We start from the raw sequence: 44686 nt of genomic DNA, 5'->3' as shown, positions 1-44686 counted from the left end.
GCCGCGTCTGCCGAAACTCCATCCCTGCGGGTCAGGCGGCACGTGAGTACTCGTGGATGACTCCTCCGACCGTAGGGGCGAGCGCGGGCTCGGTGCCGGATACCGTACGAGCGGGCACGCCTTCGTCAGTCGAGGTCGAGGTCGCGGAGTTCGGCGCGCGTGGAGATCCCGAGTTTGGGGAACGCCCGGTACAGGTGCGAGCCCACCGTCCGCGGGCTGAGGTGCATCCGGTCACCGATCTCGCGGTTGCTCAGCCCTCTCGCGGCGAGCCTGGAAGAGCCGGGCCAGTTCGATCAGGGCGAGCGGGTTGCCGGCGGTGGCCGTGAAAAGGGCGTCGCGTTGGCGGACAGGCAGCGTCCAGCCGTGCTCCTCGAGCAGCAGCGCGGCCTCTTCCTGGGGCAGCCCGTGCAGCACGAGTTCGGTCAGTCCTGCCGTGTTGACCGGCAGCGGTTCGGGTTCGCGTACGGCGAGCAGCATCGCGAGAGGCTCGTCGGCCAGCCGGCGAGCGGCGAACAGCAGGGCGGCCGCGGAGGCGTGGTCCAGCCACTGCACGTCGTCGACGACGACCAACAGAGGGCGGTCCGCCGCCACCGCCGCGAGCAGCGTGAGCACCGCCGCCGAGACCAGGAAGTCCGAGACCGAGAAGTCCGGGGCCGCGGAGTCGGTGAGGCCGAGCGCGCCGCGCAGCGCCCCGGCCTGGACGCCGGGCAGCGCGTCAAGATGATGGAGTACCGGCCGCAACAGTCCGAGCAGCCCGCTGAACGCGTGTTCGACCTCGGATTCGACGCCGGCACACGCGAGCACACGCATGGGCTCGGAGGTCGCCGCGCTCTCTGCGGCATGGCGCAGCAGCGCGCTCTTGCCGATACCCGCTTCGCCGCGCAGGACCAGCGCCCCGCTGCGGCCGCCTCGCGCGTCGGCGAGCAGCCGGGTGATGGCCTCTCGTTCCCGGCGTCGGCCGTGGATCACGGGCGGGTTCCCGGGTGTCGTGAGTGACTGCAGTCGGTTCGACTCTGGCTCCGGATTCGAGTCCCCCGCGAGGCTGGTCGCGACGGGCGGGCGGTGCGAGCCTGCCGCGACTTCGGTGAGGAGAGCTGTTGTGGCCACGACGTTCATGGGGGCGGGCTCGGCGCCCGGCGAGGACGGGACGGGGACGCCGTCTCCGCGCCCGGCGCCGCGGTCACGGCGTCGACGCCAGCTCGGCTGGATCATTCCGCTGTTCGTCGTGATGCTCGGGTTCGCGGTGTACTCGGTGCCGCCGTATCTCACTTTCGACCCGGCGCAATCACGGGTTGAGCTGTCCGATTCGCCGCCATTTTTCTACTCCCTACTGGTGGCGCACATCATCTTCGGCACGGTGGCCCTGCTGACGGGGTGCTTCCAGGTGTGGCCGTGGTTCCGCCGCAACCACCCCAGGACGCACCGCTGGACGGGGCGGGCGTACTTCTTTCTCGGCGTGTTCCCCGCCGGCATCGCCGTTCTCGGAGTCGCCCCGTTCGGTCACACGGGTTTCGGAGGGAACACCGGGAACACCCTGCTGGGCGTGGTGTGGCTGATCACCGGGTTCGCAGGGTGGCGGATGGCTCGGCAGCGCCGGTTCCCCGAGCACCGCAGGTGGATGATCCGCAGCTTCGCGCTGACCACGTCCATCGTGGCCAGCCGCCTGTGGGCCGGGGTGCTGCTCGCCGTCCAGCTTCCGCTGCTCGACAGCGCCTACGGTGGCGACCAGCAGGCGATGATCGAGGCGATCGGTTCCGCAGGCGTATGGCTCAGCTGGGTCGTCAACCTGCTGATCGCGGAATGGTGGCTGGAACGCACGGACCACACCGGCAAGCCCAAGTCCCGCAAGCGTCCGCGCTGACGTGCCGCGCGGCGGTGATCCGGTGGAGTGTCAGGCCGCGGCGAGACACCGGCTCCCGTCCCCCGCATCCGGGCGACGACCGTCGGGAGATCGTGCATGACACACCCTTCTGACTCACAATGCCGTACGAGATACAGTGTATGTAGTACAGAGAGGAAGGCGATGACAAGCCTGGCAAGCCTTAGGCCGGCTGCCGGGCAGGAACGCCTCTATCGCCACCCTGCTGCGCGACCCGCGTGCGCCCCTCGATCCCGCCATGTGACCTTTCCATCTCCCGCGTCCGCGACCGGTGCGGCACCCCGCACCCGGCCTTGATCGGTGCCGCCAGGACGACTAGCCTGATCGCCGTTCTGCCGGAAGGCGGGGCCGAGGCGATCGCGTCACGCGGGAAGAGCCCCGACCACGACGAGCTGCTCGACCACGCCGCCATGGAGTTTGGGACCGACTGACGATGAGCGCGGAAGAGGATTTCAAGCAGGTCGGCGCCGAGCTGGCCGACCTGGGTGTACGGATCTCCAGAATGATGGGGAGTCCCGCGCTCAAAGATCAGGTGGGGAAGGTGTTCGCGAGCCTGCAGCGCGACGGTGCGATGGTGTTCCGGCTGGTCAGGGATACTCCCGAGCACACAGCCGCGCTCAAACTGCCTGGGGCGTCCCTGTTCGACCCCTCGGGGCAGGGCAGGGCGATAAAGGACTGGGTGGTCGTGCCCCACTCCTCGGTCGAGAAGTGGACGGATCTGGCCGAGGCCGCCCTCAGCCGCCCGCGCTGATCGGTAGGCGGCTCGGAAAGAATGTCCGGTATCGGCGCAGCCTTCTGGGCGGCGAGCTTTTCAGCAGTGTCATGGCTGATGGAGATCGCTGAGGAAGGTGCGGATCTCGTCGGCCTCGGGGACGTCGAGGGCGGTGTACAGGTCAAGGGCCTGTAGGGCGTGGTCGCGAGCGAGGTCGATATGGTTCGCTAAGCCGCCGTGTCCGCGAACGCCGCCACCCAGGCCAGCGCCGAGTTCCAGTTGATCGCGACCTCGTTGGTGGCATAGGAGCCGATGTCATCGATGTAGCACGTGGCGGGCGCGCAACCCGCGAGGATCTGCTCGGCCGGTGCCTTCGCCACCTCGGACACGTCCGAGTTCGGCCCGCCTGCCATCGACCCGGGAGCCGGATGCGGACGAGCCGCGTTGGCCTGGTGTGCCCAGAACCGGTGGTGCTGGTTCCAGCTGGCGCGCTCGCCGTACCCGGTCACGTAGGACTGGTTGAGCGCGTTCCTGCCGAGCAGGTAGTCGAGCGACTCCAGAACGCCGTCCCGGTATTTCGCCTCTCCGGTGATGCCGTGGGCGAAGCCGAGCACCATCGCCTTCTGGGCGGTGGCGCTGGTCGAGCCCCAGGAGTACCGGCGCTTGCCGGGCAGGTCGGGGTTGGGGTAGCCCTGGCTGCGCAGGTCGTCCAGGTGCTTGTCGGCGGCCGTGACGATCCGCGCGCGAGCAGCCGAGTAGCGGGCGTTCTCTCCGCCCGGAACGAGCTTGACGCGTGCCAGGGCCAGGTCGGCGAGGCCGCCGGTCTGCGCCCACGAGAAGTTACCCGGACCCATGGTGTGCTGGATCGAATCCAGGTAGGCGCTGGAGCCGGTGGCCGTGTAGAGCTCGGCCGCCGCCCAGGAGAACTCGTCGGAGACGACGTCGTCGCCGTAGGCCCCGCCACCAGCCGGAGAGGTCGACGGGGCCAGGACCGCAGGGTTCTTCATCGCGGCTGTCCAGGCCAGCCGTGCCGCGTCGAGGCACCTGTCGGCGTAGGCGGCGTCGAAGGGCCGGTAGACCCTGGCACATCTGGCGGCCACGGCGGCCAGGTTGAGCGTAGCGGCCGTCGAGGGCGGGAAGAGCCTGCGCTCGCGTGGGTCCTCGTGCGGGGCCACCATCCCGGTCCACCCGTCGACGTCATGGATCTTGTGATGGGCCATGCCGTCGTCCTGTTGCATGCGCAGCAGGAAGTCCAGTTCCCACTTGGCCTCGTCCAGGATGTCCGGCAGCTCGCCACCCGACTCCGGGATGCTCAGCGACACGCTGCGCGACTGCTCGTAGGAATCGATCAGTTCCCAGGCGGCCAAGGCGCCGTTGACCACGTACTTGCCGTGGTCTCCCGCGTCGTACCAGCCGCCGCGCTGCTCGCCGTCCCCCTGGTTGGGCGCCACGCCGAGGTGCCCGGCGGGCCGCGCGTAGGCGGCTCCGACATGGGCTGCCTCGATCGGGATGCCGGACCGGTTGTGGTAGAAGTACGCCAGCGAGTCCTTGCGCAGCTTGCCGTACAGGCCAGGCGCGATGTCGAACGGCACGCTGCGCTTCCCGTCAACCTCCAGCCGGTAGCTGCCGGGTTCGCGCACCTGGCTGAAGTCGGCGAGGTGGACATGATCGCCGGACATGAGGTCGTCGCCGTACACCTTGGTCGTTCCGGCCGCGGCCTCCGCACCGGCGGAGTCGAGCAACCGCCACGGCAACGCCTCGGTGACCTCACTGACGATCGTGGCCCGCTTCGGCGCGTCGGGCAGGTAACCCACCTGGTTGACCCGCACCGGTGAGCCGAGGTAGCGACCGCCCGGCGGGGTCGCGCCACCGATGAGGGAAACGTTGTCGAGGCACAGCTCGTACGGCTCCTTCGCCCCACCCACCTGGAAGAGCACCTGCCCCTTGGGCTCGTCGACGGCCGGAGTCCCGGTGATCTCGAACCGCTGTGTGGCAGTCGTCACCGGACTCTGTCCCGCCAGCAACGCCGTGTACGGCGCCACGGCCAGTTGTCCGACCACCCTGATCGACACGTTCCTGCTCGCCCTGGCGGTGAAGGCCAGCTTGTACGGCTGGCCGGCCTCGAAGGGCACATCGCTCTGCCCGATCATCACATCCCAGGCGTTGACCGTGCCGGCGGGGACGGTGGCGCAGAGCTCCCCGTTCACCCTGTGCCCAACCAGGTTCTTGGTGCTCCACCAGGAGGCGAGATCGACGTCGAAAGAGCCGTTGCGCAGGCGTTCATAGGTGGCGGCCTGTGCGGGCACCGTGGTGAGGGCCGTGGCCATCACCGTCAACACACAGGTCAGCTGGAGTCGAAATGACACGCCAGCCCTTTCCTCGGATTCGTCGGCCGGACAAGGCAAGCATTCTTGACGATCTTGAAGTGCGCCGCAACACCGCCCACGGAATGACAGACCCTGGCTTGCGGCACTCCCCCGGAACGCAGACAACGGCGGCGCACAGGTGATCAGCGGCAACATAGGCTCACCACTGACAATCGGTCCGACTTGTGTGAAGGATGTGAACGCCGTGACGACGTTGCCCCCTTCGTTCGCCATCGCCACCGCCACCGGGTCGGGTCAGCCGGCCGACACACCCGCGGATAGCCGTGGCATCACGGATAGGCTGACCGGCCGGTCGACAGGGGCTGCGCTCGACGCGCGGCCTGCCCTCGCCGCCGTCGTGAGTTCGTTCCAGGCATGGTGATCCGCAAGCGGGCCGCGCGGTCCGCGCAGCGAATCGACGTGACCCGCCTTCCCGAGGACGTCGTGGCACTCATCGACGCCCTCGAGCCTGGTGAGAACCTGGTCGTCACGCGTGACGGCGAGTCGATCGCGACGATCTCCAGCACCATCGACGTGGTCCAAGGCGCCATCGTCGATGCGCCGGACGAGGCGGACGAGGCGGACGATCAAGCACCGATCGACTACGACAGCGTGACGGTCGTGGCCACCGCGATGGAGCTGTCGGCCGCGGCTCGGGTGGCGCTGTCGACCCAACTCGGCGCGGACTACGTCGTGCTCGACATGCACGCGGCTCCCAAGACAGCCGACGTGCTGCTGGTACCGCCGGGCAGCCCGCAGTTGATCTCAGCGCTCCGATCGATGTACCCGAAAGCTCGCGTCGTCGTCACCGAAATCGAGGACCACGAGCTCGGAGTCAATTACCACGGCCCGGTCCGACGGCTGCTCAACGCCGGCGCTGATGCGTATCTACCTCCGGCGACCCTCCCACACCTGGCCAGGCAGCTTGACTACACGCTCAATCACGCGCACCAGATCACCGGCGGGGCCACCACGCCACTGCAGATCGCACCGGTCACGGAACCAGCAGGCCCCGATGACGAATAACCCACCGCTTCTCCCGGAGAACGACGTGATCAGCTCGTAAGTCATCCGAGCGTCCTCACTCCAGTCGGTCTGCGCCCGCTCCAGCACCTCCTCCAACGGAGTCGGCCTCGGCCAGGACGTCGATGGCGGTCTCGCGGGGCGGCCCACCCGGTGCCGGCACCACCACCGCTGGGGCCGGCGCGGCAGCAGATCGCCGTCGTCACCCCCACCCAGCATGCCGAGCATGGCCCGAACCGGCGCGAAGATATGCCGGCGCGTGGGGAGCGGTTGATCAGCGATGGGCGGTTGCGATGAGGCGTCGCAGTGCGGCGTGGGCGGCGTCCGGGTTGGGGATCAGCCCCATCTCGGTGGCCGAGGCGAGCCCCTTGACGAACCCTCGGAGTAGTCGGCCAGCGGTCCTCCGCGGTCCCGGCCGGCGGGTGCCTGTTCGGGGGCGGGTTGGTGAAGTGCGGTCAGGAAGGCGGCCAGGGCGTCGGCCGCAGCCATGCGGGGCGACAGTAGTCCGTCCCTGGTGCCCGCCTTCAGCGCCAGGCTCGCATCTCCTCGGCCGGCCCCTGGAGGGACTCGACCGGGTGCTCGACCTCCGTCCACGGCGGCGTGAGGTCGGCGGGCTTGAAGCGGGGCACCACGTGGAGGTGGAAGCGGAAGACGCTCTGCCAGGCGTCTCGCCGCCGGCGGACGACCAGCTGCCTGCATAGGCGTTTCAGAGGGTGATGGCCACTCGGGCCAGGTTCTCATGGAGATGCACGGGTTGTGGCCACGCGACCGATTCCGCCTTGGGCAGCTGCGCTCCGCCATGGAGTCGGTTGATAGGTTCCCCACGATCGTGGGATGGCCCCGTTGTGGTCTCCTGAGATCGTTGACCTGCGGAGGAATGATGAGCGTACGGTTCGCGCTGCTCGGCCCCGTGACGGTGTCCGCCGTCGGGCGCCGGGTGCCGGCTGCCTCGCCACGGCATCGAGCGGTCCTGGCCTACCTGCTGCTGCACGCCAGGACGGTGATCAGCGCCGACCGGCTTGTCGGCGCCATCTGGGGGATGACTCCACCCGACACGGCACGGGCCCAGCTCCAGTCCGCGATCGCGGCGATCCGCCAGGTGTTGCGTACGGCCGGCGCGGGAGAGATCCTGCAGACCAGAACAGCCGGATACATCCTGCTCACCGAGCCCGGCCAGGTGGACCTGGAGGTGTTCACTCGCCAGGTCGCCGACGCGCAGGCCGACGCTGAGCGACTGCGGGAGGCGCTGGCCCTGTGGCAGGGTGAACCGCTGGGCGGGCTGAACGCCGACTTCGTCGACCAGGCCAGGACGCGGCTGCAGGAGCGTCGGCTGAGCGTCGTCGAACGGCTGGCCGAGCGGGAGCTGGCCCTGGGCCTGCACGCGGAGATCGTCGACGGATTGACCGCCGAACTGGCCGAGCACCCCTTGCGGGAGCGGCTCTGCGGGCTGCTCATGCTGGCGCTGCACCGTAGCGGCCGGCAGGTTGACGCGCTGAACGTCGCCAGAAGCTTCCGAGAACGGCTGGTCGATCAGCAGGGGCTCGACCCCGGCCGGGCGTTTCTCGATCTTGAGCAGTCGATTCTGCGGGCCGATCCCAGCCTGAGTCCGCCGACGGGGCAAGAGCCGGAGCCGGCCGCGGCGCCCGAGCGGGCCACTCGGCAGCCGACCTCGTTCTTGCCGATGGACGTACCGGACTTCGCCGGACGGCCCGGTGAGCTGGACTGGATCACGCAGCCACATTCCGAGCTTGGCGGGATCGTGACGATCGACGGCATGGCAGGCGTCGGCAAGACGGCCCTTGCCGTCCGCGCCGCGCACCACCTGGCCGAGCGTTTCCCCGACGGGCAGCTCTTCGTCGACCTGCACGCCCACACCACCGGTCAGGCGCGAGTGGAGCCGGGAGCCGCTCTGGAGACCCTGCTGCGCCAGCTCGGCATCCCGGCCGAGCGCCTTCCTACGGACACGGTGGCGCTGTCCGCGCTCTGGCGGGGTGAGCTGGCGAGTCGCCGCCTGCTCGTGTTGCTCGACAACGCGGGCGACACCGATCATGTACGTCCGCTGCTTGCCGGCGCCTCCCGCAGCCTGGTCCTGGTGACCAGCCGACGGCGACTGGTCAACCTGGACGGTGCTCACGCGCTGTCGCTGGACGTGCTGTCCGCCGACGACGCCGGCGCGTTGTTCACCTCGATCGTGGGCGAGCGGGCGCTGGCCGAACCGGTCAGCGCGCTGGACGTGCTGCAACTGTGCGGCTTCCTGCCGCTGGCCGTGCGGATCGCCGCCGCCCGCCTGCGCCACCGCCCGCGGTGGACGGTGGCCTATCTCGCCGAGCGGCTGCGCGACCAGCGCCGCCGCCTTGCCGAACTGTCCACTGCGGAGCGAGGGGTCGCTGCCGCGTTCGCCCTGTCCTACCAGCAGCTGAACCCGGCGCAGCAGCGGATGTTCCGGTTGCTGGGACTGCACCCGGGCATCGATGCCGACATGCGTGCCGCGGCCGTGCTCGCCGATCTTCCGCCTGAGGAGGGCGAGGAGATCCTGGAGGACCTCCTCGACGCCAACATGCTGATGCAGCAGGAGATCGGCCGCTACACCTTCCACAACCTCCTCCGGGAGCAAGCCTTCAGAACCGCCGGCGACGAGGAGAGCGCCGAGACCAGGAACGCCGCCCTGACCAGGTTGCTCGACCACTACCTGCATACCGCGGCAGCTGCCATGGACCTGCTCTACCCCGACGGGAGCCGCCATCGGCCGCGTTTCGCCGAGCCGGTGGACCTGCCCTTCGAGGACGTCGTGGGCGCGACGGCCTGGATGGACGCGGAGCGGGCGAACCTGATCCGTGCCGGTGTCCACGCCGCTGACGCCGCCTGGCCCGCGCACGCGCTGGCCATCGCTCAGACCTTCCACCGCTTCCTTGCCGAACGCACGCATTACGGTGACGCCCTGACGATCAACGCGGCGGCGGTGCGGGCCAGCCGCAGCCTCGGCGACGTGTTCGCGGAAGGCCTCGCCTACAGCTCTCTCGGAGACGTCCACTGGCCGCAGGGCAACCATGTCGAGGCCGACGAGTGTTTCACCCGGGCCGTGGAGCTCTTCCGGCAGGCCGGAGAGCACAGCGGGGAAGCCAGCGCGCTGAACAACCTCGCCGGCATCCACGTGTCGTGGGGCGACTATGAGCGCGCTCGCTCCTACTACCTTCAGTGCCTGGAGATCTACCGCCGGCACGGCGAGCGGGACGGCGAGGCGGTCGCGTTGAGCAACCTGGGGCTCCTCGAGGTGGAGCTCGTCGACTACCACCGGGGCTTCGAGCGCCTTCGTGAGGCCATGGCCATCGCCCGCAGCGTGGGATACCTGGCGCTGGAGGCCCACTGCGTCGCCTGCCTGGGAAGCGCGTACCAGGGGCTTGGGGACCTCCGGCAGGCCCTCGACCACTACGGTCAGGCTCTGCGGATCTATCGCGACCTCGGCAACCGCTACCGTGAGTCCGAGGTGCTCACCCAGCTCGGTGACGCCACCCGCGCCGCGGGCGAGCCGGCCCTGGCCATGGCCGACCTGCAAGCCGCCCTGGCCGTCGCGGACGAGATCGGCAACCGCCCCTGCCAGGCCGCGGCCCACTGGAGCCTGGCAGCCGCGCACCGCGACCTGGGTCAGAACGACCTCGCGCGGGTCCATGCCGGGCGGGCCATGGAGCTGTTCACCGAGCTCGGCGTGCCGGAAACCGAGGATTCCCGTCCCAGGCGCCGCGCCTTCTCGGTGTGCGGCACGTCTATGGGCCTGCCGGCCGAACGCTGACCACGAACCGGCCGGCGCGAGCCGTACAGAACGCCCAGAACGATCACGGCGCATCCGGCGAGCTGGAGTCCTGACGGGCGCTCGCCGAGGAACGCCGCGGAGATGGTCACGGTCGACATCGGCTGGATGAGCAGCAGAAGCGCGGTGAGAGCCGTGGGTTGCCTGGGCAAGGAGTAGGTGATCAGCGTCCAGCCGAGCACCTGCGGGCCGAGCGCGAGCAGGAGCAGCCAGCCGTGCGCCGGCCAGTCCGGCGTCAGGTCGACGCCGCCGGACAGCGGGCTGAGCAGCGCTATGCAGGCCACGGCGGCGACCGTGCTGTGCGCGAGCGGGCCGGCCGTACGGCGGGGTTCGCCGGAGACGGCCCGCATGACCAGCAGGTAGGCGGCGTAGGCGATGGAGGTCGCCAGCCCGAACACCACGCCGAGCAGCGGGCTGGCCCCGTAGGCCGCGCTGTCGAAGACACCCGAGATGAGCATGACGCCTCCGAAGACCACCGGCGTGGCGATCATCAGCGGACGCGGGGGCCGCTCGCCGAAGACGACCCACGCGCCGAACGCCACCAGGAACACCTGGAGGTTTCCCAGCACCGTGGCCAGCCCGGCGCCCACATGGGCGATGGCGTGATGCCAGAAGAGCAGATCGAGCGCGAACAGCAGGCCCGCGAGCCAGGCGAGGTAGCGCGCCCTGGACGGCATCGGTCCCAGCGTGCGCCGCTCCAGCCAGGCCAGCACCAGCAGCGGCGGCACCGCGTACAGGCAGCGGAACAGCGCGGAGGTGGCGGGCGACACCTCCGAGAGGCGGACGAGAGGCGCCGAGGTCGAGATGATCAGAGCCCCTACCACCGCGATCAGCACGAAACGGCGCTGCGTGGTCGAGGCGGTCGCCATCCTGCCGACGCCGAAGATTGCGGACTGCATGTGCCCTCCGTTCTCGCGTCACGGCTCGCGCCAGGCGGCGCGAGCCGTAACAGCTCTTCTGTCAGTCGGTGTGGCGGACGAGCGGCCAGTCGATGGCCACGCGGCCGGCCTGGCCCTTGCGGGCGGCTGTGGCCTCGTCCGCGCCGAGCCCGGCCACCTTGGTGCCGATGGTGGCTCTCGACGACGCGCGTCGCTTCGCCGAATCCGCCTCCTCCGCCGGGTCTGCCTCGACCTCGACGAAGGCATGCGCCTTCCACGTCTCCCGCTTCGCGAAGAAGATCTGCCGGCTGGATGTCAACGGTGGCGTGCCGTGCCGGGGACACGGGTCTTCTTCTCGAGCAGTGTGAAGGCGATCAGGCTCAGCAGAAGGCCAAGCCCGAAGTAGGCGTGGTAGGTGTCGGTGAGGGCGTGGATCGCCGCCGCGACGCCGAGCCCGGTGGCGGCTGCGAACTGATGGGCCACCCAGGCGGGGGCCAGCGTCCGGCCCAGGCGGGCCGGGTCGAGGCCGCGCGAGAGCACGGCCATGGTCAGCGGGATGACGGGGAACGAGGAGAGACCGAAGATCACCGCTCCGGCGACGAGCGTGATCGGGTCGCCCGCCACGAAGATGAGCAGCATGGACAGGGCACGCAGCGCGTGCAGGATCTTCAACGGCAGGTCGGGCGCTCGGCCGCGCAGGACGCGGACCAGCACCGCCGAGGTGAGTCCGGCGGCCACGGCGGCGACCGCGACCAGGCGGCCGGCGTCGGTGACCGACCAGTCCAGCTCGGTGGCGTGCTTGGGCAGGATCAGCACGGTCACGTACATGGTGGCCGCGTGCAGGCCGAAGGAGGCCACGATCCGGCCCCGGCCGCGCAGGCTCTCCTTGCCGTCGGCGCGCGAGGCGGGCTTGTCGGCAGGCAGAACGACGGCGATCACCAGGGTGGCGGCCAGGCCGGCCACGCCCAGGATCGCGTAGGTGGCCCGGAGGCCGACCGGCTCGAACAGCGCGGTCGCGGCCCACGGGGTGAGCAGCTGGCCCAGGTTGATGCCGACCGCCGCCTTGGTGAGCGCGGGTCCGGCCTGCTTGCCGTACACCCGTCCGATCAACGTGCTGATCGTCAGGCTGGACGAGCCGGCGAACCCCAGCCCGCCCAGCAGCGTGTACGCGGCCACGAACTGCCAGCCGCTCTGGACCACCGCGAGCGCCAGATAGCCGGCCGAGATCAGCAGCAGGCCGAGCAGCAACACCCAGCGGGCGCCGATCCGGTCCAGCAGCGTCCCGACGTACGGCTGAGCCAGCCCGGTCAGCGCGGTGCTGAGCGCTGCGGCCACCGCCAGCACGGTGACGCTCACCCCGTAGGCGCCGGCGGCCGGGGCGAAGAACACGCCCGCCGAGAAGTTCAGGCCGAACGACACGGTCGTCGCCGCCAGAGCGGCCCAGGCGACCTTCACGCCTTCCCCGCCTCCGCTGCGCGCAGGTCGCGCAGCAGGGCGATGGCGGTCTCGTCGATCAGATCTCCATCTCCATCCCGCCCAGCTGGAACTTCCCCGCCGCGCGCAGGAGGGCGGTGTTGTGCGAGTCGGCGACGCAGGCCGCCGGAAAAGCCGATGATCTTGGTCAAGGGGAGTCCAATCAAGGGAGGATGCGGTAGGGCGAACGTCTCCATCGGACCCCGGGGCGGCGGATCCGCGCGGGCAGGAGGCCGCAGCCGCCGGCACGGGGACCTGTTCACCCCAGGCGCCGGCACCGAGCATGCGCGCCGCCCTTGATGGAAGCTCTACGGATTCGCCATGGACTTCCTGCAAGGCCGGTCAGCCCAGGGTCGCGAGAAACGGATCGAGACCCCCCGTACGGTTCCGCTCCTGATTCGCGTCGGACCCGGCGGTGCCAGGGCTGTCAGGTTGGAAAGAGCTCAGTGTGCATTTCGCCGCAGACTTGCGAGGCGGACGGCCAGAAGGTGGACGGTGAAACGGCGGATGCCCAAACGGCGGACAACGGGCCGGGCTACGCACGTCAGACAAGCAGGCCCGCCGTCAAGTCATGAACGACACGGTTACCTCGACGATCAGGAAGACGGCCGCCTTCGGAACGGGCGCGGCCCTGGCCGCCGGTCTCATGAGCGGTACGGCCCAAGCAGCCCCGAGCGCGACGACGGCCGCCGGCCTGACGCCCAGCGCGAGCCGACCGGTCTCCGTCGCCATCATGCGACCCATCCGAGTCAACTGCGGGATCGTGACCTGCTCGGCCTACCTGAGCAGGGCGCGCACCACCGCGGCCCATCAGGCGTTCCTGAGCCACGCCGACGCCAAGGTCAAGGATCTGAACGCGCTCTGCGATTCCGCGAAGACCGCCGCGTTCGATGGTTCGAGCCTCTGCAAACGGGCCCTGGACCGTTTCGGCGGTGCCGTGGGCAGGAATCTCGCAGCAGCAACCAAGCGCGGCGGATGCTTCGTCGTTCGATGGAGCCCGGGGAAGGCGGTCTTCGGGGCGGTCGATCTGTACTCGTTCGGCAACGTTCCACTGAGTAACCCGTTCTGCGATGCCATCTGAGCAGGTGCGCCGGAAGACGCGGGAAGCTCACGGTGAGATGTCACGGTGAGTTGGGGCCACCTGCCGTGGCCTGACGCTGCTTTCGTCGCCCGCTCCGGTGGTCGCCGGCGTCCGGGCCGGCTCGCTCACCTCGTTCTCCCATCCGGTGGGTGGCTCAATGTCGGCCTGGTCGCCGTCGACGTCGCCTGGCCGTCACGACGAGAACGGCCGGCCGCGTCAGGAAATCTCTCGCCCGCCGGTGTTTGGGCCGGCGCGGAAGGGTAGCTCTGGGGGTTTGCGAGACCGGCGGCGCCGCCGAAGGGCGTTGACCGTTCCGGCGCGGTCGTCGAGCGGTCCCAGGGCGCCGGCCGCCGCCTTGCTGAAGGCGCCCGCAGTGCGCGGGGCGATCGCCGCCAGGTCGATTCAGGGCGAAATCCCCCATGACACTCCGTCGAATCCACGAAAGGACTCTTTCCATGCGCCGCACCATCGGTGTGACTGCAGCCGTGACGATCGCCGCAGGCATCCTCATGACGGCACCTGCCGCCGTCTCCGCCCCGAGCGAGGCCGTAAGCGATCAGCCCACGAACGCGTCCCTGCTGGACGTTCACAAGAAGTCCCGAAAGTGCGACAAGCCAAAGAACAAGGGGTTCAACATCTCCTGGAAGGACGGAGTCTCGTCCACCACGTTCTACTTCAACAACCACTGCAAGGAGACCAACCGCGTCAGGGTGTGGTACGCCTCGGCCGGAATGAAATGTAAGGCCATCACCGTGAAGCCCGGAACCAAAGGGAGCAAGAAGCTGCACAGAATTTATTACCACAATCTCATGGAGGTGGACTTCGGCAAGTGCCCCTACTGGCCGTAAGCCTCCTCAACGCCCATGAGCGTCTCGTCAACGGCTTCAACCGTGAAAGGAATATCACCATGCGCCGCACCGTCGGTGTGACAGCAGCCACGACGATCGCCGCAGGACTCATCGCGACGACCCCCGCCGCGGCCTCCTCGGTCCCGAGCGAGACGACCACCACCGCGACCACTCCAACCACGAACGCATCCGCGCTGGACACTCACAAGAAGTCCCGAAAGTGCGACAAGCCGAAGAGAAAGAAGTTCAACATCTCCTGGTCCCCAGGAATGTCGTCCACCACGTTCTACTTCAACAACCACTGCAAGGAAACGAATCACATCAAGGTATGGGCCACGGACTCTGTCACGCATGTCACCGTGTGCGAGAACGTCAGGGTCAGACCCGGGGTCAGAGGAAGCAAGAAGATCTGGGGCCCCGCAAAGGGCAACATCGACATGGTCACCTTCGGCAGATGCCCCTGGTAGCCGTGCGCTCCCAACCCCATGTCAGGCGCGCGCGCTTCACCACCTCACCTGGAGTTCGTTCGCCGGTGTCTCCCACAGAACCGCCAGAACCGCTCGAATGCGCGCGACGCGCGGACGGCACGTCGCGAATGCCACGGTGAACCGGCATCGCGGGCCTCGGCGACAACCACCGCTCCGTGATCCCGTCCGGAGGCCCACGACGAGACGGCTCGGGCGATGTGGATCCTACGAGCGGCGGGGAAGGACAACCGAACGAACAGTGCGGACCTCGAAGACGCCGTTGCACAAGGCATGCCGGCCTGCGACTTCGACCGGATCCGCCGCTCGACCTTGCCGTGTCCCAGCCATAGAACACGACCGCGCCGATCCTGGCCCCTGGCCCCAGTGCTTGTTGGCATGTTCAAGGTCCATTGGGTGGTTCTGACCCTTGGGTTCGTGGGAATCGGCGGGATAGACCGACCAAGGAGACCTCAAGATGCAGGCGACTGACAAGCCACGCCACCGCAGCCTCGACGTGGACGGACTCGAGGTCTTCTACCGGGAGGCCGGCGCGGCGGACAAGCCTTGCGTACTGCTGCTGCACGGCTTCCCGAGCTCCTCGCACACCTTCCGGCACGTGCTCTCGCCACTGGCCGAGGTGAGCCGGGTCATCGCCCCGGACCTGCCGGGCTTCGGGTTCTCCGCGGCGCCCGGTGTCGACGAGTACGAGTACACGTTCGCCAACCTGGCCGACACCGTCGAGGCGTTCCTCGAGCGGATCGGCGTCGACGAGTTCTTCGTCTACCTGCACGACTTCGGCGCCCCGGTCGGCTACCACCTCGCCACCCGGCGTCCCGAGCGCATCCTCGGGCTCATCGTGCAGAACGGCAACGCCCACGAGGAGGGCCTGGGCAGCCAGTGGGACAGCGCACGGGCCTTTTGGGCCGATCCTTCGGAGGCCAACCGTGCCCGGCTGCCCGAGTGGCTGAACTTCGAGGGCACTCGCGAGCAGTACCTGGGCGGGCTGCCGGAGCGGGTGCGCGTTCTCCAGCCGCCCGAGGCGTGGCACCTGGACTGGGAGCGGATGTCGCGGCCGGGCAACGTCGAAGCCCAGTTCCGGTTGTTCTGCGACTACGCCGGCCACGTCGCCCGCTTCGGCGAGCTGGCCGACTTCCACCGGACCCGCCAGCCTCCGTGTCTGCTGCTCTGGGGGCGCCACGACCCGTTCTTCGACCTGTCCGAGATCATGGGCTACGCGCGAGCGCTCGACCGGCTCGAGATGCACGTCTACGACGCCGGCCACCTCCTGCTCGAGACCCACGCGCCCGAGTGTGCCGCGGCGATCGGGGCCTTCATCACCGATGTCACCGCCGAGCGCGCCATGGCCGACGTCATCCCCAGTCGTCGACGCTGACGTACGGCCAGGGCGGAGGGACGGGAGCGTCCGTGCCCCTGGCGCCTTGCGCGCGTCGACGCACGTCCGCTCGCGCATGCCTGGACGGCCACGCTCGCCTCGCCGAGACCACCGGCATGGCCACACGGTGCTATTTCCGGTCGCCACCGAGCGCCGTGAGGCGGCCTTCGGTCACAAGCCGTTCTCCCGGATTCGTTCTGGAAGCCAGCTGGTGGAGGGTGTAGCCCGCGGCCTTCTTGAAGAGGTACTCGGCGCGTTCGTACGAAAGCCGCCCCCGTCCCGTGTCCGGGCACAGGTCGGCGGGCTCGGGCATGCGGGCCGGGGCGGGTCGCCGGTCGGCCAGGAACAGGGGGCCGCGGGTCCGGCCCGCCATCAGCTCGGGCAGCAGGGCGGCCGTGCCGTACCCCCAGAAGATCCAGACCGGCCCTGTCCTGGTGGCGACCCGGCCGCGGCGGCCGGCAAGGTCGAGGTCCTCGATGTCGAGCGACAGGGCCGCCTTCGCGGACGCTCCCGACTCGTGCAGGAGCCGCCACAGGGTCCGCTCGCGCAGGGACGGATGCCGCCACAGGGCCTCCAGGTCCGGCCCGTGGACGGCTGGGCGTCGTTCGCGGCTTTCCGGCTTCCTGCCCAGCTCGGTCGACAGGTCCTCGATGGCGGCCCAAGACGAGAATGAGCGTACGGCGGCGCGGTGCCGGTTCCAGGTCTTGGGCGCCGCCGTCCCCCAGGCGACGGCGAAGACCTTGGCCACCTTCCCGGCGGTCACGTCGGCCAGCGGGGTGCCGGGGCCGAGGTCCAGGCGCAGGCGGCGCAGGGTCTGGGCGTAGGAGCGGATCGTCTCGGCGTTCAGGTCGCCGCGGGCCAGGAAGCGCTCCGCGGCCTCGCCCAGCGTGATGCCCGTCTGCTGAGGAGGCGCCTGGGCCTTGCCGGTGGCGGCGCGTTTGAGGAGGAACGCGCGTTCCGCGGCGTTGCCGGTGAGTGCGGCGGCGCGTTCGAAGTCCTTGCCGGCTTCGCGGTGCCGGCCGAGCCTGGCCAGCAGGTCGCCGCGCACCACCGACAGCAGGTGGTAGTCCTTGAGAGCCGGATCGGCGGCCACCGTCTCGACGAGGTCCAGACCTGCCTGGGGGCCGTGGGCCATGCCGAGGGCCACGGCCCGGTTGAGCTGGATCACCGGGGACGGCCTCAGCCGTACCAGCGCCTCGTAGAGTGTCGCGATCTGCGCCCAGTTCGTATCGTCCGCGGTCCTCGCCTGCGCGTGGGAGACGGCGATCGCGGCCTGCAGTACGTAGGGGCCGAGCGGGCCGCCGGCCTCCCTCGCCCGCAACATCGCCGCGAAGCCGCGGGTGATCAGGAGCCGGTCCCAGAGCCCGCGGTCCTGCTCGTGCAGCTGGATGGGCTCGCCCGAAGGTCCGGTGCGTGCGACCGCGCGTGACGCCTGGATCTCCATCAGAGCGACCAGGCCGTGCACCTCGGCTTCGCGGGGCGCCAGCTCGGCCAGCAGCCTGCCCAGGCGCAGCGCCTCCAGGGCGAGCGACGGACGCATCAGGTCGTCACCGGAGGTCGCCGAGTAGCCCTCGTTGAAGATCAGGTAGATGACGTCGAGTACGGACGTCAGCCGGTCGGCGAGCTCCGGCCCCGACGGCAGTTCGAACGGGACCTGCTTTTCGGTGAGGGTGCGCTTGGCCTTGGCGATGCGCTGGGAGACGGTCTGCTCCGGTACCAGGAACGCCCGCGCGATCTCCAGGGCGCCCAGGCCGCCGAGCAGCCGGAGGGTCAGCGCGACCCGCTGCTCGGGGGGTAGCACGGGGTGGCAGGAGACGAACATCAGGCGCAGCACGTCGTCGTCGAGGTCGAGATCCTGGCGCTCCTGCGTGCGGGCGATCTCCTCGTGCTTGCGCCCCATCCGCTCGTTGCGGCGGATGTGGTCGATCGCGCGACGTTTGGCCGTGGTCATGAGCCACGCGCCGGGGTTGTCAGGGACGCCGTGCTCGGGCCACTGCTCCAGCGCGGCCACCAGCGCGTCCTGGGCGAGTTCCTCGGCCAGGCCGACGTCGCGGACCATCCTGGTCAGGCCCGCGATGATCCGCGCGGACTCGAGCTTCCAGACCGTGTTGACCGCTCCGTGAGCGTCCCGGGCCGCGCTCATCAGTAGATCTGCTGCATCCGGCCCTCACCATCGCCGATGATCTTGAAGAAGCGGCGGGACAGCTCCAGCGCCTCCTGCCTGGACCCCACGTCGATCAGCGCGAACCCGCCCGCCATCTCCTTCGCCTCGGCGAAGGGGCCGTCGGTCACCGTGAGTTCGCCGCCGACGGACTTGAGCACGCTGCCTACCAGCTCCATCCCGCCGGTGGCCAGCAGTACCCCTGCCTGGGTCAGCTCCTGGATGAACTTGCCCATCTCGATCTGGAGGGTTTCGTCCGCCCTCTGCTCGCTCACGCTCGTCAACAGAAATCGCATGCCCTACTCCCATTCTTTCTCGAGCAACCCTAGCCTCCTTGCGTTCCCTGTCACATCGCGTGGACGACGCGTAGGCAAACCACGAAGGGAACAGGGAACATGACCACCACCACCCGCAGCTCCGCCTCCACCCGCACGCTGCTCACCGCCGCGGCGGCCGTCATGCCCGTCTGGACCGTCGTCGCTCTGGCGCAGGCGTTCACCCGCGAGGGCTTCGACCTGGTCCGCCACCCGCTCAGCCAGCTCTCCACCGGCTCGCTCGGATGGATCCAGATCACCAACTTCCTGATCGTCGGCTCGTTGCTCATCGCCGGTTCCTTCGGATTCCGCAAGGCCCTGTACGGCAAGCCCGGCGGCACCTGGGTGCCGCGCCTGACGCTGGTCGCCGGCATCGGAATGATCGGAGCGGGCGTCTTCGTCATGGACCCCGGCAACGGCTTCCCCGTGGGCACGCCCGCCGGGCCGCCGGCGGCGATGAGCTGGCACAGCATCATGCACATGGTGACCGGGTCGGTGACGTTCATCGCCCTCGCCGCGGCCTGCTTCGTCCTCGGCCGCCACTTCACCCGCACCGGCGCCCGCGGCATGGCCGTCGCCTCCCGCCTGGCCGGCGTGGCCCTGATCGTGGGCGACGGCTGGGCGATCACCGGCGGGCACGCCGGCTCGGTGACGCTCGCCACCGGCGTCATGATCGCGATGGCCTGGGTCTCCCTGGTCGCCGCCCGCTTCCGCACGTCCGCCTGAATCACGCACCACTTCATCCCTGAGGAGAACATCATGAGGAAGATCGTCGCCGGGCTGTTCGTCTCGCTGGACGGCGTCGTGGAGTCGCCAGAGACCTGGCACTTCCCCTATATGAACGAGGAGATGGGCGCAGCGGTCATGGCGATCCAGGCCGAGGCGGACACGCTCCTGCTGGGCCGGGCCACCTACGAGTCCTTCGCCGCGGTCTGGCCCCACCAGACCGGGGAGATGGCCGACCAGCTGAACGGCATCCCCAAGCTGGTCGCCTCCACCACCCTGCAGAAGGCGGAGTGGAACAACTCCACCCTGATCAGCGGAGACGCGATCGACGAGCTGAAGAGGATCAAGCAGCTGCCCGGCAGGAACATCAGCATCACCGGCAGTATCACGCTGACCAGGGCGCTGCTGCGGGCGAGCCTCGTCGACGAGCTCCACCTGATGGTCCACCCGATCGTGCTCGGTACCGGTACCCGGCTGTTCGACGAGAGCACCGGTCGCCTGCCGTTCAAGCTGGTCGATTCGACCACCTTCAAGTCCGGTGTTCTGAACCTCCACTACCGGCCCGCCTGAGAAGGGCGTGGAAAGCCGACGGACACCCCCGAGCCCCGTCCCGGATCATTCGGGACGGGGCTCCGCCTTGCCGGTTCTCCCGTGCCAGGCGGATGACCGAGACACGCGTCTCCCGCAGCAGACTCCGGTCGGCGTCGCTCGCTGAGGACCATGCGGTGTCGTGTCAGCAGCCGCGTCAGGACGGCGACGGCCCGGTATCAGAGCGGTCGGCGATGGTGGAGACCATCCAGACACCGCGGACAGCAGCAGGACCGCCGTCCACCAGCCGTCCGTTGGCTTGAATGTCAGATTCGAAGGAGCGCACCACCATGTCCGTCACCCTCACCGACCAGGACAAGCTCACCCTGCGGACCGCCGCGTGGGGCGCCGTCTCGCTGATGTCAGCCGCCGGCGCCGCCGGCTCTGCCCACAAGGTCGCCACCCACGGCTCCATCGCCCTGACCTCCGCGACCGGCCTGGTCGGGCACGTGATCACCAAGGCGCCCAAGGGCGTGAAGTACGGCAAGACCGTGGCCGAACTCGCCGACCTGGTGCTGCCGGCCCTGACGGCGGCCATGAGCCTGCTGAAGAAGCAGGATCCGGCAGAGGCCGACAACTTCCGCAGCACCCTCATCGTCGCCATCGAAGCAGGCGCCCAGACCCACCAGGGCGTGCCCAGCCCCACCATGGCCGAGATGGCCCGCAAGATCACCGCAGCCCTCGACGCCGCTTGACGGCATGTCCCGGGGTCCTCTCCGGACCCCGGGACGCGGCGGCCCGCCGGGCCAGGAGGGGCCGAGCCCCGCCCAAGCGGCCACGCCGGCTCGCTCACCGTCCGTGACCCGACCACCGCCCTCGCCCGCGGCGGCGATCTGGTCTCAGGTCAGCGGACGGAGTGCTCGTAGCACAGGCAGCCGACGCCCTTCTCGATCCACTCCCTGCCCTCCCATTCCGGATGCCGTGCGACCATCACGGCCGCGACCTCCTCGACGATCGTCTCCTCGCTCATGGCCGAGCCGCGGCGCAGCCAGGTTTCCTCCCGCAGGACGTGCAGGTAGTCGCGCACATCCTCCAGCAGCCGCGCATCGCCCACATCTCCATGGCCGGGGACCACCACGCGCGGGCGCTCGGCGACCAGCCGCTCCATCACCGCCAGCCAGCGCGTGCCGGAGACATCGATGTCGTGCGGCGGGAACCACGGGAAGATGGCGAACTGTCCCGACTCCACCAGGTCGCCGGTGAACATCACCCCCGCGTCGGGGACCGTGACGATCTGGTCGCCCTTGCTGTGCGCCCGGCCGGTGGCGCGCAACTGGACCGTCCGGCCGCCCAGATCCAGGTCATAGTCGGTGTCATAGACCAGATCGGGCCGCGCGAGCCGGACACCGTCGAGCCGGCGCGCGACCGCCTCTCCCAGACCCTTGAACATCTCGAGGTAGCCCGGGCCCTTCACCGCAAGGTCCTCGGCCTGCGCCTTGTTGATCAGGAACGTCGCCTCCCCGGCGAACACCTGGGCGCCGAAGGCGTGCTCGGGGTGGAAGTGGGTCGTGGTCAGGTACAGCCTTCGCCCTCTGGCGACCTCGGTGGCGAACTTCAGCACCGCCTCGGCGTTCTCCGGTCCCATCCCGGTCTCCACCACCAGCACGGAGTGGCTGCCGCCGACGATGCCGATGTTGGGCACCAGCTGGACCCCGCGGTTCGGGATCACCACCAGGTCGCGGGCCGCCTCTCGGGCGTCCTCGATCCGGACGACAGGGTCGGGCATCTCATACTCGGTCATCTCCCCAGTGCACCGGTCGTCTGCCCCGGGCGTCCAAGTCCGATCTCGCAACCCCGATACCGGGCAGGTATCGTCCCTGCAAATGGATCTGCGCCTGCTGCGTTACTTTGTGGCGGTTGCCGAGGAGCTGCATTTCGGCCGGGCCGCCCAGCGGTTGCACATGACACAGCCGCCCCTCAGCCGCGCCGTCAGACAGCTGGAGGGAGACCTCGGCGCCGTGCTGCTGGAGAGATCAGCCACAGGTGTCGCGCTCACCCCTGTGGGAGCCGTGCTCCTCAGCGAAGCCCGCGCCTTGCTCGGTCAGGCCGACCAGACCCGCCTCCGAGTCGCCGCCGCGGCCGGCAGCACCGTCCTCACCATCGGCACCCTGGCCGACAGCGCAGAGCAGACCGGGACACAACTGGCCGCCGCCTACCGCGAACGCCATCCCGGCATCCTCATCCAGGTCCGCGAAGCGGACTTCACCGATCCGACCTGCGGGCTGCGCGCCGGGCTCGTCGACGTCGCCCTCACCCGCGAACCGTTCGACGACGCCGACATCACCACGCACCTCCTGCGCGAGGACCCCGTCGGCGCCGTCCTGCGCACCGACGACCCGCTCGCCCGGCATGGTCACCTGCACCTGCGCGACCTCGAGGACCGTCCCTGGTTCCGCTTCCCGGAAGAGACCGATCCCATCTGGAGCGCCTACTGGCAGGCCACGGACTCCGGGCGCGAGGGTCCCGTGGTGCGGACCGCGCAAGAATGCCTCCAGGCCGTCTTGTGGAACGGCACCGTGGGCCTTACGCCTTTGACCCACACCCTTCCGCAGGACCTCATCGCGGTTCCCGTTCTCGACATGCCGGCCAGCCGCCTCATTCTCGCCTGGAAGAGCACCGACCCGAGCCCACTCGTTCGCTCCTTCGTCCAGATCGCCCGCGCCCAGAGATAAGGGCTGGTACCAACCACGCAGGTCAAAGTCCTGACAGGCGATCCCGGTCTCGCCGGGTCTCCTGAGCGCCGCGCCCATGAACGCCACGCTGGTCATCACGGTGAGGAAGTCGGCCTCCTCCCTGTCCCCCAGCTCGATCACCGGGTTCCCGGCCCGCCGCGCAACCCCCGGCCCGCTTCGGCGAACTGACGTTTCCGGGCGCCGGCACGCGCAATCCATGGAGTGACTCCTGTGGGATGTGGTGTTGGCCAGGACGCTACACCCGCGCTTGCAAGAGTTCAATGAAAGTTTTCGCTCAATCGAGCCCTTCCGTGCCGGAGAGCACGCCGCCTCGCCCGCGTACGCGCATGGGCGCGCGAGGGTAGCCACCCTCGCCCAACTAAACAACTGTTGACATTGATCTTCGCGAAGCACTCAATAGGCCACACAGTTCAACATCTTCCAACGCAGCGCTTCGGCTTCCTCGTCGAAAGGAATCGATTTCAGATGCGCCGTCTCACCCATGCGCTCCTGGCCTTATTGGCTTCGACGCTTGCCGTATCGGCCCTCCCCGGATTACCCGCCGAAGCGGCGGAGCCGTACGTTGTCGAGGCCGAGAGCATGGCGCTGTCCAACTTCACCACGGCCAGCGTGGAGCACACCTTCAACGGCGCGCCGGTCGAGACCGTGAATTACGTCCAGGGCGTTTCCGGCCAGTCGAGCACCGCCACCAAGACATTCAGCGGCGCCACCGGCACCTACGATCTCATCACGCGCTACAACGGCAAAACAGCGGGCGGAGTCACCTACACGCTCGCGGTCAATTCCACCACCGTTGATTCGTGGGCCACGTCACAGCGAAATGGTCGCGACTACACCGATCCCGCGAACATCGACACCCATACCTCGAGCAAAGTCACGCTCAGCAACGGCGACACCGTCAAACTGACGGCCGCGTCCGCCAACGAGACACCGCGCGTCGACAGGATCACGATCCAGGAGTACGTGGGTCCGCCGACCAGCACGCTGAGCATCGATTCGCCGAACGCGGCACTGAACGAGGGCTTCACCTGGGGCAAGAACCGGGCTCTCGGTATGACGTTCTACCCCGGCAACCCGATCATGGGGCACGAACCGGAGTGGTGGCGGCTGAAGGATTCCACGCACACCACGGTGATGCCCGGCTACTGGGGCGCCTATCTGAACCGGGAGTCCTTCTACAACAGGGACATCGCCCATCAGTCGGATGGCGCGCACGCGCTTGGCCTGGACAATGAGACCTACGCCATGCTGAAGACGTTCGCCGGCGACGCCGACGATCCGGGTCAGAACGGCTGGCCGCTGTGGGCGCACAGCTCCTACGGCAGGATGTATTACATCGACGGCACGGGATTTCGGGAACTGCCGTCACCGTTCAACGTGATGGCCAAGGCCTACAAGCAGTACCAGTGGACGGGAAACCAGAACTGGATCAACGATCCGACCCTCTCGGCGTACTACGACTCGACCATGGGTTCGTTTCTGACCGACCACAAGGTGACGTGGAACGACGCCAACCCCTCCAACGAGCAGCCCGTCGCGAAGATGCAGCCTGGCGAATACTCGGCGACATTCTTCGAGTTCCCGAGCGAACATCTCGTCTCCGCCGCCGATGCGCTGGGCTACCAGTACCAGTCGATGCTCGCGTATTCGGCGATCCTGAAGGAAAAGAGCGACAACGCCAACAGCACGAAGTGGGCCGACCGCGCCCAGCGGGTACGCGACCACTTCGAGACGAACTGGTGGGACGCGGCGACCAACCGCTACATCCGCGGCAAGGACGCCGATGGCAAGGGTTACAGCAGTTGGGGGCATGAGGCCAGCTTCCTGATGATGTTGACCGGGCTGGGCGACCACGGCGCCAGGACCAGCGACTACCTGGACTTCATCGCCGCCAACGACGACGACCTGAATGTCGAGGCGACCTCCTATCTGCCGGAGATGTACTACCAGTACAACCGGCCTTCACAGGGTTGGGCGTGGCTCAAGAAGCTCATGGCCGACAAGAACGGATATCCGGAAATCTCGTTCGTGGTGGTCAGCAGCACCATCGACGGCATGATGGGCGTGCAGCCGGACGCCCCGCACAACAAGGTGGCCACCGTCCCACGGTTGACCCCTGAGGTGCCGTGGGTGGAAATCAACCACCTCAAGGTCGGCGGCAACGACCTCAAGCTCAAGCACACCGGCACGACGGCCTCCACGCTGACCAACAACTCCGGCTCCACCATCACCTGGGAGGCCCAGTTCTACGGGACCCTCTCCACGATCAGCGTGAACGGCACACCGCGAACGCCGCAGACCAAGTCGCTGTACGGCCGGACGGTTTCGTACGTGACGGTGCCCGTGACCGCCGGCGCGTCGGTGACCGCGACCGCCGGAAGCACAGGGGGTGACACCACGGCCCCCACCGCGCCGACCCACCTCGCGGCGAGCAAGGTGACCTCGAACAGCGTGGATCTGAACTGGACGGCGTCGACTGACGACGTCGGCGTGACCGGCTACAGCATCTACCGCGGCACCACGCTGATCGGTTCGTCGACGGGCACGAGCTTCACGGCGACCGGGCTTTCCGCCTCGACGCCGTACACGTTCACGGTGAAGGCGAAGGACGCGGCCGACAACGACTCCGCGGCCAGCGACGCGGTCAACGTCACCACCGCCGTCAGCGGAAACGGGCAGACAGCCGATCTGAGCGATCTCACCTGGGTCAATGCCGTGAGCGACTTCGGCACCGTTCAGAAGAACAGAAGCATCGGATCCAACCCCATCAAACTGGCCGGGACCGCCTACGCCAAGGGCATCGGCACGCACGCCAACAGCGCCATCACCTACACCTTGAACGGAGGGTACGCGAGGTTCCAGGCGGAGGTCGGCGTGGACGACGAGATCTCCGCAAACGCGACGGTCAGGTTCCAGGTCTGGGGCGACGGCGTCAAGCTGTACGAGAGCCCGTCGGTCCTGACGGCGTCGAGCCCGTCCCAGTCCATCGACGTGAGTATCGCCGGGGTGACCTCGCTGGTGCTGAAGGTGACGGATGCGGGAGACGGGATCAACAGCGACCACGCCGACTGGGCGAACGCTCGACTCGTCGCTGCGGACACCCAGGCGCCGACGGCGCCGACCAACCTGGCGTCGAGCAACGTCACGTCGAGCAGTGCCCAGCTGAGCTGGACGGCGCCGACCGACAACGTCGGGGTGACGGGCTACGACATCTACCGCGGGACGGCGCTGGCCGGCTCGTCCACGAGCACGAGCTTCACAGCGACCGGGCTGTCGGCTGCGACGTCGTACACCTTCACGGTGAAGGCGAAGGACGCCGCCGGGAACGTGTCGGGTGCCAGCAACGCGGTCACGGTCACCACCTCCGGCGGCGCTGCGGTGTTCCTCAGCGATCTGAACTGGACCGGTACTCCCACCATCGGGTGGGGCACCCTGCACAAGGACCGGAGCGTCGACGGGCGCACCATCACCCTGAACGGGACCACGTACGCCAAGGGGATAGGTACGCATGCCACGAGCAGCATCACCTACTCCCTGAACGGTGCCTATTCCCGGTTCCGATCAGATGTCGGGGTCGATGACGAGGTCGGCGCGAATGCGACGGTCACGTTCGAGGTCTGGGGCGACGGCGTCAAGCTGTACGAGAGTCCGTCGGCGATGACTCCGTCCAGCGCGGCAGCCTCCATCGACGTCAGCGTGGCCGGGGTGTCCTCGCTGGTGCTGAAGGTGACGGATGCGGGAGACGGGATCAACAGCGACCACGCCGACTGGGCGGGAGCGAAGCTGATGTCGTAGTGCGCCAGACCAGCAGGGAACTGGGGCTGCGGGAACGACGAAGGGTGTCGATGATCCGTTGGTGAAGACAGACATCAACACCCTTCTCGCCGCACTGCCCGTGAAGATCGACGACTGGCACGGCGAAGAGCCCGCACCGGCCGGCCACCAACGAAACGGTCCGGTTGCGGGTCCGACCCCGCCTCAGGAAGCCGCTACCCGGACGCCACGACCTCGCCGGCCGTGACCTGAGGAGGGTTCGGAAGCAGGGAGGCGAGATGCTCCCGCACGAAGTCCCCAGCCCTTCTGGTGGATTCCTCGGCTCCGGCTTGATCGTCAAAGACGCTGGTGGAAAGCATCACCCCATCCCCAGCATCGACCCAGTAGTAAGCCACGAACCCGGGGACCTGGCTGATGAGCGGCACGAACCCCTCGCTCACCCGGCGTCCCGCCTCGGCGGGATCGGTTACCCCCTCGTAGCGCCGAACCGTTGCGTACATAGCTGACCTCCTCCCTGGGCCCAAGATCGCCCATGCGGGAGGACATACCCTCACCGTGCGTCCTCCGAGGCCAAGGGTCTGTAAATTGAACAACCCGGCGGGTCCGCGCGGGGCGGCCGCGACCGCGGCCGGAACTCATCTATCGCACGACACATGCCTTGTGGATGTCGGCGGGGAGCACCGGCTTGCCGTCCACCGGCGGTGTCGGGCCGTCGGGCTCGGGCTGGATCCCGCCGGCGGCGATCTCGTCCAGCGCGGCCAGGCCTGGGCCGTCCACCGTACCGAAGATCGTGTAGTTGGGGCGCAGGCCTGAATCCCCGTAGACCAGGAAGAACTGGCTGCCGTTGGTGTCCGGCCCGGCGTTGGCCATGGCCAGCACCCCGCGCGCGTAGGTCTTGCGCTCGCCCGTCGGGTCGCCCGGCCACGGCGGCAGGTCGGTGGGGAGCTCGTCCTTGTAGCGGTACCCCGGCCCGCCCTCGCCGGTGAAGCTCGGATCACCGCACTGGAGCACCTTGAGCCGATCGTAGGCGGTCAACCGGTGGCAGGACGTCTGGTCGTAGAACCCGTGCCGGATGAGGTGCACGAAGCTCTGTACGGTGCACGGCGCCTTCCCCGGATCCAGCGTGAGCCCGATGTCGCCGTGGTTGGTCTTGAGCACCGCCGACACCGGGCGAGTCGGCGTCCTACGGGGATCGGGCGGCAGCGGCACCTTCCTGACAGCCGGGTCGTCGGGCGTCTCGGTGTACCCGCACGGGCCGTGCGTCGTCCTGGGCGGCCGGCGGCTGCCGTCCGCGTACGCCGGCACCGTGGCGAACGCGACGAGCGAACCGGCCGTGACCACGGACGCGGTGAGTCGTAAGAGGCTGCTGCTGGACATGACGCCCTCCGGGGGTGATCGACAGGCTTCCTGACATCTAGTCGATCAATCGGATACCGTCAAGAGTCAACCAACCTCCGCGAAGCGAACACTCCATGAGGGGCGGCGCCGTGCTGACCGCGTTGGCCCTGCTCAGCGACGGCGGGGGCGCCGAGGGCACGAAGACGCCGGCGAGCACCTCGCCGTGAACGCCGAGCCCGCTGTCCTTCGTACCGAGCGGGTCGAGCAGGCGCTCGCGGACGTGCTCGCCGGCCTGATCCTCAGTACACCTCGATCCTGTTGGCGTTGATGTCGTCCAGCAGGCGGATGCTCCTGCTGTACCGCTCGGCGGTGCCGGAGTCGACCGGCAGCTCGGCCGTGCCCTGGGCGTAGAGCACCGCGGCGCGCACGGTGCCGGGGCTGGAGCTGATCGCGGTGTCGGCGTTGACGCGCCTGGTGGCCAGGTTGAAGTACGTGCCCAGGAGGTGCTCGGTGAGCACGCTCTTCGGCGCGTTGTCGCCCTTGAACGCCATCGTGATCTCGGCGGCGTTCAGCGCCCCGCTCAGGTCGGTGTCGTAGCGCTGGTCGGTGGCCTGGATACGGGCCAGGAACTCGGCCGTCCACTGGTTGGCGTGGTTCTTCCAGAAGCCCTTGGAGCGCGGGTCGCGGGTGGGCGCCACGACCGTGACCGTGGTCGTCGCCGAGGCGGTGACCGGGGTGAAGGCGCACCCGCCGCCGGCGTTCTTGTAGCTGACGGACACGTCGCTCGTGTAGGTCGTGTCCGCCGGGGCCAGCAGCGTCGGCCGCGCGGTGAAGACGATCGCGCGGTCGCCGGACCTGGCAGGGACGGCGCCCACGTTCCAGACCAGGGTCCGGGTGCCGTCGTCGTCGAGCGTCACCGAGTCGGGTCGGGGGCCCGTGCCCAGGTCGAGCGCCTGGCTGTAGTAGACACCGGCGGGGAGCGTGGCGGTGACGACGGTGCCGGACGCGGCGCCGCCGCCCGTGTTCGCGTAGGTGACGGTGTAGGTGACGGCCTCGCCGGCGTTGACCGTAGGGGTCGCGGTCTGGTTCACGGTCAGGACCGGGGCGCGGACCGTGGTGGTGGCGCGGTCGGTGTTGTCGTCGGTGTGCGGGTCGGGGATGCCGTCGGTGTCCTTGCCGGTGACCGTGGCGGTGTTGGTGAGCACGGTGCCATCGGTCGTGGCACAGGGGATGCGGTAGGTGAACGCGGGTGTGACGGTGTGGACGCCGCCGTCGGCCAGGTCGGGGAGCGAGCGGTGGTGCACGGTGCCGTCGGGCAGGGTGTCGGTCACCGAGACGGCGGTGGCGGGGCCGGGGCCGAGGTCGGTGACGGACACCGTGTAGGTCAGGGTGTCGCCGCCGGCGGCCTCGGTCTGGTCGGCGGTCTTGGTGAGCTTGAGGTCGGCCTTCTGGAACCTGGCGCGAAGCGTCTCCGCGGTCAGTTCCTGCGGCAGGTCGCGACGCGCGCCGTCGGCGAAGTACTTGGCGTTGAGGCGGGGGTTGTACTGGATGTTGGCCCAGTCGTCGAAGCCGTGCAGGTCCTCCAGGGCTTCATCGGGGCACTCGGGCAGGATGCGGGTGATGTTGGCGGGGGTGTCGCCCTGTCTTGTGCCGTTTCCGTTCCAGTCGATGAATCCGTTGGTGGCGGTCACCGTTCCGGGCTTGCCGCCGACGCCGTACACGATCTGGCGATCGGGGCTCGCGTACACCCCGAAGTTCTCGTTGAGATGGTCCTCCTGCAGAGGTACGCCGAGGGCCGTGCCCCTGGCGGCGCTGCTGTAGTCCAGCGGCCGGATGAGGTCGTAGTCCTGGAACTGGTAGGAGTAGTTCATCACGCTGAGATAGTTGGGTTTGCAGTTGACCTTTTCGTCGCCGCCATGGCCCAGGCCCAGCGTGTGTCCCAGCTCGTGCATGAAGGTGGACTTCTCGGCGTTCGCCCGCCCGCCCAGCCGCCGGAAGTCCTCGGGGGTGAACACGCCCATCGTGACGACGAAGTCGTTGCCGCCCCTGGGGCTGGTGGATTCCCACTCGGCTATGCCCGACCTGCCGGTCTTCCCCTCCTCGTCCTCGACGAGGTCACCGAAGATCATGTAGCGGTACACCATGCTCTTGGCTTTCAGGATGTTCGCGCAGTTCGGGCTGGAGCGGTCGGCGGCGGTGCCGAAGGCGCCCGCACAGGTGCTGTTCCGCGCGCCGTTCTTGATGAAGCTGAAGTTGTCCGGATTCCCGTCGTTGTCCGGGATGAACTTGAGCACGGGCACATGCGGCAGTTCCTCGTCGATGTCCAGCACGTGGAGCCCGACGCCCAGGTACTTGCCGCCCTGGTACCGATCGACCGGTGCACGGTCGAACGCGTCGACGACGTCCAGGAGGCCCAGGTAGTCGGGCCGGAACCCCCTCATATAGTCGACCTCGACGAACAGGTCCTTCCGGTACGGCAGGGCGTTGTACGGCGGGTCCCCCAGCGGCAGGTCCACCGTGCCGTCGTTGTCGACGTCGTACCCCAGGCCGGGTGTCTCCCAGGCGTTCTGGATGCCGTCGCCGTCGCTGTCGCCGCCCGCGTTCCTGGCCAGGTCGAGGCAGTGCGGGGTGGTGATGGTGAAGTAGCCGCGGGCCGAGTCGACGCCGACGGCCTCGCTCTGCCCCGTCAGGGACAGGATGCCCGCCCCCTGCTGGGCGGTCAGGCCGCCGCCGGTGAATACGCACGTGTTCAGGTCGAACGTGATGTCCAGGTCGTCCCCGGGCGCGCCCCAGTCGATGGGGTCGTCAGGGGTCGCGTCGTCCTGGTCCCACAGTTCCAGGTGGATGTCGATGGGGTTGTGGGTGCTGTCGACCTTCTCGCTGTGGATCCAGTTGGTCCTGAAGTCGGATCCGTGGGCGCAGCAGAAGTCGTCCTTGCCGTCGAAGTTCTTGCCGTCGATCCGGAACTTCGGGTAGTAATCGTTCGGGCACGACTCGCCTGCCCCCTCGCCGCACTCCACCTCGACCACCTGGTACAGGTGGACGGTGACCGTCACATCCTCGGCCTGGGCCGCAGTGGGCGCGAGATACGCCAGCACCACGACCAACGCGACCAGCGATCGAGCCAACCATCTCATTTCGCGGTCCCCTCCGAACGATCCGGATCCCGATGATCGCCCCAACGGATCCATGTGGCATGAGTAGGCCCATACTCAATCGCCGAAGCCTCAGAATCGGGTGTGTGGACCTCCTCGGCAAGCGCGAGAAACCATCTCCGGGTCACTACGACGGGTTCATCTCCTACAGCCGAGCCGCCGACGGCCGCCTCGGCCCCGCCCTGCGCGACGCCCTCCATCAGTTCGCCCGCCCCTGGTACCGGCTGCGCGCCCTGCGCGTCTTCTGCGACGCCCGCAGTCTGTCCGCCTCGCCGGGCCTGTGGACGACGATCGAGGCCGCGCTGGACGCGTCACGCTGCTTCATCCTGCTGGCCTCGCCCGACTCGGCGCGCTCCGTCTGGGTCCGGCGGGAGGTCGAGCTCTGGCGGTCGCGCGCGGCGGAACGGCCCATGCTCATCGTGCTCACCGACGGCGAGATCGTCTGGGACCACGAAGCGGGGCGATTCGACGAGACCCTGACCACGGCCCTGCCCGAGCCGCTGCTCGGGGGCTTCACCGAGGTCCCGCTCTGGGTGGACCTGCGCTCGATCCGCACCCAGACCGACCTGTCCCTCGGCAACCCCGCCTTCCTCGACACCGTCGCGACGCTCGCCTCCGCCCTGCACCACCGCCCCAAGGACGAACTCGTCGGCGAGGACGTCCGCCAGCACCGGCGGGCCCGGCGGTTCCGGCGGTTCTCCTGGACGGGACTGTCCCTCCTCACCGCGGCGGCGGTCGTCAGCGCGGTGGTCGCGGTCGACTCGGCCAACCTCGCGCGGGCGCAGCGGGACAGGGCGGAGACGCAACACAGGAAGGCCGTGTCCAGCCTGCTGGTCACGCGGCGGGACCAGGTCGGTGACGACGATCCGGTGGTGGCCGGGCTCCTGGCCGCCGCGGCCTGGCGTTTCGAGCCGACCTACGAGGCCCGCCACGGCATGCTCGCCTCCCTGGCGACGCCCTCCCTGGGTGTCCTGGACGGCCTCGGCGACACCAGGGCGCTCGGCCCGGACGGCAGGCTCCTGGCCGGCGACGACCGGACCATGCGCCTGTGGGACCCGGTGACCCGCGGGTGGATCGGAAGCCCGTTCACCGCGGATTTCAGGTTGGCGAAGTTCAGCCAGGACGGCCGGACCCTGGTCACCCTCGGGGACGACGGAATCGTCCGGCTACGGGACACGGCGACCTGGCGGCCGATCGGGACCCCTTTCACCGGCCTGCGCGACGTCGTGGCCTTGGAGCTGAGCCCGGATGGCGAGACCCTGGTCACCGTCGGGTTCGACGAGAAGATCCGGCGGTGGGACACGGCGACCCGGCGGCAGATCGGAGCGCCGCTCACCGGCCACACCGATGACGTCGAGTCCCTGCGGATCAGCCCGGACGGTACGACCCTCGCCAGCGCGGGTCGCGACGGGGCCCGGCTGTGGAACCTCCCCACCGGGAAGGGGAAGCCGCTCAGCGGCCTCACCGGCACGATCCGGTCGGTCGCGTTCAACCCGGATGGCAAGACTCTCGCCACGGGAGGCGATGACGGGGACGTCCGGCTGTGGGACTCCACCACAGGAAACCCGGTCAAAGGCCCGCTGAGCGGTCATGACGGCCCCGTCAGCGCCATCGCGTTCAGCCCGGACGGCGAGACCCTGGCCACTGGGGGCTGGGACCAGACCGTCCGGCTGTGGGACCCGGCGACCGGTCGGCCCGTCGGGGACACGCTCACCGGCCACACCTCCATCGTCTCGGCGGTGGCCTTCAGCCCGGACGGCAGGACCCTGGTCACCACCAGCAGGGACAGAACGGTCAGACTGTGGGATCCGGCGGCGCGGCGGCCGGTAGGAGACCCGCTCAAGGGCCACACCAAGGAGGTCACGCCGCTGCTGTTCAGCCCGGACGGCAAGACGCTGATCAGCAGCGGTCAGGAGGAGACCGTCCGGCTGTGGGATCCCGGGACCGGCCGGCACCTCGGCAAGCCGATCGGGACCCCCAACGTCCACGGCAACTCCGCCTGGCCCATGGCGCTCAGCGCGGACGGCGAGACCTTGGTCATCGCCGATCCCGACGGCGAGGTCCAGCCGTGGAGCGTGGCGGACAGGCAGCCGATGGGAGATCCGATCAAGGTCGAGCGCAGGGTCTATTCGGTGGCGTTCAGCCCGGATGACGAGACCCTGGCCGTCGGCGGCGGCAAGGGGATCGTCTCGCTGTGGAATCCGGCCACCCGGCGACCGATCGGGGAGCCGCTCCGGGCCGGGACCGGCCCCGTAGGGGCGGTCGTCTACAGCCGGGACGGCAGGACCCTGGCCACCATCATCGACGGAACCATCCGGCTGTGGGACACGGCGACCCGGCGGCAGATCGGGAACCCCATGGAGGGCATCACCTCGATGGTGTTCAGCCCGGACGGAAAGCTCCTGGCCGCCCTCGGTGAGGACGAGACCACCCGCCTGTGGGACACCCAGACCCAGCAGCCGTCGGGAGATCCGATCAAGGGCCATGGCGCGGTGGCGTTCAGCCCCGACGGCCGGACCCTGGCCACCGACGGCGAGGACTGGGGCGTCCAGCTGTGGGACGTGCGGACCAGGAGGCCGATCGGCGGCCCGCTCAAGGGCCACACCGACGACGTCGTGGCGCTGGCGTTCAGCCCCGACGGCCAGACCCTGGCCAGCTCCGACGGCGCCGGAACCATCCTGCTGTGGAAGCCGGGCATCCCATCGGACCCGCGCACAGCGGTCTGCGCGATGGCGGGCCGTTCTCTCACCCAGGAGGAGTGGACCCGCTACCTCCCATCCGGAGAGCCCTTCCAGAAGATCTGCTGAAGCCCTCCAGGCCGAACCGTCGCGGTCGCACACCAGGAGCGGCCTGCAAGTCGGACGACCGGATCGTCGGCAGGCGCGGTCCCCCCCGCGAGGCGAGGGGAGACCCGGCCAACTCCTAGGTTGTCTTGTGCGCCGGCTCCAGGCCTGCGAGAAGGTTGAAGGCGCCGGTCAGCAGGTTGAGGGTGACGAGGCCGACGATCTCCGCGATGACGCGGTCGCTCCAGCCATGCGCCCGCAACTCCGCGACATCCTCGTCCGCCAGGGTGGACGGCTCCGCCAGCACCCGTACCGCCACCGCGATGAGAGCCGCCTCACGGGCGTCGGCGGAGGTCCCCTGGCGGGCGAGAACGATGTCGGTCTCGCTCAGTCCCGCCGCGCGCCCGGCCTCGGTGTGCGCGTCGAGGCAGTACGCGCAACCGATCCATTCCTGTACGGCGAGCGAGATCTTCTCGCTGAGAGCCTGAGGCAGCTTCGTCCGCCTCATGGCCCGGGAGAACTCCAGGTATCCCTGCAGCAGCGCCGGCGAGTGCGCCATGGTGGACACCATCTCGCCCACGCTGCCTCTCCTGCCGATGATGTCGTTCAGCAGTTCGCCGGACTTCTGTGGTGCCTTCTCCGGGTCCAGTGCCGCCAGACGTCGCATATGCCCTCCTTGGCGTACATGCCGCTTTACTATACCCCCCTACCGTATATGATGCCGGAGTGACTTCACCAGATCGACGGCTCACCGAGCACCTCTCCCGCTGGCTGGGAGGCTGGCCGGCCACGACCGAACTCGACATCGTCCCCGAGCCTGGGCGGGCACGCCCCGGCTGGGACGGCGAGATCCATCCCGTCCTGGGCGTGGCCGGCCCGCGGAGCGGCGTCCTCTCGGTGCCGCCGGAGCACGCCGAGTCGATCGCGGAGCAGTACGCCAAGAACCGGGACATGGCGCGCTTCGGTCCCCTGGTCCCTGCGCTGGCCGGCTTTCCCGAGCGTGGGTGGTTCACCGCCGTCTACCGCTGGACCACGCGGCCCGCCCCTCTGGCCGACGCCGGTGTGTGGATTTCCGCGCAGCACCCCGATGTCCCTGCCTGGCTGCGACCTTTCAACGGAGAGGTCCTGGTCGCCCACGACCCGGAGAACGGCGATCACCTGGCCGGCGTGGGGATCAAACGGCACGACGACTACGGGCACGAACTCGCCGTCGTGACCGCGCCCCGCGCTCGCGGCCGCGGCCTGGCCCGCAGGCTCGTCGCACAGGCGGCCCGACGCGTTCTGGACGAGGGCGGCATCCCCACCTATATGCACACCCCGGACAACCTCGCCTCCGCCGCCGTGGCCGACGCGACCGGTTTCCGTGATTTCGGCTGGACCGCCTTCGGCGTCACCGAGAAGGCGGCGGCGCGGAAAGGCGCGGACCCGGCACAGTGACCTGGCGCGGCCTGCCAATGGTTCTTCGCGTCCCTCCCTTGGTTCCGAAAAGGGTGGAGCCGGAGATCTCGGGAGGTTGAGGAGTTCCTGGCCGCGCTGGACAGGCATGATGGCGAGGGTGACCAGCGCGGGAAGGTACCAATCGGGGAGCATGCTTTCGAGAGCGCCATCGTCGTTGAGCGATCGGGAAGGAGCTACTCGCGCGAGGGTTCGAGGAGCTCGACCTCCACCGGATCTATGCCACCTGTGACCCGCGCAACGTCGGATCGGCTCGGGTGCTCGGTAAGCTCGGCATGACGTGGGAGGGACGGCATCGTCACACCACGTTGATCCGGGATGGCTGGCGAGACTCCGAGCTGTTCAGCATCCTCGAAGACGAGTGGCGCGCGATCCAGAGGGTCACGTGAAGGTCCCGCGACGCCGCACAGGGGGTCGACCGGCCACATGCGCCACCGAGCGGCGCGAACCGTCACGGCGTCGTGCGGGCGGAAGCGTCGAACGACGTCACGGCAGCGGCGGTCCGGCCGGCGGCAGGCACTCGCGCAGGCCCGCGATCAGCTCGCGCAACGCGTGGTCGAAGGCGTGCTCCGGCGGTGTCGCGTAGCCGATGAGCACGCCGAGCGGCGCTTCCTCCGGCCGGCCGTAGAACATGGACAGCGCGTCGACGGCGATGCCCCGGCCGGCCAGGTGGGTCAGCAGCTCCGCCTCCGCCATACCGGTGCCCGGCAGGTGAAGGACGGCGTGCAGACCTGCGGCGATCCCTGACAGTCGCGCGTGCGGCAGCCGCCGTTCGACGGCCGTGCCGAGCCGGTCCCTACGCCGCCGGTACCGGACGCGGCAGCGGCGCAGATGCCGGTCGAGCTCGCCGGTCCTGATGAGGTGCGCCAGCGCGAGCTGGTCGATGACGCCGACGTAGCCCTCGTCCCAGTGCATCGAGCGCCGCACCAGAGGAAGCAGGTCGTCCGGCACGGCGATCCAGGCGATGCGCAGGCCGGGGGCGACCATCTTGCTGGCCGTACCCGCGTACACGACCCGATCGGGAGCGAGCCCTTGCAGGGCGCCGACCGGCTGCCGGTCGTAGCGGAACTCCCCGTCGTAGTCGTCCTCGATCACGAAGCCGCCGGTGCGCCTGGCCCAGGCCAGCAGCCGCGCGCGCCGGGAGGGGCTGAGCGTGACGCCGAGGGGGTACTGGTGCGCGGGCGTGACGGCGACGGCCGCCTCCCCGCCCAGCCCGGCCACCGCCAGGCCCTCCCCGTCGACAGGGATGCGACGGACCTCCAGCCCGTGCTGGGCGGCGAGGCGGGGGTAGTCGGGCTCGGAGGGGTTCTCGACGGCGATCGATGTCGCGCCGCTGTCGGCGAGCGTCCGGAAGACGAGCCGCAGCGCGTGTGCGTACCCCGCACACACGATGATGTGGTCGGGTGTGGTCAGCACGCCTCTGGCCCGGCCGAGATACTCCGCGAGCACGCGTCGGAGCTCGGCGCTGCCGGTCGGGTCACCGTAGCCGAAGGCGGTGTTGGGTGCGCCCCGCAGGACGTGGCGGGTCGCGGCCAGCCACTCACGCCTGGGGAAGGTCGACAGGTCCGGCAGGCCCGAGCGCAGGTCGACCCCGGGTACCGGCGGCAGGGTGGTGCGCGGGGGCGGCATGCTCGTACGGCGCGGCGCGGCGGGGTGGTCGGCCACCCACACCCCCGATCGGGGACGCGAGGTCAGGTAACCCTCGGCGACCAGCTGGTCGTAGGCCTGGGTGACGGTGCCGCGGGCCACGTTCAGGTCTCTGGCCAGGGCGCGCGAGGACGGCAGCGGCGTGCCGGGCGCGAGCCGGCCCTCGCGTACCGCGTCGCGCAGCGCGTGCTCGAGGCCCGCCCGCAGGCCGTGCGAGGGAGCGAGCCGCAGATGGAGGTCCAGCCCCAATCTGGACCACTGACTCTCCATGGAACTGGACTATATCTCTGGGCCAGGCTCTTCCTAGGTTGGTGGTCATGAGACACATCGCCCTGGCCATCGGCCTCACGATCGGTACCCTCGGCCCCGCTCCGGTCGAACCCGAGCGGCCTGCGCGGACGAGCCCACGGTGGCGGCGGTCGCGCGGTCCCGTCACCGACCCGCGGTCGGGAGTCGAGCCCGCCCAGCCCGCCGGCGGGCCGTGAGCGCGCCGGTGGACTGATGCGCGCCGAGCGGCCGGAGACCGCGCCTTCAGCGACGAAGCCGGGGCATGAGGTGACAGCCCTCTCCGGACGCCGGTTACTCCGTTTTAACACCTGATCCAGCAGCCTCTCTTCGCGGATGGCCGGGGCGCGCCCGGCCCCGACCACGAAGGAGAACATCCGGATGAACGGGTTCCAACCGTCCCGCCGTTCCGCGCTCGGGCTGCTGGGCGTCGCCCCTCTTGCCACCAGTGGCGTGCTGATGACATCCGGTACGGCTCACGCCGACCGCATACCGAAGGACGCTCGTCCGGGTGGGGCCTACGATCGGTTCCTCGCGAAGCTGGCCGACGACGACGAGTTCTCCGGCACCGTCCTGCTGGCCCACCGCGGCCGTACCGTCCTGGCCCGGGCCTACGGGATGGCCGACAAGGAGAAGAAGATCCCCAACAGGATCGACACCGTCTACAACCTCGCCTCCGCCTCCAAGCCGTTCACCGCGCTGGCGGTCGTCCAGCTCGCCCAAGAACGCAAGATCAGATTCCATGAGAAGCTGGGCACCTACCTGGACGGGCTCCCCGACGAGATCGCCGGCACCGTCACCGTGCACCATCTGCTCACCCACACCGGGGGCATGGGCGATCCCACCCGGCCAGGGGACACCCCGCCACCGCAGAAGGTCGTCAAGAGCATCGAGGAGCAGCAGGCCGACCTCAGGAAGCGGATGCGCGAGCAGCGGCTCGAGTTCACCCCCGGCTCCAGGCACGCGTACAGCAGCATGGGCATGGAGGTTCTCGGCGAGATCGTGGCCAAGGTGTCAGGCAAGACCTTCTGGGACTACGTCCACGACCACATCCTCGTCCCGGCAGGGATGACCCGCTCCGGCTACTTCACCAGGCCGCAGTGGCTGAGCGACGAGCGCATCTCCCACCCGTACATGTACCAGTCGGACGGCAGCCGGGTCGACGCCGTGCGCAACCTGGACAAGGGCGCCGTGCTGGGCGGCGCGCCAGGGTCCAACGCGGCGCGCGCGTTCATCGGGAACGGAGGCGGCGGCGGGTTCGCCACGGCGCCTGACCTGGTCCGCTTCGCGCTGGCTCTGCAGGGCGGCAAGCTGCTCAGCCGCCCCTACACCGAGCTGTTCCTGAGCGGAAAGGTTCCCATGACCCCGCGGCCGCAGGCCGGCGACCCCCAGCCCGCGCTGCAGGAGGCGTTCCAGGGGTACGGCGTGACTGCGCCCATCTTCAACGGCCAGCGGATGATCGGGCACGGCGGCGGCATCGGGGGCGGCAACACCAACTGGTCGGTCTACCTCGACAGCGACTGGATCGGGATCATCCTGTGCAACTACGACCTGGACATCCAGCCGATCATCACGAGAGAACGGCACGCCGTCACCGGACTCTGAGTGCCCGTGCCCCGTTCGCGCTCGTGAACCCCACCCTGGCGGCCACCGCGCTGACCCCACGATCCAGCGGCTCCAGGGACAGGTTGAGGCGCCGCGTCCACTGGTAAGGCTGCGGGTCCGCGGTGCCGCTGCCCCGACGGCGCCATCGGGGCAGCGGCCCTGCCTGGACGGCTCAGCCGTCGGGTCAGGCGCCGTCGATCAGGCGGATGGCGATGGCGGGGCTGAACTGGCCGGCGGGCGTGTTGGGGGCGATGCCGCAGTTGCCGTCGGAGTCGCCGGGGATCTTCACCCACAGCAGCATCTCGGTGTCACCGCCACCACCGAGCTGGGTGGGGGCGCCGAGCTTGCGGCCGGCCGGGTTGCACCACTGGCCGTTGGAGCCGTTGCCGTTGCGGCTGGTGTCGATCACCCACGTGGCGCCGCCGCCCAGAGACGAACTGACAGAGGAGGCGTAGGTGGCCGACTGGGCGGTCGGGTAGTAGTTGGAGACGTTCACCGCGAAGCCGCGAACGTTTCCCACGCCCGCGTTCTTGAGCCGCGTCGCCATCGTCCCTGCCGCTACCCAGCCGGCGTTGCCGGCATCGAGGTAAGCCCAGGTGTTGGGGGCCTTGTCGCGGAACTGCTGGGTGGCGTACGTCAGCATGCGGTTGCGCGCCTGGATGGCCGCGTCGTTCATGCAGCCGAAGTCGCCGAGAGAATCGGGCTCGATGATGACGACCGCGGGGCGGTCGCCGATGCCGGAGGCGAACGCGGTGATCCACGTCTTGTACGCCGACTCGCTGCCTGCCCCGCCACCGGAGTGCCCGCCACAGGCGTCGCGGCCGGGGATGTTGTACGCCACCAGGACGGGGAGCTTGTCGGCGGAGTCCGCGGCGCTGACATACGTGGAGACGGCGGCGCGGACGTCGCCGCTCCAGCCTCCGAACCAGCGAGCCATCGGCTTGGACGAGATGGATGACCTGATGCGCGCCGCCCGGGGGTCACCGGGGTTGTCCCGCACCCAGGTCGCCGGGTTGGAGTTCGGGTCGACGTAGAAGCCGTTGGTCATGCCGACCGGCCCGGACCCCGGCTGCTCGGGCTTCGGCGAGGTGGTGGGCGTGGGCGAAGGCTTCGGTGACGTGGTGGCCGTCGGCGAAGGCTTCGGTGACGTGGTGGCCGTCGGCGACGGCTTCGGCGAGGTGGGAGACGTCGGTGACGGGGACGGCGATGACGTCCTCTCGGTCAGCGAGACGTCGTCCAGGGAGAAGCGGAAGCCGGCGTTCTTGCCGAGCTGGAATGACACCTGCCCGGCCGACGTGCTGAGGCTGGAGGTGAACGGGAAGCTGAAGCGCTTCCTCGTCGTGGTGAGAGAGATCGTCCTGGTCAGGGTGTTGGTGTACGGGGAGTCCGCGAGCTGGACGGTGGTGACCGCGGTGACCGGGGCGGATGCCGAGGCGTCGAACGACAGCGTGTACGAGGTGCCTTTGATCAGGGGGATGTCGTTCTGGGCCACCATGGCGTCCCACGGGTTGGCGGTGCCGCCCTTCACGGTCACCCACAGCCGCTCCGCGTCCACGGCCATCGAGGTGTTCGCCGACTTCCACCAGGGCGCGGTGCCGCTGGTGAACGTGCCGTTGACCACCAGTTGGGGCGCTGCTGCGGCGGAGGGTGCGGCGACCATCGACACCGCTGTCACCACCGAGGCCGTGACTGCCATCACGCGGGATAACGATCGCACGTCATGCGTCCCTTCTAGGCATCCGAAACCATGGGGTGATCCAATCTCACAGAGATTCGCCACTTTCGTGACCATTTGCGGAAAACCGGAGCGCCGGATGAAGGAGGCGTGCCGGGCCCCGTCGCCGTCGCCGGTCAGCCCCGTGACCACCTGAACAAGGAGGTCGTGCGATCGCCTACTCGAAGAGGGACGTGTCCCCGGTTCCCCGGCGAAGGATCTCAGGCTCGCCCTGCGAGAAGTCGACGACCGTCGTCGGGGTGGCGCCGCACTCACCGGAGTCGATGACGGCGTCCACCGCGTGGTCGAGCCTCTCCTTGATCTCCCAGCCCTGCGTCAATGGCTCGGTCTCATCGGGCAGCAGCAGGGTGCTCGACACCAGCGGTTCGCCGAACTCGGCCAACAGTGCCTGCGTGACGACGTGATCGGGGATGCGGACGCCGACCGTCTTCTTCCGGGGATGCAGCAACCGCCGCGGCACCTCCTTGGTCGCGGGCAGGATGAACGTGTAACCGCCGGGGGTCGCCGCCTTGACCGAGCGGAACTGCGCATTGCTGACATGCACGAACTGGCCGAACTGGGCGAAGTCCCTGCATACCAGGGTGAAGTGATGGTCACTGCCGAGGCTGCGGATCTCCCTGATCCGGTCGATGCCCTCCTTGTTGCCCAGCCGGCATCCCAGCGCGTAGCACGAGTCCGTCGGGTACGCGATCAGCCCGTCCGCATGCAGAAGCTCGACCACCTGGCTGATCAGCCGAGGCTGAGGACTGTCCGGATGCACATCGAAGTACTTCGCCACACCCAGAGCTTAGAAGCGAACACTCCACCGCATGACACACGACCTCGCGACGGCGGCCCGGAGGTACCGGACGCGGTGAAGCCTTCGTCGAGGCGGCGGGAACCCGGCGGCAACGGCCCCTGAGGAGCTCAAGGCGAGTCGAGGATCTTTGGTAGGGTCCGAGTCATGCCCGGATGGAGGATGCTCGGCACCTTTGCCGTGAGTCTCCTCCTCTTCTCCGCGAACACGCGACTCGACGCCGCGCTGCCGGATTTCCCGCTCGACGCCCCGGTGGATTCCGCCCTGACCAACTGGCCGATCTACGCCTATGTGCTGGCCTTCGCGGGTGTGCTGATCCCCCTGAAAGCTCGCGTGAAGGTCCTGCTGTCCGGGCTGGCCGGTTTCGGCCTCGCCTCTCTGCTGTGCGCCTTCGCCTCCGACATGCTGACCGGTGACCTGGACGTTCCCGGCGGCGTGCTGATCGGCGGCCGGGCCGTGCAGGGACTGTCGGCCGCGATCGCGGTCCGGGCGGGCTACGGGCTCGTCCTCGCCGCCTTCCCCGCGCAGGCGTGGAAGGCGGTCGTGATGCCGACAGCGGCGATCCTCGTGGGCGTGGGTCTGGGTCCGGTGCCGGTGGCCGCCGTCGACGACCACCTCTCCTATGGCTGGATCTTCCTGATCGACGCACTGCTGTCCGTCATGCTCGTGGCGGCGGTCATGGTCTTCACGCCCCGCTCCGAGCGAGGACCCGCCCTCCGGGAACCCGATCGGCTGGATCCGGCCTAGCCGGTACGGCCGCCGCCGAGCCGACCGGTTGCCCCAGCGGGAGCATCCTCGTGTCGGGGAGTGGAGCGAGCATGGGGCCAGGTCCAGACTGTCCGCCTGAGACCGGGGACCGCGTGCAGGCGGCCGATGGCTGTACGAGATGCTGTCCCCGCTGGCCGATCTTGGGAGGCGGACGTTCATGGGTGAGCGTGGTCACCTGGCTCTTCGCGTGCTGCGCGGCGTGGCACTGACCGTCGCGGGTTTCGCGCTCCCCACGGCAGGGGTGTGGCTCGGCCATCACACCGGCATGTGGGGGCTCGGGGTGAGCATGTGCACGCTGGGCGGCGGTCCGTTACGACCCGGAGGGGCGCACTTCCGCGGTGATGACCGACTGGGAGTACTACCACCGCACCCAGAGGCTGCCGGTGTGCCGTGGTTCCTCGCGGGGCTGGTGGCGGTGACGGTGCTCTCGTGGGCGCTGGCCGTCGCGTCCTCGCGCTCGGCAGGGAAAGGCGGCCCTGGCCGGAGCGCTCGACCAGGACCGCCCCAGAGCACGACCTAAGTCGTTCGGGGCGATGTGACCTGCGAGCCGGGCTCTCGAAGCTCCCCTTCACGCCACGTGCTGTATGCGGTGCTGAAGCTGGCGGTCAGCTGGGTCACCTCGTCGAGCTTGAAGTGCCAGGCGAGCTCGAATCTCGCCGGTCTGTTCTGCCCGTCCAGCGTCAGCTGCCAGGACAGGCTGGTCCTGTCGAGCTCCTGTTCGGTCCGCTCGGGGCCGCCCAGCGCGCTGATCTGCCGCCGGAGCGACGCCGGCGCCTTCGAGGTGACCAGCGCGCCCGAATAGCGTCGGCCCGCCGCCTTCACGTTCTCGGTCAGCCTGGCCAGATCGATGATGACGCCCACCGCGCCCATGGCACGCGGGCACCGGGCCTCCGGCATGATCGGCTCTTTCGACGGGTCGGTCACCTCCTTGCCGTCGACGTACTCGGCGTCCGCGAGGACCACGCGCCTGGTCAGCTCGATGTGCTCGGCGGTGACGGTCATGTCCATGCGGGTGTCCAGCGATGACACCGCGTCGTGATCGTAGGACAGCTGCCCTTTCGCCTTCGTGGCCCAGGTGCCCTGGGGCATGAAGGCCTCGAAGGAGAAGTCGGCCATGGGCGTCGCGCCGACGGCGCTCGCCAGCGCGATAGGGAGGTCGTCGGGCGTCGGTGGTGCCGCCGGCCCTGTCGTGGTGGGTGTCGGCGAACCGGTGAATCCTCCCACCGGCACGTTCGAGCGGCCGGTCGCGCCTCGCCACAACACCACGCCCGTGGCGGCCGCCGCCGCCGCGACCGCTCCCCCTGCCGCCAGCAGCGCCCGCCGCGAGATCCCGCCGGACCCGCGCTCCGCCGTCGGGCGTTCGCGCACAGAACCACCGGCCTGTACGGCACCGCCGTGGGCCGCCTCGGCCCCCTGACGCAGGGCGGCGTCCTCCTGATCGGGCGCCCGCTCGCCGAGCAGCACCAGCAGCAGGTCACGGGCCGACGGCCGGTGCGCGGGATCCTTGGCGAGGCAGCGGGCGACGATCCCGCGCAGTGGTTCCGTCAGCACGCCCAGGTCCGGCTCGCTGTGCAGGATGCGGTAGGCGGTCGCGGCGAAGGTGTCGCTGCCGAACGGTGGCCGCCCATTGGCGGCGTAGACCATGGTCGAACCCCACGCGAACACATCGGACGCCGGGCCCACCGGCCGGCCGCTGAACTGCTCGGGCGCCATGTACGGCGGCGTGCCCGACGTACTGTCCTTGGTGGCGGTGAGGTCGACCAGCCGGGCGATGCCGAAGTCGATCACGCGTGGCCCGTCGGGGCCGATGAGCACGTTGGCCGGTTTGAAGTCGCGGTGGACGACGCCCGCCCGGTGGATGGCGGCCAGCGCGGTGGCGGTGCCGATGGCCAGCCGGGTCAGCGCCGCCCCGCGCATCGGGGCGATCGCCGCCAGCGCAGGGCCGTCGATGTACTCGCTGGCCACGTAGGGCGGCCGGTGGTCGAGGTCGGCTCGCAGGACGCGGGCCGTGCAGAACTCGTCCACCTGACGGGCGGCGGCGATCTCGCGGGCGAAGGCGCGGTCGATCCCGTCGTTCATGACCTTGACGGCGGCGAGCCCACCATGCTCGTCCTGCCCCAGGTAGACCGTGCCCTGCCCACCCTGCCCTAGCTGGCGGATGATGCGGTAGGGGCCGATGTCCACGCACGCCTCACATGATCGAAATACCGTCGAATCACCCACCGGTCGCCCTCGCGCGGCGGTACCGCTCCCCCCTGGGCGATCATCGGCTCGCCGGGATCCTCAGCAAGGGCCCACCCACCACCAGCCACCTCCCAGGCGGGTGGAGGGGCAGACGCGCATGCCGTAGGCGGTCAGGTTCCCGGTGGCCTCGCCCGTGAAATGCGCGTAGCCGACGGCGTCGTCGGGGATGCCGAGCCAATCGGGCAGGAACAGGATCGGTTGGCCGCCGCTGGCGCCGAGGGCGGAGACACGGCAGTTGGCCGAGACGAAGCACAGGTGCGCCGGCAGTTCGGCGCCGAGGTAGCTGTGGATCTGCCCGGCGGGGAGCTTACCTTCGTGGGCCAGGTCGGCTACCTGGGTGAAGGCGAAGCGTTCCAGGTGAAAGCGGAGGGGGACGCGCAGGTCGGGGGTGAACTGCAGGGTTACAGGCGCGGTGAGGCCGATGATCGTGAGTACGAGGCCGGCAGCGCCTGCGGCGATCCGGCGCCGCCGCAACAGGACCGTCGTCATGGGCAGGTAGACGGCGAACGCGACGAGGTAGGCGAGTGCCTCGGCCAGCGGGGCCAGCAGCCAGAGCGCGGTCACCAGGTGGCCGATGTGCAGCCCCATGGCCACCATCGCGAACGTCACCGCGCCCATGGCGGTCAGGAGAATCGCCGTGGTGAACCGCTGCAGGGAGGCCGTCACGGGCACATCGTAGGAGCGCGACGTGCAG

The 44686-nt window shown here is 69.3% G+C and carries 39 protein-coding genes and 3 pseudogenes; 21 read left to right on the top strand and 21 right to left on the bottom strand.

Annotated features, from left to right (window positions below; genetic code table 11):
• Positions 1 to 125: 125 nt before the first annotated feature.
• Both AC3EO4_RS34650 and AC3EO4_RS34645 read right to left on the bottom strand, forming a co-directional pair.
• Positions 126 to 227, bottom strand: a complete 102-nt coding sequence (locus tag AC3EO4_RS34650) for a hypothetical protein (RefSeq protein ID WP_431899622.1) — start codon at positions 225 to 227, stop codon at positions 126 to 128.
• A 4-nt stretch (positions 228 to 231) separates the two neighbouring features.
• Positions 232 to 1116: an AAA family ATPase gene (locus AC3EO4_RS34645; protein WP_431899620.1), complete on the bottom strand. Its 885-nt coding sequence runs from the start codon at positions 1114 to 1116 to the stop codon at positions 232 to 234.
• Between AC3EO4_RS34645 and AC3EO4_RS34640 the strand changes: the two genes are divergently transcribed.
• From AC3EO4_RS34640 to AC3EO4_RS34630, 3 genes and pseudogenes are all read left to right on the top strand, one after another.
• The gene (locus tag AC3EO4_RS34640; protein WP_379573226.1) at positions 1100 to 1861 is read left to right on the top strand and encodes a DUF2306 domain-containing protein; all 762 of its coding nucleotides are present in this window, start codon (positions 1100 to 1102) and stop codon (positions 1859 to 1861) included. The genes AC3EO4_RS34645 and AC3EO4_RS34640 overlap by 17 nt on opposite strands.
• 293 nt (positions 1862 to 2154) lie before the next feature.
• A pseudogene (locus AC3EO4_RS34635) lies at positions 2155 to 2310 on the top strand (argininosuccinate synthase); the annotation flags it as partial.
• A gap of 2 nt (positions 2311 to 2312) precedes the next feature.
• A complete protein-coding gene (locus AC3EO4_RS34630; RefSeq protein WP_379573227.1) occupies positions 2313 to 2630 on the top strand; it encodes a hypothetical protein in 318 nt (105 codons plus the stop codon).
• A 188-nt stretch (positions 2631 to 2818) separates the two neighbouring features.
• On the opposite strand, the gene AC3EO4_RS34625 is transcribed toward AC3EO4_RS34630, so the two are convergent.
• Positions 2819 to 4957, bottom strand: a complete 2139-nt coding sequence (locus tag AC3EO4_RS34625) for a glycoside hydrolase family 9 protein (protein ID WP_379573228.1) — start codon at positions 4955 to 4957, stop codon at positions 2819 to 2821.
• Positions 4958 to 5332: 375 nt separating this feature from the next.
• Between AC3EO4_RS34625 and AC3EO4_RS34620 the strand changes: the two genes are divergently transcribed.
• Both AC3EO4_RS34620 and AC3EO4_RS34615 read left to right on the top strand, forming a co-directional pair.
• A complete protein-coding gene (locus AC3EO4_RS34620) occupies positions 5333 to 5983 on the top strand; it encodes a hypothetical protein (protein ID WP_379573229.1) in 651 nt (216 codons plus the stop codon).
• A 736-nt stretch (positions 5984 to 6719) separates the two neighbouring features.
• Positions 6720 to 9437 (top strand): annotated as a pseudogene (locus AC3EO4_RS34615) (AfsR/SARP family transcriptional regulator); the annotation flags it as partial.
• Between the two features lie 185 nt (positions 9438 to 9622).
• Here the strand turns inward: AC3EO4_RS34615 and AC3EO4_RS34610 are convergent.
• From AC3EO4_RS34610 to AC3EO4_RS34590, 5 genes are all read right to left on the bottom strand, one after another.
• Positions 9623 to 10684, bottom strand: a complete 1062-nt coding sequence (locus tag AC3EO4_RS34610) for a DMT family transporter (protein WP_431899617.1) — start codon at positions 10682 to 10684, stop codon at positions 9623 to 9625.
• A 61-nt stretch (positions 10685 to 10745) separates the two neighbouring features.
• The gene (locus AC3EO4_RS34605) at positions 10746 to 10982 is read right to left on the bottom strand and encodes a hypothetical protein (protein ID WP_431899615.1); all 237 of its coding nucleotides are present in this window, start codon (positions 10980 to 10982) and stop codon (positions 10746 to 10748) included.
• Complete coding sequence (locus tag AC3EO4_RS34600; RefSeq protein ID WP_431899613.1) at positions 10979 to 12118, bottom strand: MFS transporter; 1140 nt, start codon at positions 12116 to 12118, stop codon at positions 10979 to 10981. Before AC3EO4_RS34600 ends, AC3EO4_RS34605 begins: the two co-directional genes overlap by 4 nt.
• Positions 12115 to 12288, bottom strand: coding sequence for a hypothetical protein (locus AC3EO4_RS34595; protein ID WP_431899611.1), 174 nt, complete (start codon positions 12286 to 12288; stop codon positions 12115 to 12117). Before AC3EO4_RS34595 ends, AC3EO4_RS34600 begins: the two co-directional genes overlap by 4 nt.
• Positions 12289 to 12700: 412 nt before the next feature.
• Positions 12701 to 12871, bottom strand: coding sequence for a hypothetical protein (locus AC3EO4_RS34590; RefSeq protein ID WP_431899610.1), 171 nt, complete (start codon positions 12869 to 12871; stop codon positions 12701 to 12703).
• Between AC3EO4_RS34590 and AC3EO4_RS34585 the strand changes: the two genes are divergently transcribed.
• The 4 genes from AC3EO4_RS34585 (at position 12870) to AC3EO4_RS34570 (ending at position 15925) form a co-directional block, all read left to right on the top strand.
• A complete protein-coding gene (locus AC3EO4_RS34585; RefSeq protein WP_431899608.1) occupies positions 12870 to 13217 on the top strand; it encodes a hypothetical protein in 348 nt (115 codons plus the stop codon). The genes AC3EO4_RS34590 and AC3EO4_RS34585 overlap by 2 nt on opposite strands.
• Positions 13218 to 13672: 455 nt before the next feature.
• The gene (locus tag AC3EO4_RS34580) at positions 13673 to 14065 is read left to right on the top strand and encodes a hypothetical protein (protein WP_431899606.1); all 393 of its coding nucleotides are present in this window, start codon (positions 13673 to 13675) and stop codon (positions 14063 to 14065) included.
• Positions 14047 to 14532, top strand: coding sequence for a hypothetical protein (locus tag AC3EO4_RS34575; protein ID WP_379573237.1), 486 nt, complete (start codon positions 14047 to 14049; stop codon positions 14530 to 14532). The genes AC3EO4_RS34580 and AC3EO4_RS34575 overlap by 19 nt, the downstream gene beginning before the upstream one ends.
• A 475-nt stretch (positions 14533 to 15007) precedes the next feature.
• Complete coding sequence (locus AC3EO4_RS34570; protein ID WP_431899605.1) at positions 15008 to 15925, top strand: alpha/beta fold hydrolase; 918 nt, start codon at positions 15008 to 15010, stop codon at positions 15923 to 15925.
• Positions 15926 to 16856: 931 nt separating this feature from the next.
• Here the strand turns inward: AC3EO4_RS34570 and AC3EO4_RS34565 are convergent.
• Together AC3EO4_RS34565 and AC3EO4_RS34560 are read right to left on the bottom strand one after the other, a co-directional pair.
• A pseudogene (locus tag AC3EO4_RS34565) lies at positions 16857 to 18068 on the bottom strand (RNA polymerase sigma factor); the annotation flags it as partial.
• Positions 18068 to 18382, bottom strand: coding sequence for a YciI family protein (locus tag AC3EO4_RS34560; protein ID WP_431899603.1), 315 nt, complete (start codon positions 18380 to 18382; stop codon positions 18068 to 18070). The gene AC3EO4_RS34560 and the pseudogene AC3EO4_RS34565, both read right to left, overlap by 1 nt.
• Positions 18383 to 18481: 99 nt before the next feature.
• Here AC3EO4_RS34560 and AC3EO4_RS34555 point away from each other — a divergent pair, with 99 nt between their 5' ends.
• Together AC3EO4_RS34555 and AC3EO4_RS34550 are read left to right on the top strand one after the other, a co-directional pair.
• On the top strand, positions 18482 to 19126 hold the full coding sequence (locus tag AC3EO4_RS34555; RefSeq protein WP_431899601.1) for a DUF998 domain-containing protein: 645 nt from the start codon (positions 18482 to 18484) through the stop codon (positions 19124 to 19126).
• A 33-nt stretch (positions 19127 to 19159) separates the two neighbouring features.
• On the top strand, positions 19160 to 19696 hold the full coding sequence (locus AC3EO4_RS34550) for a dihydrofolate reductase family protein (protein WP_379569799.1): 537 nt from the start codon (positions 19160 to 19162) through the stop codon (positions 19694 to 19696).
• A 175-nt stretch (positions 19697 to 19871) separates the two neighbouring features.
• Here AC3EO4_RS34550 and AC3EO4_RS34545 read toward each other — a convergent pair whose 3' ends face one another.
• On the bottom strand, positions 19872 to 20006 hold the full coding sequence (locus AC3EO4_RS34545; protein WP_379569801.1) for a hypothetical protein: 135 nt from the start codon (positions 20004 to 20006) through the stop codon (positions 19872 to 19874).
• On the opposite strand from AC3EO4_RS34545, the gene AC3EO4_RS34540 reads away from it, so the two are divergent.
• The gene (locus tag AC3EO4_RS34540; protein WP_431899598.1) at positions 20005 to 20409 is read left to right on the top strand and encodes a hypothetical protein; all 405 of its coding nucleotides are present in this window, start codon (positions 20005 to 20007) and stop codon (positions 20407 to 20409) included. The two genes, AC3EO4_RS34545 and AC3EO4_RS34540, sit on opposite strands and share 2 nt — an antisense overlap.
• Positions 20410 to 20558: 149 nt before the next feature.
• On the opposite strand, the gene AC3EO4_RS34535 is transcribed toward AC3EO4_RS34540, so the two are convergent.
• The gene (locus AC3EO4_RS34535) at positions 20559 to 21455 is read right to left on the bottom strand and encodes an MBL fold metallo-hydrolase (protein ID WP_379569805.1); all 897 of its coding nucleotides are present in this window, start codon (positions 21453 to 21455) and stop codon (positions 20559 to 20561) included.
• A gap of 82 nt (positions 21456 to 21537) precedes the next feature.
• On the opposite strand from AC3EO4_RS34535, the gene AC3EO4_RS34530 reads away from it, so the two are divergent.
• Both AC3EO4_RS34530 and AC3EO4_RS34525 read left to right on the top strand, forming a co-directional pair.
• Complete coding sequence (locus AC3EO4_RS34530) at positions 21538 to 22386, top strand: LysR family transcriptional regulator (RefSeq protein ID WP_431899597.1); 849 nt, start codon at positions 21538 to 21540, stop codon at positions 22384 to 22386.
• A 486-nt stretch (positions 22387 to 22872) separates the two neighbouring features.
• Positions 22873 to 26202, top strand: a complete 3330-nt coding sequence (locus AC3EO4_RS34525; RefSeq protein ID WP_431899595.1) for an NPCBM/NEW2 domain-containing protein — start codon at positions 22873 to 22875, stop codon at positions 26200 to 26202.
• Between the two features lie 194 nt (positions 26203 to 26396).
• Here AC3EO4_RS34525 and AC3EO4_RS34520 read toward each other — a convergent pair whose 3' ends face one another.
• The 3 genes from AC3EO4_RS34520 to AC3EO4_RS34510 form a co-directional block, all read right to left on the bottom strand.
• The gene (locus AC3EO4_RS34520) at positions 26397 to 26681 is read right to left on the bottom strand and encodes a hypothetical protein (RefSeq protein WP_431899594.1); all 285 of its coding nucleotides are present in this window, start codon (positions 26679 to 26681) and stop codon (positions 26397 to 26399) included.
• Between the two features lie 139 nt (positions 26682 to 26820).
• A complete protein-coding gene (locus tag AC3EO4_RS34515; protein WP_431899593.1) occupies positions 26821 to 27558 on the bottom strand; it encodes a peptidylprolyl isomerase in 738 nt (245 codons plus the stop codon).
• Positions 27559 to 27818: 260 nt separating this feature from the next.
• Positions 27819 to 30656, bottom strand: coding sequence for a DUF7507 domain-containing protein (locus AC3EO4_RS34510; RefSeq protein ID WP_431899591.1), 2838 nt, complete (start codon positions 30654 to 30656; stop codon positions 27819 to 27821).
• A 104-nt stretch (positions 30657 to 30760) separates the two neighbouring features.
• On the opposite strand from AC3EO4_RS34510, the gene AC3EO4_RS34505 reads away from it, so the two are divergent.
• A complete protein-coding gene (locus AC3EO4_RS34505; protein WP_431899590.1) occupies positions 30761 to 33481 on the top strand; it encodes a WD40 domain-containing protein in 2721 nt (906 codons plus the stop codon).
• A gap of 115 nt (positions 33482 to 33596) precedes the next feature.
• Here AC3EO4_RS34505 and AC3EO4_RS34500 read toward each other — a convergent pair whose 3' ends face one another.
• The gene (locus tag AC3EO4_RS34500) at positions 33597 to 34124 is read right to left on the bottom strand and encodes a carboxymuconolactone decarboxylase family protein (RefSeq protein WP_431899588.1); all 528 of its coding nucleotides are present in this window, start codon (positions 34122 to 34124) and stop codon (positions 33597 to 33599) included.
• A 59-nt stretch (positions 34125 to 34183) separates the two neighbouring features.
• Here AC3EO4_RS34500 and AC3EO4_RS34495 point away from each other — a divergent pair, with 59 nt between their 5' ends.
• Together AC3EO4_RS34495 and AC3EO4_RS34490 are read left to right on the top strand one after the other, a co-directional pair.
• Positions 34184 to 34894, top strand: a complete 711-nt coding sequence (locus AC3EO4_RS34495) for a GNAT family N-acetyltransferase (RefSeq protein WP_431899586.1) — start codon at positions 34184 to 34186, stop codon at positions 34892 to 34894.
• Between the two features lie 182 nt (positions 34895 to 35076).
• Complete coding sequence (locus tag AC3EO4_RS34490; protein WP_379570141.1) at positions 35077 to 35301, top strand: GNAT family N-acetyltransferase; 225 nt, start codon at positions 35077 to 35079, stop codon at positions 35299 to 35301.
• Positions 35302 to 35398: 97 nt separating this feature from the next.
• Here AC3EO4_RS34490 and pdxR read toward each other — a convergent pair whose 3' ends face one another.
• Entirely contained in the window at positions 35399 to 36829 is a 1431-nt protein-coding gene (gene pdxR, locus AC3EO4_RS34485; RefSeq protein ID WP_431899584.1) for a MocR-like pyridoxine biosynthesis transcription factor PdxR, read from the bottom strand.
• Between the two features lie 47 nt (positions 36830 to 36876).
• Here pdxR and AC3EO4_RS34480 point away from each other — a divergent pair, with 47 nt between their 5' ends.
• Both AC3EO4_RS34480 and AC3EO4_RS34475 read left to right on the top strand, forming a co-directional pair.
• The gene (locus AC3EO4_RS34480) at positions 36877 to 37044 is read left to right on the top strand and encodes a hypothetical protein (protein ID WP_379569825.1); all 168 of its coding nucleotides are present in this window, start codon (positions 36877 to 36879) and stop codon (positions 37042 to 37044) included.
• Positions 37045 to 37225: 181 nt separating this feature from the next.
• On the top strand, positions 37226 to 38449 hold the full coding sequence (locus AC3EO4_RS34475; RefSeq protein ID WP_431899583.1) for a serine hydrolase domain-containing protein: 1224 nt from the start codon (positions 37226 to 37228) through the stop codon (positions 38447 to 38449).
• A gap of 184 nt (positions 38450 to 38633) precedes the next feature.
• Here AC3EO4_RS34475 and AC3EO4_RS34470 read toward each other — a convergent pair whose 3' ends face one another.
• Both AC3EO4_RS34470 and AC3EO4_RS34465 read right to left on the bottom strand, forming a co-directional pair.
• Positions 38634 to 40145 carry a glycoside hydrolase family 6 protein gene (locus AC3EO4_RS34470; RefSeq protein ID WP_431899626.1) on the bottom strand — a complete coding sequence of 504 codons (1512 nt, stop codon included), beginning with the start codon at positions 40143 to 40145 and terminating at the stop codon, positions 38634 to 38636.
• A gap of 196 nt (positions 40146 to 40341) precedes the next feature.
• Complete coding sequence (locus tag AC3EO4_RS34465) at positions 40342 to 40962, bottom strand: L-threonylcarbamoyladenylate synthase (RefSeq protein ID WP_379569829.1); 621 nt, start codon at positions 40960 to 40962, stop codon at positions 40342 to 40344.
• Positions 40963 to 41127: 165 nt separating this feature from the next.
• Here AC3EO4_RS34465 and AC3EO4_RS34460 point away from each other — a divergent pair, with 165 nt between their 5' ends.
• On the top strand, positions 41128 to 41727 hold the full coding sequence (locus AC3EO4_RS34460; protein ID WP_379569831.1) for an MFS transporter: 600 nt from the start codon (positions 41128 to 41130) through the stop codon (positions 41725 to 41727).
• A gap of 178 nt (positions 41728 to 41905) precedes the next feature.
• Positions 41906 to 42268 (top strand): hypothetical protein, encoded by a 363-nt coding sequence (locus AC3EO4_RS34455; protein ID WP_431899580.1) that lies wholly within the window; start codon positions 41906 to 41908, stop codon positions 42266 to 42268.
• Here the strand turns inward: AC3EO4_RS34455 and AC3EO4_RS34450 are convergent.
• Both AC3EO4_RS34450 and AC3EO4_RS34445 read right to left on the bottom strand, forming a co-directional pair.
• Complete coding sequence (locus AC3EO4_RS34450; protein WP_379569835.1) at positions 42265 to 43932, bottom strand: serine/threonine-protein kinase; 1668 nt, start codon at positions 43930 to 43932, stop codon at positions 42265 to 42267. The genes AC3EO4_RS34455 and AC3EO4_RS34450 overlap by 4 nt on opposite strands.
• Positions 43933 to 44031: 99 nt before the next feature.
• A complete protein-coding gene (locus tag AC3EO4_RS34445; RefSeq protein WP_431899579.1) occupies positions 44032 to 44658 on the bottom strand; it encodes a hypothetical protein in 627 nt (208 codons plus the stop codon).
• Positions 44659 to 44686 lie beyond the last annotated feature (28 nt).

Source organism: Nonomuraea sp. bgisy101 (assembly GCF_057708945.1).
Note: the sequence above shows the minus strand (reverse complement) of the source record. Positions and strands in the feature narration are given on the sequence as shown.

Coding starts and splice junctions, on each gene's coding strand:
- AC3EO4_RS34515 (WP_431899593.1), bottom strand. CDS start 27,558: ATGTCCAGCAGCAGCCTCTTACGACTCACCGCGTCCGTGGTCACGGCC.
- AC3EO4_RS34570 (WP_431899605.1), top strand. CDS start 15,008: ATGCAGGCGACTGACAAGCCACGCCACCGCAGCCTCGACGTGGACGGA.
- AC3EO4_RS34470 (WP_431899626.1), bottom strand. CDS start 40,145: ATGGCAGTCACGGCCTCGGTGGTGACAGCGGTGTCGATGGTCGCCGCA.
- AC3EO4_RS34650 (WP_431899622.1), bottom strand. CDS start 227: ATGCACCTCAGCCCGCGGACGGTGGGCTCGCACCTGTACCGGGCGTTC.
- AC3EO4_RS34590 (WP_431899610.1), bottom strand. CDS start 12,871: ATGATGGCGACGGAGACCGGTCGGCTCGCGCTGGGCGTCAGGCCGGCG.
- AC3EO4_RS34620 (WP_379573229.1), top strand. CDS start 5,333: ATGGTGATCCGCAAGCGGGCCGCGCGGTCCGCGCAGCGAATCGACGTG.
- AC3EO4_RS34545 (WP_379569801.1), bottom strand. CDS start 20,006: ATGGTGGTGCGCTCCTTCGAATCTGACATTCAAGCCAACGGACGGCTG.
- AC3EO4_RS34555 (WP_431899601.1), top strand. CDS start 18,482: ATGACCACCACCACCCGCAGCTCCGCCTCCACCCGCACGCTGCTCACC.
- AC3EO4_RS34630 (WP_379573227.1), top strand. CDS start 2,313: ATGAGCGCGGAAGAGGATTTCAAGCAGGTCGGCGCCGAGCTGGCCGAC.
- AC3EO4_RS34475 (WP_431899583.1), top strand. CDS start 37,226: ATGAACGGGTTCCAACCGTCCCGCCGTTCCGCGCTCGGGCTGCTGGGC.
- AC3EO4_RS34610 (WP_431899617.1), bottom strand. CDS start 10,684: ATGCAGTCCGCAATCTTCGGCGTCGGCAGGATGGCGACCGCCTCGACC.
- AC3EO4_RS34540 (WP_431899598.1), top strand. CDS start 20,005: ATGTCCGTCACCCTCACCGACCAGGACAAGCTCACCCTGCGGACCGCC.
- AC3EO4_RS34550 (WP_379569799.1), top strand. CDS start 19,160: ATGAGGAAGATCGTCGCCGGGCTGTTCGTCTCGCTGGACGGCGTCGTG.
- AC3EO4_RS34500 (WP_431899588.1), bottom strand. CDS start 34,124: ATGCGACGTCTGGCGGCACTGGACCCGGAGAAGGCACCACAGAAGTCC.
- AC3EO4_RS34480 (WP_379569825.1), top strand. CDS start 36,877: ATGAGACACATCGCCCTGGCCATCGGCCTCACGATCGGTACCCTCGGC.
- pdxR (WP_431899584.1), bottom strand. CDS start 36,829: ATGGAGAGTCAGTGGTCCAGATTGGGGCTGGACCTCCATCTGCGGCTC.
- AC3EO4_RS34585 (WP_431899608.1), top strand. CDS start 12,870: ATGCGACCCATCCGAGTCAACTGCGGGATCGTGACCTGCTCGGCCTAC.
- AC3EO4_RS34580 (WP_431899606.1), top strand. CDS start 13,673: ATGCGCCGCACCATCGGTGTGACTGCAGCCGTGACGATCGCCGCAGGC.
- AC3EO4_RS34510 (WP_431899591.1), bottom strand. CDS start 30,656: ATGAGATGGTTGGCTCGATCGCTGGTCGCGTTGGTCGTGGTGCTGGCG.
- AC3EO4_RS34535 (WP_379569805.1), bottom strand. CDS start 21,455: ATGACCGAGTATGAGATGCCCGACCCTGTCGTCCGGATCGAGGACGCC.
- AC3EO4_RS34560 (WP_431899603.1), bottom strand. CDS start 18,382: ATGCGATTTCTGTTGACGAGCGTGAGCGAGCAGAGGGCGGACGAAACC.
- AC3EO4_RS34455 (WP_431899580.1), top strand. CDS start 41,906: ATGGGTGAGCGTGGTCACCTGGCTCTTCGCGTGCTGCGCGGCGTGGCA.
- AC3EO4_RS34645 (WP_431899620.1), bottom strand. CDS start 1,116: ATGAACGTCGTGGCCACAACAGCTCTCCTCACCGAAGTCGCGGCAGGC.
- AC3EO4_RS34520 (WP_431899594.1), bottom strand. CDS start 26,681: ATGTACGCAACGGTTCGGCGCTACGAGGGGGTAACCGATCCCGCCGAG.
- AC3EO4_RS34525 (WP_431899595.1), top strand. CDS start 22,873: ATGCGCCGTCTCACCCATGCGCTCCTGGCCTTATTGGCTTCGACGCTT.
- AC3EO4_RS34530 (WP_431899597.1), top strand. CDS start 21,538: ATGGATCTGCGCCTGCTGCGTTACTTTGTGGCGGTTGCCGAGGAGCTG.
- AC3EO4_RS34460 (WP_379569831.1), top strand. CDS start 41,128: ATGCCCGGATGGAGGATGCTCGGCACCTTTGCCGTGAGTCTCCTCCTC.